Origin of the sequence: Paraburkholderia kururiensis JCM 10599 = LMG 19447, from assembly GCF_003986935.1 — a bacterium.
GTDB lineage: Bacteria > Pseudomonadota > Gammaproteobacteria > Burkholderiales > Burkholderiaceae > Paraburkholderia > Paraburkholderia kururiensis.
Genome location: NZ_RJZE01000003.1, coordinates 281,368 through 339,038 on the forward strand (window position 1 = coordinate 281,368; position 57,671 = coordinate 339,038).

The 57,671-nt window shown below is 66.0% G+C and carries 27 protein-coding genes (2 of these 27 only partly in view); 6 read left to right on the forward strand and 21 right to left on the reverse strand.

Annotated elements, in window-relative coordinates; genetic code table 11:
- The 3 genes in view from PKKP23_RS05370 to PKKP23_RS05380 are tightly spaced (at most 30 nt apart) and all read right to left on the reverse strand, a layout consistent with a single transcriptional unit that may run on beyond the window.
- On the reverse strand, positions 1-500 hold the 5' end (the start) of the coding sequence (locus PKKP23_RS05370; RefSeq protein WP_126876079.1) for a histone deacetylase family protein. 526 nt of this gene lie to the left of the window's left edge; 500 of the gene's 1,026 nt are visible here — the first part of the coding sequence; the start codon lies at positions 498-500; its stop codon lies off the left edge, out of view.
- Positions 501-523: 23 nt separating this feature from the next.
- Positions 524-1,789, reverse strand: coding sequence for a Zn-dependent hydrolase (locus PKKP23_RS05375; protein ID WP_126876137.1), 1,266 nt, complete (start codon positions 1,787-1,789; stop codon positions 524-526).
- Positions 1,790-1,819: 30 nt separating this feature from the next.
- A complete protein-coding gene (locus PKKP23_RS05380) occupies positions 1,820-3,130 on the reverse strand; it encodes an MFS transporter (protein WP_126876080.1) in 1,311 nt (436 codons plus the stop codon).
- 216 nt (positions 3,131-3,346) lie between these two features.
- Here PKKP23_RS05380 and PKKP23_RS05385 point away from each other — a divergent pair, with 216 nt between their 5' ends.
- On the forward strand, positions 3,347-4,303 hold the full coding sequence (locus PKKP23_RS05385; protein WP_126876138.1) for a LysR family transcriptional regulator: 957 nt from the start codon (positions 3,347-3,349) through the stop codon (positions 4,301-4,303).
- A gap of 58 nt (positions 4,304-4,361) precedes the next feature.
- Here PKKP23_RS05385 and PKKP23_RS05390 read toward each other — a convergent pair whose 3' ends face one another.
- The 16 genes from PKKP23_RS05390 to PKKP23_RS05465 form a co-directional block, all read right to left on the reverse strand.
- Complete coding sequence (locus PKKP23_RS05390; protein ID WP_161978074.1) at positions 4,362-5,153, reverse strand: 4'-phosphopantetheinyl transferase family protein; 792 nt, start codon at positions 5,151-5,153, stop codon at positions 4,362-4,364.
- A gap of 77 nt (positions 5,154-5,230) precedes the next feature.
- The gene (gene fhuB / locus PKKP23_RS05395; RefSeq protein ID WP_126876082.1) at positions 5,231-7,225 is read right to left on the reverse strand and encodes a Fe(3+)-hydroxamate ABC transporter permease FhuB; all 1,995 of its coding nucleotides are present in this window, start codon (positions 7,223-7,225) and stop codon (positions 5,231-5,233) included.
- A complete protein-coding gene (locus tag PKKP23_RS05400; protein WP_240658755.1) occupies positions 7,222-8,190 on the reverse strand; it encodes an ABC transporter substrate-binding protein in 969 nt (322 codons plus the stop codon). Before PKKP23_RS05400 ends, fhuB begins: the two co-directional genes overlap by 4 nt.
- A 23-nt stretch (positions 8,191-8,213) precedes the next feature.
- The gene (locus PKKP23_RS05405) at positions 8,214-10,331 is read right to left on the reverse strand and encodes a TonB-dependent siderophore receptor (RefSeq protein WP_240658757.1); all 2,118 of its coding nucleotides are present in this window, start codon (positions 10,329-10,331) and stop codon (positions 8,214-8,216) included.
- A gap of 257 nt (positions 10,332-10,588) precedes the next feature.
- The gene (locus PKKP23_RS05410) at positions 10,589-16,318 is read right to left on the reverse strand and encodes a non-ribosomal peptide synthetase (protein ID WP_161978075.1); all 5,730 of its coding nucleotides are present in this window, start codon (positions 16,316-16,318) and stop codon (positions 10,589-10,591) included.
- Positions 16,305-32,528: a non-ribosomal peptide synthetase gene (locus PKKP23_RS05415; RefSeq protein ID WP_126876085.1), complete on the reverse strand. Its 16,224-nt coding sequence runs from the start codon at positions 32,526-32,528 to the stop codon at positions 16,305-16,307. The genes PKKP23_RS05410 and PKKP23_RS05415 overlap by 14 nt, the downstream gene beginning before the upstream one ends.
- A gap of 12 nt (positions 32,529-32,540) precedes the next feature.
- Positions 32,541-36,134, reverse strand: coding sequence for a condensation domain-containing protein (locus tag PKKP23_RS05420; RefSeq protein WP_126876086.1), 3,594 nt, complete (start codon positions 36,132-36,134; stop codon positions 32,541-32,543).
- A 191-nt stretch (positions 36,135-36,325) separates the two neighbouring features.
- The gene (locus PKKP23_RS05425) at positions 36,326-37,162 is read right to left on the reverse strand and encodes an ATP-binding cassette domain-containing protein (RefSeq protein WP_126876087.1); all 837 of its coding nucleotides are present in this window, start codon (positions 37,160-37,162) and stop codon (positions 36,326-36,328) included.
- Complete coding sequence (locus tag PKKP23_RS05430) at positions 37,159-38,850, reverse strand: cyclic peptide export ABC transporter (RefSeq protein ID WP_126876088.1); 1,692 nt, start codon at positions 38,848-38,850, stop codon at positions 37,159-37,161. Before PKKP23_RS05430 ends, PKKP23_RS05425 begins: the two co-directional genes overlap by 4 nt.
- A gap of 99 nt (positions 38,851-38,949) precedes the next feature.
- The gene (locus PKKP23_RS05435; RefSeq protein ID WP_126876140.1) at positions 38,950-39,813 is read right to left on the reverse strand and encodes a YqcI/YcgG family protein; all 864 of its coding nucleotides are present in this window, start codon (positions 39,811-39,813) and stop codon (positions 38,950-38,952) included.
- Positions 39,814-39,971: 158 nt separating this feature from the next.
- Positions 39,972-41,408 (reverse strand): cupin domain-containing protein, encoded by a 1,437-nt coding sequence (locus PKKP23_RS05440; protein ID WP_126876089.1) that lies wholly within the window; start codon positions 41,406-41,408, stop codon positions 39,972-39,974.
- A 100-nt stretch (positions 41,409-41,508) separates the two neighbouring features.
- Positions 41,509-42,495, reverse strand: a complete 987-nt coding sequence (locus PKKP23_RS05445; RefSeq protein WP_126876090.1) for a TauD/TfdA family dioxygenase — start codon at positions 42,493-42,495, stop codon at positions 41,509-41,511.
- Positions 42,492-43,283 carry a thioesterase II family protein gene (locus tag PKKP23_RS05450; protein WP_126876091.1) on the reverse strand — a complete coding sequence of 264 codons (792 nt, stop codon included), beginning with the start codon at positions 43,281-43,283 and terminating at the stop codon, positions 42,492-42,494. Before PKKP23_RS05450 ends, PKKP23_RS05445 begins: the two co-directional genes overlap by 4 nt.
- Before the next feature lie 33 nt (positions 43,284-43,316).
- Positions 43,317-43,571 carry an MbtH family protein gene (locus tag PKKP23_RS05455; RefSeq protein ID WP_126876092.1) on the reverse strand — a complete coding sequence of 85 codons (255 nt, stop codon included), beginning with the start codon at positions 43,569-43,571 and terminating at the stop codon, positions 43,317-43,319.
- 115 nt (positions 43,572-43,686) lie between these two features.
- Positions 43,687-44,988, reverse strand: a complete 1,302-nt coding sequence (locus PKKP23_RS05460; RefSeq protein WP_126876093.1) for an ATP-binding protein — start codon at positions 44,986-44,988, stop codon at positions 43,687-43,689.
- Positions 44,972-45,721 (reverse strand): response regulator, encoded by a 750-nt coding sequence (locus tag PKKP23_RS05465; protein ID WP_126876094.1) that lies wholly within the window; start codon positions 45,719-45,721, stop codon positions 44,972-44,974. The genes PKKP23_RS05460 and PKKP23_RS05465 overlap by 17 nt, the downstream gene beginning before the upstream one ends.
- A gap of 332 nt (positions 45,722-46,053) precedes the next feature.
- Here PKKP23_RS05465 and PKKP23_RS05470 point away from each other — a divergent pair, with 332 nt between their 5' ends.
- Genes PKKP23_RS05470 through PKKP23_RS05480 form a run of 3 tightly spaced genes read left to right on the forward strand, consistent with a single transcriptional unit; the run spans position 46,054 to position 51,995 of the window.
- Positions 46,054-47,337 (forward strand): efflux RND transporter periplasmic adaptor subunit, encoded by a 1,284-nt coding sequence (locus tag PKKP23_RS05470; protein ID WP_126876095.1) that lies wholly within the window; start codon positions 46,054-46,056, stop codon positions 47,335-47,337.
- A gap of 12 nt (positions 47,338-47,349) precedes the next feature.
- Positions 47,350-50,565 carry an efflux RND transporter permease subunit gene (locus PKKP23_RS05475; protein ID WP_126876096.1) on the forward strand — a complete coding sequence of 1,072 codons (3,216 nt, stop codon included), beginning with the start codon at positions 47,350-47,352 and terminating at the stop codon, positions 50,563-50,565.
- Positions 50,562-51,995, forward strand: coding sequence for an efflux transporter outer membrane subunit (locus tag PKKP23_RS05480; protein WP_126876097.1), 1,434 nt, complete (start codon positions 50,562-50,564; stop codon positions 51,993-51,995). The genes PKKP23_RS05475 and PKKP23_RS05480 overlap by 4 nt, the downstream gene beginning before the upstream one ends.
- Before the next feature lie 14 nt (positions 51,996-52,009).
- On the opposite strand, the gene PKKP23_RS05485 is transcribed toward PKKP23_RS05480, so the two are convergent.
- Together PKKP23_RS05485 and PKKP23_RS05490 are read right to left on the reverse strand one after the other, a co-directional pair.
- Positions 52,010-54,388 (reverse strand): plasma-membrane proton-efflux P-type ATPase, encoded by a 2,379-nt coding sequence (locus PKKP23_RS05485; protein ID WP_126876098.1) that lies wholly within the window; start codon positions 54,386-54,388, stop codon positions 52,010-52,012.
- A gap of 174 nt (positions 54,389-54,562) precedes the next feature.
- Positions 54,563-55,747: a thiolase family protein gene (locus PKKP23_RS05490; protein WP_126876099.1), complete on the reverse strand. Its 1,185-nt coding sequence runs from the start codon at positions 55,745-55,747 to the stop codon at positions 54,563-54,565.
- 393 nt (positions 55,748-56,140) lie between these two features.
- On the opposite strand from PKKP23_RS05490, the gene PKKP23_RS05495 reads away from it, so the two are divergent.
- Both PKKP23_RS05495 and PKKP23_RS05500 read left to right on the forward strand, forming a co-directional pair.
- Positions 56,141-57,223, forward strand: a complete 1,083-nt coding sequence (locus PKKP23_RS05495; RefSeq protein ID WP_126876100.1) for an ArsO family NAD(P)H-dependent flavin-containing monooxygenase — start codon at positions 56,141-56,143, stop codon at positions 57,221-57,223.
- A 132-nt stretch (positions 57,224-57,355) separates the two neighbouring features.
- Positions 57,356-57,671, forward strand: the 5' end (the start) of a protein-coding gene (locus tag PKKP23_RS05500) for a GGDEF domain-containing protein (protein ID WP_126876101.1). 737 nt of this gene lie beyond the right edge of the window; the window shows 316 of its 1,053 coding nt (coding positions 1-316); it begins with the start codon at positions 57,356-57,358; the stop codon falls past the right edge of the window.

The following is a 57,671-nucleotide window of genomic DNA, read 5'->3' on the forward strand; positions in this document are numbered from 1 at the left end:
CAGAACCCGCCCGCTGCATCGCGCCGCGCATGATGGCCGGGCGGCCGGCACAGCGCCCAGCTTTCGTGCGCACCTTCATTGATGTCCGCCGCGGCAGCCAGCGCGCTTTGTGCGGACCAATAGGCGGCCCGCCACGTGTTCTCGCCGATGGGACAACTGCCGTCGGCCAGATAGCGCGCCGCTTGCGCGAGCACGCCGCGCAGCGGATTGGGCTCGCGCACGTAGACATTCGACATCACTTCATCGCCCCAGTCGTCGGGCATTTTCTTCCAGTCGCGATGTGCTTCTTCAAGGAACCGCAGGTAGTTCATGTCGTGCACCGCGGCGAGCGGCGCGACGCCGCGGTCGGCGGGTTCCCGCACGTCGAAGCCCAGCGAGCGCGCGGCGGCAACCAGACGCGACGCGCGCTCAGGCACTTCCTGCGGGGCGCGCATCTGGCCGCGCGACAGGTAACTGCGCGGATGGTGCAGCAACTGTGCAGGGTGAAAGTACGTCTTCATCGGAACACCTTTTCTGCGATGGTTCAGTGTGAATCCACGGTGGAGGTAGAGGCAGATGTGGTGCCGGCGCGCGCAAGCACCGCATTGAGCAGCACATTCGCGCCACGCGTGACGTCGTCCGGCAGCGCGTCTTCCGCCTCGTTGTGCGACAGACCACCAACGCATGGAATGAAGACCATCGCGGTCGGACAATGGCTCGCCAGCAGAATCGCATCGTGCCCCGCGCCACTCACGATGCGCTCGCTGGTATAGCCGAGCGCCTTCACGGCGTCCTGCACGAGCGTGACGCACGAGCCGTCGAACGGCGTAGCAGCGCTGCGCCAGTACGTGTCTACAGCGACCTGTACACCGCGCTGCGCGGCAATGTGCGCGCACGTATCGCGCAACGCTTCGCTCATCGCGTCCACTTCGCCGTCGTCGTGATGGCGCAGATCGACGGTGAACGACACCTGTCCCGCAATCGTGTTGCGCGACGCATCCGGAATGCCGATCTCGCCAATCGTGGCAAGTCCGCGCGGCGCATAGCCCGCCACGATGCGCTCCAGTTCGAGCGCGATCTGGGCGGCGGCAAACAGCGCATCCTTGCGGTACGGCATGGGCGTGGTGCCCGCGTGCGCCGCCATGCCGGTCACCGTGACGTCGAGCCAGCGGATCGCCTGGCCGCCTGTGACGACGCCGATCTGCGTGCCATTTGCTTCAAGCACCGGGCCCTGTTCAATATGCGCCTCGAAATACGCATCCACCGGCGTGCCGGTCGCTCGCGTGCCGCGATAACCGGTCGCACTCAAAGCGTCCGCAAGACTGACGTTGTGTGCGTCGCGTCTGGCGAGCGCATCCGCAAGCGGCATGGCGCCGGTAAACACCGCCGATCCCAGCATCGCGGGCGTGAAGCGCGCGCCTTCCTCGTTGGTCCACGATACGATCTCGATCGGCTTTTCCGTGACGACGCCGGCATCGTTCAGAACACGCACCAATTCCAGCGCAGCCAGCACGCCGTAGACACCATCGAAGCGGCCGCCATGCGGCTGCGTGTCGAGATGGCTGCCCACCAGTACCGGCGCTGCGTGCGGATTCGTGCCGTCACGCCGGGCAAACAGATTGCCCACTTCATCGACACTGACCGTCAGATTCGCTTCGCGGCACCACTGCGCGAACAGGGCCCGGCCTAGCCGGTCTTCCTCGCTCAGCGCGAGCCGCCGCACGCCGCCGCCCGGCGTCGCGCCGATCTGTGCCATGTCCATGAGGCTTTGCCACAGCCGCGCGCCATCGACCTTCAACAGAGGTTTCATCGTCATTGCGTCGAATTCCGGTTGATGCTTTCAGTTCACGCCGAGCGCTTCCGCTGCGTCGCTGTGCGTTGCGCGCCGTGCGTCGAGCGCGACGATGCAGATCAGCGAAACGCCCGCGAGACACGTATAGAACACCGCGAGCGGCCACCATTGGCCGACATAACGATGCGCGAGCCACGTGCCGACAAGCGGCGTCAGACCGCCCGCCATCGCGCCGCATACCTGATACGCGAGCGAAATGCCCGAATAGCGCACACGGGTGGGGAATATGCCGCTGACAAAGCCTGCGATCACCGAATAGAAGCCCGACATGCACACCGTCGCAATGGCGATGCCGAACACCATCGGCAACCGCGTGCCGCCTTGCACGAGCACGAACATGGGGTACGGCGAAATCATGGCGAGCAGCGCCATCAGTTTGAGAAAGCGCACGCCGCCCATACGCTCGCCGAGCCATGCGGCCACCGGCTGCCACAGGAACTGGATGACCGCGACCGCAAACAGACAGTCGAGAATCAGCGAGCGCGTCACGCCGACGTATTGCGTGGTGTACGCAATCATGAACGTATTGGTGAAATAGACGCCCGCAATGCCCAGCGTATTCGCGCCCATGCACAGCAGCACGAGGCCCCATGCCGAGCGGAAAACCTCGGCCACCGGCAGTTTCACCGTGCGGTTCGCTTCCTTCACGCGCGCGAATTCCGGCGACTCGTTCACGCCGAGCCGAATGACGATACCGACGACCAGCAGCACCGCACTCGCGAGAAACGGCAGACGCCAGCCCCACGCGAGAAAGTCGGCCTTGTCCATCGACGACACGGCGCGGAACGCCACGAGCGACAGGATCAGGCCCGCAGGGCTGCCGAGTTGCGCGAACGAGGCAAAGAACGTGCGCTTGCCCGGCGGGGCATGCTCGCCCGCCATCAGTACCGCGCCGCCCCATTCGCCGCCTACGGCGATGCCCTGCACGATACGCAGCGCCACGAGCAGTACGGGCGCCAGCGCGCCCACACTTCCGTACGACGGCAACAGCCCGACGCAAACCGTTGCGGCGCCCATCATCATCAACGTGACCATCAGCGCGTTCTTGCGACCAATGCGGTCGCCAAGATGGCCGAATACGATGCCGCCCAGCGGCCGCGCGAAGAAGCCGACCGCGAAGGTCGCGAACGACGCCATCGTGCTGACGAAGCGGTCGCCCGAGGGAAAGTACAACTCGCCGAACACGAGCGCCGCCGCGGTCGCGTAGATATAGAAGTCGTACCACTCGATCATCGTGCCGATGAACGCTGCCAAGGCGGCGCGCCCGGGCTGGCGGAGTGAAGAACTGGATGGCGTCATGCTGGCTCCTGAAGCACGTTCGGCGTGATGGTGGCGACCGGCGGCGTGCGTATTGTTGTGAGTGCCTGGGCGGTTTGCCCGGCCTATTTCCCGCGCATGAGCCATTTATCGGTAGCCAGAAAATATTAGTCAAATTTCGAGTTATTATTTCGCGCATAAATCTGGCTAATACTTAACTCGATCTGGCTGCGGCGGGCTGCCGCGAAAGGCATGACGGTGCGCGCGGACCCCGCGAATTTTCTGAACGACCGGCTCGACTGGAACCTGCTGCGCACGTACCTCGTCATCATGCAGGAGCGCAGCCTGAGCCGCGCTGCGGCGCGGCTGCACGTGACCCAGCCGGCCGTGAGCCAGGCGCTGCGGCGCCTCGAGGAAACACTGGAGCGCAAGCTGATTGAGCGGCGCGGCCCGTATTTCGCACCAACCGAGGCCGGCGAAGCCGTTTATCAGATTGCCAGCGACATTTACGGCAACATCTCGCGGCTCGAAACCGATCTCGACGAGCGCACAGGCGACATCTCCGGCACGATTCGCCTGCTCACAATCAGCCGCATCGAATCGCCGGTCTACGACGAATTTCTTGCAGACTTTCACCGCGCCTATCCACGCATCGATCTGCAGATCGAAGTGATGCGCTCGTCAGACATCATCTCGTCCCTGCTGCAGAAAACGGCGACGGCCGGGTTGGCGCTGTGTCGTACGCCGCACGAAAAGCTCGGTATGCAGTGCTTCCTGAGACAGCGCTATGCGATGTTCTGCGGGCGGCATCATCGGCTGTTCGGCAAATCGCAGCTGGCGATGGAAGATCTGCTCGCAGAAAACTTCGTGTCGTTCACGAGCGACCAGATTGGCGACAGTCTTTCGCCATTGACGGTGTTTCGCGACCAGAAAGGCTTCACCGGGCGAATCGTCGCGTCGTCGCCGAGTCTGGATGAAGTCCGGCGGCTCGTTTTCGCCGGCTATGGCATTGGCTGCCTGCCCGAACATATCGTGCGCGACGATCTCGCCCAGCAACGGCTGTGGAAATTGCCGCCCGACGAAGGGCTCATCGACGTCGACGTATTCCTGCTATGGCATCGCGAACGCAGAATGAACGCGGCGGACCAGGCGTTTCTCGACAGCATGGAGCGCTGCATGCACCAGTATTCCCTCGCTGAGCGGCTGGGGAAGTGACGCAAGAACGTATCGAGACCAATTCCGGCGAGCGATACGCTCGCATTGTTCCCGTCGCTCAGTTCGGCACGCTGGCATCGCTCACGCTGTCCACCCTGCCCACCCTCACCACCACGGTCGCCTGAGCGCATGGCGCTTGCGCCAGCGCGGCGGTTGCCTGCCCGTCATTCAAGGGCAGATCGATCACACGTAATGGCGCCGGGTCGCTGAGCAGCGGTTCGTCCTGATCCAGGCGCACGTCGATACTTTGCAGATCATCCGCGAGCCCCACGCCGGTGGCTTTCAAAATCGCTTCCTTGCGAGCCCAGCAGCGTTGGAACAAAGGCAGCCGCTCATGCGGCATCGCCTCGCCGATGCATCGTCGTTCGGCCGGATGGGCCACCGCAGGCAGCAGGTCCCGGTAATCGCCGAGGCGCGTGAATGTTTCGAGATCGATGCCCACAGGATCGTGCCGGCTTACGGCACACGCAATCCATCGGCCGGAGTGCGAAAGACTGAAGGCAGGGGTGTTGGGCAAGAACGGCTTCCCATAGGGGCCGAGACGGAACGCGTACGGTGTAGAGGCACCACAGGAGCGCACCAGGTGATGAACCATCGTGCGCCCCAGCACGAAGTTGTGGCGATCCGAAGGCTGATGGAAGCGCGCCGACCGCTGGCGGTCTTCGTCCATCAGCAGGCTGTCATCGCCGAAAGCCTCGGCCCCGTTCAGGACGAGCACGAAGGTGAAGCCGCGCGCCAGTGCGTCGTCACAGGCATGGCGAGCGTCGTGCCATAACGCTGCCGCCGTGGCGTGCAGCACCGTCACGGAGTGGCTTGCACGCGGCACCTTCGATTCGTCTCGCCCGGTCATGCCAACTCCCGTGAGTCTCGCCATTTCTGACTGGCGTCGTACTACGCAACCCGCCCGACCGCCTGGTCAGCGTCGAGTCATTTGCGCCGCAACAGCCACATCAGGTACGGACCGCCAATAAGCGTCGCGATAATGCCGGCCGGCATCTGCTGCGGAAACACGACGTTGCGGCCCAGCCAGTCGGAAAGCACCATCAGCAGCGCGCCAACCAACCCTGCCACGAGCATCTGCGAGCGCGCCCGTGAGAACCCCATCAGCCGCGCAAGGTGCGGCGCCATCAAGCCGACGAACGACATCGGCCCGATCACCACTGTCGCGCCTGCCGTCAGCGCAGCCGCCACCGCAAGCAGCCACAGTCGCGCGTGTCGCGTGCGAACGCCGAGCGCGTCCGAAACGGCACTGCCGAGAGGCAGGATGTCGAGCCATCGCACACTGATCGAGGTTATGGCTGCGCCCGCCACGGCAGCGGTCGCCACAGCGATAGCAGTCGCGGGAAGCATCGCGTAAGTGGAGCCGTAAAGCATGGCGCGCAGCACACTCGCGTAAGCACCGCCGCTCGCTGTTGCAAGCACGACGACCGATTGGGACAACGCACTGATTGCAATGCCCGCGAGCAGCAGATGTTCGGGCGCGAAGCCGCTACGTCGCCCGATGGCGACGAGCGCGACAAGACTCGTCAACGCGCCCGCCGATGCCCCCGTCAGCAATGCCGGCGTAGACGGTCCCACCAGGATCGCGGCGGCGAGCATGCCGAGCATCGCGCCTCCGCTTACGCCCAGCAAATCGGGGCTTGCCATCGGATTGCCGGTTACGCGTTGCAGCAGCGTGCCCGCGAGCGCGACCATCACGCCGGCACCGAGCGAAGCGACGAGCCGCGGCATCCGCCAGAATTCGACGTCCGCCCATTGCCGTGCACCGGTCCACGCCCAGCCGTGCACTGACATAGAAAAACGCAGCGAGACCACGATGGCGATGACGAGCAGCGCGCCCAACAGTAGCGAGGCCCGACGCGCGGAGCCGCGTGCGGGCTCGCCATCCCACAACGCAGGCTGCGGGCCTTGCACGCGCATGCGGTACAGCATCCAGAGCAGAAGCGGCCCGCCGAGCAGCCCCGTCACCGCGCCGGTCGGAAGCATCTCGCCCATCATGCCCGGCAGACTTTGCACCGCCTGGTCGGCAAGCGTAAGCAACATCGCGCCGGCGAGCGGCGCCCACAGCATCTGCTCCTGAGGCCGGCACGCGCCCATTGCTCGCGCGAGTGCCGGACCACCCAGTCCAATGAAACCGATGACGCCCACCGCGCTGGTGACAAACGCGCTCAGCAACACGGCGATACCGAGCGCCGCGAAGCGTGCCCACGCAACGGAAAGGCCCAGTTGCCGTGCGCCGCGATCGTCGAGCGAAAAGAGCGTGAGCGGCCGCACGAGCAGCGCGGCGCCGATCGCGCACAGGACGACACGCGGTGCGAGCCAGGTTGCGGTTGCCCATCCGCCTTGCACGAGCGAGCCACCGCCCCAGATGAACACGGACGTGAGCGAACGCTCGTAGACAATCGTGAGCAATACGGAAAGCGCGCCGCAATAGAGATTCACGATCATGCCGGCCAGCACGACGGAAACTGCGGCGAAACCCTTGCGCCACGCGAGCGCCATCGTCGCGAGCATGGCGAGCGCGGAGCCCGCGAACGCAATGGAGAAGCGCCCATCCAGCGCGAGTGACGGCACCACGATGGATGCCACCGTCAACGCGAAATACGCCCCTGCGGAGACGCCGAGGGTCAACGGCTCCGCGAGTGGGTTACGCAAGACCTGCTGGAAGACGACGCCCGCGAGCGACAGGGCGGCACCCGCTATCAACGAAACGACGAGACGCGGCAGCCAGGCGTAGTGCGCCACGATCTGCGGCAATGACGCATCGGCGCTTATCGATACGATCCCGGGCCATTGCGCGACGGGCAATTGCGTCGCGAGCGTGCGGGCTCCTAGCGCAACCGTCGCGAGAATCAGAAACGTGGCGAGATACCACGCGCGCGGCGTACTGTCGGCGTGTGTGGCGTTCGTAAGGCGATTCAAGTCCCCGCTCCCTCAAGCGCCTGCGCAAGGGCGCTCGCAAAACGCATGGACGTCGTCAATCCGCCGAGTGCCGGCAACGATGCAATCGACTGCACACGATCCTGTTGAACGAAGGGCAGCGCGCGCCACACGGGACTCTTTTGCAGCTGCATCGCCGCGCCGGGCGGCACGCCGATGACGACCGCTTGCGCATCCCTGTCGTGCGCGAGTGCGGCAAGATCCGCTTGCGTCGTACCTTGAGCGTCGGTCGGGCCGCGCCAGGCGTTGTCGATGCCAAGTTGCGCCATCACGCCGCCGAACAGGCTGTTTTTGCCGAACACAGATAGGTGGCGATCGTCGATGGGATGCAGCAGATAGACAGGCCGCCGCGTCGCGCGAAAGTGCGTCAGTCGTTGCGATGCGTTGTCCAGCGCCGCGTCGGCGCGTGCAAACAGTGCATCGGCCGCGGCAGTGCGGTCCAGCCGTTGCGCCAGTTCGCGTGTCGCCGCGCGTACAGCCGGGTAGACCTCGATGCCGGGTCCGAAAAGCGGCACCACCTGGGCGGGCGCGATTCGTTGCAGCAGGCTCATGAGCGGCGCATGCCACGGCGTCACCACGATCAGGTCGGGCTTCAGCGCGCCAATCACTTCGAAGTTCGGCTGATAGAGCAGCCCCGTATCGACAACCGACGCCGGCAACGGCGGATCGCCATCGAGCAGGCGGTACCACGGCGGCCGCGAAACGCCGACGGGCACCACGCCGATCGACAACACGATCTCGGTCAGTGGCCAGTCGAGCACGACGATCCGCGGCGTGGACGCCGTGGTAGTGGCAACCGCGGCCTGAGCCCACGCGAAGCCTGCCGGCAACGCGAACGCCGCAGTCGCCGCTACCAGCCGCGAGAGCGCACTTCGCCTTCCATGACGAAAACCGGCATCGGCCACGACACAGGCAGCGCGCTTCGCGCCCGAATCGTTATCCGGCATCGGCATAGGATTCCGAACGATTCTCACCACTGATACCGCGCCGTGCCGAGCACCGTGCGCGTGGCGCCCCAGTAGCACACCGCCGACGACGTGCAGTACGAGATGTACTCGCGATTGAAAACGTTCGACACGTTGAGCGCGAGACGCCAGTTCTGAATGTCGTAATGCGCGCCGACATCGACGAGCACGCGGCCCGGCACAGTGAACGTGTTGGCGGCATCGCCCGCCGAACTGCTCATGTAGCGCACGCCGGAACCCACGCCGAAGTTGCGCAGCGGCCCGTGGTGGAACGTGTAGTCCGCCCAGAGCGAAGCCGTGTTGCGCGGCGCGATGGTGGGGCGCTTGCCATAGTTGCCCGTCGAACGCGTGCTCTCGGTCACGATCTGATTGACGAACGCGTACGACGCAATGAGCTTGAGTTCCTCGGTGACGTTCGCATGCGCCTCGACCTCGATGCCGCGGGAGCGGATCTGGCCGGTCTGGATAACGAAGCCCGCGTGCGACGGGTCCACCACGGAGACGTTGTTCTGCGTGAGGTTGAAGGCGGCAACAGAGAAGTAACCGTCGAACCCGCGCGGCTGATAGCGCACGCCCGCTTCCACCTGCTTGCCGGTGGTCGGCGCAAACGGCGCGCCGGCATACGTGGCACCGAGCACCGGCTGGAAAGACTTCGCATAGCTGACGTACGGCGCAATACCGCTATCGAACTCATAGGCCAGGCCCGCGCGCCACGTGAAGGCGTGGTTGTTCACGTGGTAGGTGGTGGAACTGCCCGTGGTCAACGACGTGGTTTGCTGATTGCCGCCTGCCCAGTCTTCACGCACGCCAAAGGTCAGCACCCATTTGCGCCAGCGCGCCTCGTCCTGTGCATAGACGCCCACCTGGCTCAGCGAGTAGTCAAGCCGCGTATTCGCCTGCTGCGTGGGTAGCGACGAGAAATTCGGGTTGTAGAGGTCCACGGTGCCCACCACGCCGTTGCCTTCCGTGTCGCCGAGCATCGAGCGCTGGTAGTCCACGCCGAAGAGCACCGTGTGCGCAACGCTGCCCGTCGCAAATTTCGCCTGAGCGTGGGTATCGACTTCGAATTGCGAGTAGTGCTCGTTGTCGACGTTCGCCCACATCGAGACGGTGCGCTTGTTCGCCGCGAGGGCACTGGTGACCGACGTCTGATAGTAGTGGTCGTCGATGTGCAGGTAGCGAACGTTTTGCGACACGCTGAACGTGTCGTTGAACGCGTGCTCGAACTGGTAGCCGAACCAGTACTGCGTGCGGTGCATGCCGTCCCGGTTCGGGTCGCCGAAATACTGGTCCGGCCCAAGATGACCGTTTGGATTACTGAACAGCGTGGCCCCTGCCGGCACGGGATTGAACAGGCCGCCGTTCGGGTCTCGCTGGAAGCTGCCCTGCAGCGTGAGGGTCGTGTTGCGGTCAGGCCGGATCGTCACCGAAGGCTGGATCGCAATGCGCTGGTCCTTGATGTCGCTCACCTGCGTTTCCGCGGTGCGGCCAAGGCCGGTGATCCGGTAAAGGACGGTGCCGTCCTTGTCCACGGGTCCGCTGAAGTCGAAACCGAGCTGGTAATTGTTGTGGTTGCCGATCTGCATCATCACTTCGTGATAAGGCGTTTCGGTCGGCAGCTTGCTCACGTAGCTCACGAGGCCACCGGGGCTACCCTGTCCGTAAAGCACCGAGGCGGGACCGTGGAGCACCTCCATGCGCTCGATGAAATATGGATCGATACGCGGCGTTGCAAAGCGCGGCGATTGATAGAGATGAAGTCCGTCGAGATACGAGTCCAGCGTGAAGCCGCGGCCGTACAACTGGTCGAAGCGGACGTCGGTGCCGTCCTGCGTGTAGACGCCCGCGGTGTAGCGCAATGCCTGGTCCACCGTCTGCGCGCCCTGGTCGTCCATCTGCTGGCGCGTGATGACGGAGATGCTCTGCGGGTTCGTGAGCAGCGCGGAATCGGTCTTGGTACCGGTCTTCGAGCGCGTGGCGACATAGCCCACGCCCGGGCCGTCCGGCGCCTGAGCCGACTGCCCGCGAACGTTGACCACCGGCAACACTTGCGCGTCCGATGCTGCGGCGGCTGCGGCGGGTGCGCTTTCCTCACCCACTGCGTGTGCGCTGACGGCCAGCATGGCCGACGTCAAGGCGGCACATAGAGGCCGCAGGCGCAATCCGCGATGCTGCCCGCGTGCGGCCGATATCCGTGAAATTTTCTTGTGTCTTCCCGTTCTCATTGCTCGCTTTACCCCGTTCGATGCCGATCTTGATGTCGCGAAATATTCTCAAAATTCGCTATGAATGTAAACGCAAATCACTCTCATTACGTAAAACACTTGTGTTGTTGGCCGTTTGTAGGGGCATCCGCCCCTTCGCCATCCCTCGCCTCCAGTCAGGTAGTCACGGTCTGAAGCGCTTCCAGAAGCTGCCCCGCCAGCGCCGGGTGATGGACGATGCTCGTGTGAGTGGCATCCAGTTCCCGCCAGTGCACCTGCCCCGCAGTCCATTGCGCCCAATCCATCCGGCGTCGCGGGTCGGCGGTGCGCAACGCACGCCAGACGTGCAGGTCGGCGTCGATGCGCGGCAACGTGTGGCGCGCCATCAGCGCGGCATGCATCGCGTCGACGGCGAATGCTTCGCCTAGCAGCGTCCGCTCGCCGCGCGTCACAACGGTTTCGTCGAACGATGCGGCCGGCTGCTCGTCCGAGGCCAACGGCTCCAGGCCGTCTTCGCGATGCGTGGCCGTATCCACGATGCCGATGAACGGCACGCGTCTGCCGCGCCGCGCCAGTACGTCGGCGATTGCAACGGCGAGCCGCCCTCCGAACGACCATCCGAGCAGCGCGCACGGCCCTTCGGGCTGAAGCGCTTCGATACAGGCGGCGTAGTGGGCGGCCAATGCCTCGAACGTCTCGCCACGCCACGGTGCGCCTCGCAGGGCCGGCGCCTGCAATGCGATGACGGACACGCGGCCATTCAGCGCCTGCGCCAGCGTGCGGTATTCGCCCACCATGCCGTAGCCCGGATGCAGGGCGAAGAGCATCGTGGACGCGCCGAGCGCATTCAGCGGCACGGCCGGAAGCCGCGCATCGTGTGGCGGCGATGCGTCCGACGATGCGTCCAGGGCGCACGTGCGCTCGATCGTCTGCCCGCTTTTGCGGCTGCGTGCGAGCCAGTTCGACAACGCGTGCGCCGGCGGCACCGGCAAAACGGACTCGTAGACCGCGCGCGCCACCCAGCTCGCGGCCACGTCGTCGTGACGTGCCCGGGCGTGAAGCGCTGCCGGAGCCGGCGGCCATGGCGACAAGAGCGACAAGAGCGACGACATGGGCGACGGCCGTGGCGACGCCACCCGCTCGCGGCCCGACGATGGGGCCACACGCAGGTGCTCGACCAGTTCGCCGAGCGTCGTTTCGAACGACGTCATGATCTGTCGGGCAACGGCCTCGCTGACGAATTGCGGCGCGTAGCCCCAGCTCAGCGAAAGCGAATCGCCGGCAATCCAGGCATTGACGTCGAGCGCGCGATCCGGCGTGCGCGCGCGCGCCGCCATCGCAGCCCCCGACGACTCGCTCGCAAAGCCGAACCGATCTCCTGTACGGAACGTCTGTTCGAAGCGGCCCAGATAGTTGAACGCAATCTCCGGAACCGGCAGTACCTTCAACGTGGCCCTGGCGCTTTCGTCCGCACATCGCGTGAGCAGCCCCCAGCCGAAACCACGCCGAGGCACCGCGCCGAGCCGTTCGTGTACGCGCAGCAACGCATCTTCAGGCGCCGCGGACGCGCCCGGCAACGCCAGCGGATACTGCGTCGTGAACCAGCCCACGGTGCGACTCAAGTCCACGCCCTCGATCACATCTTCGCGGCCATGGCCTTCCAGCTCGACGAGCACCTCGTCTCGCGACGTTACTTCGCATATCGAACGAGATAGCGCCGCGAGCAATACCTCGTCCACACGCAGCCGATACGCACGCGGCGCCTCGCGCAGCAGCAACGCGGTGAGGTCGGCAGAGAGTTTTGTTCGCAGCGTTTTTTGCGGCTGCGCGTGCGGCGCGCGCTCGGGAAAGAGGCGACCGGCACGTAACGCAGGCGCATCGAGCGCGACTTGCCACCATGCCAGCTCGTGCATGAGTTCCGCGGATCTCGCATAGCGAAGCAGATGACGCACCCACGTACGCCACGATGTCGATGCCGCCGGCAACGTGGCGGGTTCGCCGCGCTCAGCCTGCCCGTACGCCGTCTGCAGTTCGTCGAGCAGCACACGCCACGACACACCGTCCACCGACAGATGGTGGATCGCCACCAGCAGCCGCGTTTGCCCTTCCGGCGTCTCGAAGTACCCCAGCCGCCACACCGGTCCGCCTTCGATATCCAGGCCCGCCTGGATACGCCCGCACGCCGCCTCCAGTTCCCCCAGTGACGCCAGCGGTTCGCTGCGCACCAGGTCTTCACCGATCTCATGCACCGCGACCTGCTTCCAGCCCTCTTCCCGCTTCGCGAACCGCAGCCGCAGCGCGTCGTGACGCTGCGCCAGGGCCCTCGCGGCACGCTCCAGCGCGGGCACGTCCAGACGGCCCCGCACCTTCAGCAGCACCGCCTGGTTCCAGTGCGATTCCCCCTGCGGATAGCGTTCGAAGAACAGCCGCTGGATCGGCGTGAGCGCCAGCGGTTCATCGTCTTCGACCAGGTTCGCGCTGGCCTGCACATCAAGCCGCTCCACCCGCTGCGCGAGCGCCGCCACCGTCGGATGCTCGAACACCTGCCGCGGCGTGAGCTTCAGCCCCGCCTGTCTCGCCTTCGCGATGATCTGCAGGCTCTGGATCGAATCGCCCCCCGCCTCGAAGAAGTTCTCCGTCACGCCAAGGTCCTCGCGGCCCAGCACCGCGCACCACACCGACAGCAGCAGCGCCTCCAGTTCGTTCGACGGTCCCACCCGCCCGCGCGGTACCTCCTGCGGCGGCGGCAGCGCGGCCCGGTCCAGCTTGCCGCTGGGCATCCACGGCAGACGCTCCAGCACCGTCACCGACGACGGCACCATGTAGCCCGGCAGCTTCTGCTCCAGCGTCCGCTGCAGGGTATCGGGCTGTACGTCGCCCGATACACAGCCAGACACATACGCCGCCAGCCTGCGCTTCTCCCCCTCGCCCGTCACCACCACCGCCGCCTCGCGCACGCCCGGGCACTGCCGCAGCACCGCCTCGATCTCTCCCGGCTCGATGCGCTGCCCGCGCAGCTTCACCTGCTGGTCCAGCCGCCCGAGGAATTCCACCGTGCCGTCCGCACGCATGCGGCACAGGTCGCCGCTGCGGTACTGGCGTGCACCGGGTCCGCCGTACGGGTCCGGCACGAAGCGCTCCGCCGTGAGCGCGGCACGCCCCAGGTACCCGCGTGCCACCGTCGGGCCGCCGATGCACAGTTCGCCCAGACCGCCCACCGGGGCCCGCGTGCCGAACGCGTCCAGCACGCGGGCCGTGCGGCCCGGATAGGGGCGGCCGATCGGCACCGTCACCTCGCCCGTGTCTTCGTCCTGTGTCCGGCGGTACAGCGCCGCTACCGTGGTCTCCGTGGGGCCGTAGAGGTTGTCCAGCCGGATGTCACCGAGCGGTCCTTCGCGCCAGTGCGCGAGCGCATCGCCCGGCAGTGCCTCGCCGCCCACCGTCACCTGCCGCAGGCGCAGGGCCTCGCGCGGCGGCGCATGGCGCTGCCACTGCTGCCACAGCGCCGTCGGAATGCGTGCGAAGGTCACGCCGCGGCTCACCAGCCGTTCGCCCAGCCCCTGCAGGTCCCACGGCTGTTCGCCGCGCATCTCCACGGTCGCGCCCGTGAGCAGCGCCGGCAGCGTCTCGTGCAGCGCCACGTCGAAGTTGACCGTCGACGAGTGCAGCACCGTGTCGGCCGGGCTGATGCCGTAGGTCGCGAGGAAGTCCTGCAGGTGCGTCCACAGCGCGCCGTGGCTCACCGCCACGCCCTTGGGGCGGCCCGTGGAGCCGGAGGTGTACAGCACGTAGGCAAGCTGGTCGGGGTGCAGGGCTGCGGTGAAGCCGCCGGCTGGGGCCATCCCGGACACACCGGCCTCGCGCACATCGATCACCTCGCAGCCCGCCAGCACCTGCGCCATGCGCTGCGCGCTCACCGCGTCGGCCACCACGCGCGTGATGCCCGCGTCCTGCATCATCTGCGTCAGGCGCGCGGCCGGGTACTCCGGGTCCAGCGGCACGAAGGCCGCCCCCGAGCGGATGATGCCCACCAGCGCTGCGATCAGCGCGGGACCGCGCCGCACGCACAGTCCCACGCGATGTTCGGCGCCTGCGCCGCGTTCCATGAGCTGCCGCGCGACCGCCGCCGACCATGCATCGAGTTCGCCGTAGCCCAGCGATTCGTCCTCGCAGCGCACCGCCACGGCTGAGGGCGTGCGCTGCGCCTGCGCCACCAGCGCTGCCCCTAAAGACCCGAACGGATAGCGCGTCAACGCTGCTTCACCGGAACCACGCGGCAACAGCTCAAGCTCGCCGACACGCCGTGCAGAGTCCTCCGCCAGCTGCCGCAGCACCGTCTCGTAGTGCGTCGCCACACGCTCCACCGTCGTGCGATTGAACACATCGACCGCGTAATTGAACATCAGCCTCAGCGCGTGCCCGTCATCGACCACGTTCAGCGCGAGATCGAACCGCGCCGTGCCCGTTCCGCTTTCCTCGGCCTGCACGACGAGACCCGGCATCGCCACCGACGCCTCGCTCGTCGCCTGTTCGAGGTTGAACATCACCTGAAAGAGCGGCGCGCGGCCAAGGTCGCGCTCGAGATGAAGCGAATCGAGCACGCGACCGAACGAGGCGTCCTGGTGCTCCTGTGCCTCCAGCACACGTGCATGCAGGCCCGCAAGCAGCGCATCGAACGGCATGGCGCCAGAAACGTCGGCCTCGATGACGAGCGTATTCACGAAATAACCGATCAGCGCCTCCGTTTCGCGTCGTCGTCTGCCTGCCGACGGCACGCCTATGCGTATGCACGTCTGTCCGCCATATCGGTACAGCAGCGCCGCATAGGCGCCGAGCAGCACCGTGAACAGCGTCGTACCGTGTCGGCGCGCGAGGTCACGCAACGGCCGCGCGAGTTCGGCGCTCACGTCCACGCGGCAGCGCCCGCCATCCACGCTGCGCACCGCCGGTCGCGCACGATCGAGCGGCAATTCGAGCGCAGGCCGCTCCACGCCGAGTCGGGCAATCCAGTAGGCGAGGTCGTCGTCGGGCACGCCGTCGCGCCATTCTTCCTGCCACGCAGCGACGTCGCCAAAATGAATGCCGGGCTGCGGCAACGACCGCGCAATATCGCTTCCTTCCCTCTCTTCGCGCCCATCACTTCTCATCGCGGCACCGTACAGTGCCGCCAGTTCGCGCACGAGCAACGCCTGCGACCAACCATCCGAAACGATGTGATGGGTCACGACGAGCAAAACGTGGCAGTCCGTATCAAGCGTAATCAGATCGACTCGCAGCATCGGCCCCGCTCGCAGATCGAACGGCTCGCGCGCCGCTTCACGCAACGTCTTGCTCAATGCAGCCGGATCGTCCAGCACACGCTCTCGCCACGCGTAGCCTGCTGCGTCAGGAATCCGCTGAAGCGCCATGCCATCCCGCTCGATGAAGGTTGCGCGCAGCGCACCGTGCCGTGCAACGAGCGCATCGAATGCGCGACGCAGCGCGCCAACGTCGAGCGCGCCCGTCAACCTCATCGCCCGCGAAAGGTTGTAGGCAGGGCTCGACGGATCGACGTTCCACAGAAACCAGAGCCGCTGCTGCGACGCAGACAGTGGATAACAATGACCGCCGTCGTCCGGCTCGGACGAATCGCGCGAAAGCGGCACGACAGGCAAGCGCGCCGGATCGATGCCCTGTTCGCGCACCCTCTCGCGAAAACGACGCCGCTGTTGCACCGCCAGCGCCGCGTATTTGCGCGAGATGGCAAGCGCCTGGCTCGTAGCGTCCTGACCGTCCTGCGAACCGGATGCAGCGTGCGCCACCGTATGAGCATCACCGTGCATCGCATCGGTTTGTGCAACCGCGCCGACAGTCGGTTCGTTCGTCGTCGTAGTCGACATATCGTGGATCGCCTCAATCGAGTTCATCGAACAGTCCGTCGAGTGCCTGCAATGCGGCGGCTTGCGCTCGCGGTGCGTCGGCCGCAGCGGCATCAGGTGCGTCGGCGGCAAGTGCCGCGGCGAGTCGGGCGGGCGTGGACGCGTCGAACAGCATCGCGAGCGCCACCTTTCGGCCCAGCCCCTCAGAAAGCCGCGCAATCACGCGCACCGCCGCAAGAGAATGGCCGCCCATTGCGAAGAAGTCGTCATCCGCGCCAACGCGCGCAATGCCCAGCACCTCGCCGAATGCCTGCGCGATCAGCGTCTGCGCTTCGCCCACAGGTTCAGCCCACGACGCATCATCTGCACTAGGATCGCCAAAGCGCGCGAGTGCATTGCGGTCGAGCTTGCCGTTCGCAGTGCGCGGCAGCGCGTCGATTACATGGATCGCGGCCGGCACCATGTAGGCCGGCAAGCGCGCACGCAGCATTGCCCGCCATTCCTGCGGCAACGCCCGGCCGTCGCTCGCCACGACATAGCCGATCAACCGCGGCTCCGCAGTGCCCACGCCCGGCACGAGCGCAACGGCCGCGTCGCTTACGCCATCGAACTCGCGCAGCGCCGCTTCGATCTCGCCAGGCTCGATGCGATATCCGCGCAGCTTCACCTGCTGGTCAATGCGCCCCAGGCATTCGATGTCGCCCTCGCGCCGCTCGCGTGCAAGGTCACCCGTGCGGTACATCCGCGCGCCGGGCGGTCCCCACGGATCGGGCACGAAGCGTTCAGCCGTGAGCGCAGCGCGACCGAGATAACCGCGCGCCAGGTTGTCGCCGCCGATGCAAAGCTCGCCGATGCCGCCTTGCAGTGTCAGCGCCCCACTCGCATCGACGATGCGCAGCGTGTTCGCATGCAGCGCACGACCGATCGTGACGGGCTCGCGGGGCACGAGGCGCGCGCACGTGGACCAGATCGTCGTTTCAGTCGGCCCGTACAGGTTCCAGAGCGAGACGCCGCGCGCCATCAATTGCGCGGCAAGGTCGGGCGCCAGCACTTCGCCTCCCGAGAGGGCCGCGAAGCCACGCCCGTCTGCTGGGCCGCGCCAGCCTGCTTCCACCAGCAAGCGCCAGCCGCTCGGCGTGGCCTGCATGGCCGTGGCGCCGCTCGTCTCGATCAGCGCGGCGAGCGCTTCGCCATTGCCGGCCGTTTGCGCATCGGCAAGCTCGATGCACGCGCCCTTCGTGAGGGGCAAGCAGAATTCGAGCAACGAGATATCGAACGAGGACGTGGTGACCGAAAGCAGCACGTCGTGTTCGGAAAGGCCTGGCGCGATACCCACGCTCGCGATGAGCCTCGCCAGTGCGCCATGCGAAACCGCGACGCCCTTCGGACGGCCTGTCGATCCCGACGTGTAGATGACGTAGGCAAGCTGATCGGCAGTAACGGGCCGTGCCGGCAGCGGCTCTGTACTTTCCGCGTTCGCTGGCAGATCCGCGTCGATCACGATGCGCCCATCAAGCCCATCTTGAAGTCGCTCGATTCCTTCGGTATCCGCAATGATTCGCGTGATGCCCGCGTCATCGAGCATGAAGCGCAAACGGTCGGCCGGGAACGACGGATCGAGCGGCACGTACGCCGCGCCGCTACGCCACACACCGAGCATGCTCGCGATGAGAGCCGGCGATCGCCGCATACAGACGGCGACGCGTTCTTCGCGAGCCACCCCGCTTGCGCGCAGTCGTGCGTCGATTGCCGCGGCCCAGCGCGCCAGCGTCGCATAGTCCACGGCGGCGCCGTGCTGACGCACCGCGATGCGCGTCGGCACACGCGCGGCCTCGGCGGCGAAGCGCTCGTGGCACGCAAGCCACGCTGTTTCGGGCAACGCTTCGGCATGAGGCGCACCGCGCTGCACGACTACGTCGCCGATAAAACGCGCCGCGTGCTCGCCTTCCTCGGCCAGCGCATCGAGCAGCAGCAGATAGTGCCGCTGCAACGCAGCGATCTGCGCCTGATCGAGCCGCCGGCTGTCCCAGCCCCAATGCAGTTCGAGCTGTTTTGCCGGCAGGATAGTCAGCGTCAACGGATAGTGCGTGCGCTCGACGGCATCCACACGCTCCACGCGCAAGCGGCTCGCGTCGCTGCCCGTCACGCGTTCCGCACGCGCGGCAACGGGATAGTTTTCGAAGACGATGAGGCTGTCGAACAGCACATCGCCGCTTCGCCCCGCCCATTGCTGCAACGAAGCCAGCGGCGTGTGCTCCACTTCGCGCATCTCCACGTTCCAGCGCTGCACCTCGGCCAGCCAGTCCGACACCGCTGCCTCACCGGGTACACGTACGAACACGGGCAAGCTGTTGATGAAGAGACCGAACACCTCCTCCGCGCCTGCAAGCGCGGCCGGGCGACCCGACACCGTGACGCCGAATGCGACGGTGGACTTGCCGCTCAGCCGCGTGAGCAGCACGGCCCACGCGCCTTGCATCAGCGTGTTGAGCGTCACGCGATGCCGCTGTGCCGCGCGGCGCACGCGCTGGTCGAGCGCGGCGTCGAGCCGCGTCACGGCCCGTTGCGTCACGGCCTTTTGCGTCACAACTTTTGTCGGCGCACGCTCAGGGCTCTCACGCGGCGCGGCAAGGCTCGCCGTCAGCGTGCCTGGATCGTCGAGCGCCGCGAGCCTCTCGAGCCACCAGTCCCGCGGATCGGGCTGCTTAGCAAGCCACTCCACATAGCGGCGATACGGCGGCGGCACCGTCGCCACGCGTGCCGCTTCATGCCGTGCGCCGAGCGCGCGTTCGTAGTCGTCGAAGACTTCACTCAGGAGCCGCGCACCGCTCCAGCCGTCGGTGAGCACGTGATGGTGGGTGCGCACGAGATCGAAACGGCCGTCCGGACGCAGGAACACGTTGACGCGCATGAGCGGCGCCTGTGATGCATCGATGCCCGCCGCGAGATCGGTCTTTCGCCACGTCGCAAGGCGAGCCTCGTAGTCCGAGGCGTGGGCATTGCCGATATCGCGCCAGTCGTGCACCACGAACGGCAACGCCGCCTCGCGCTCCACTACCTGCATCAACATACCGTCAGGATGCCGTACGAACCGCGTACGCAATGCGTCGTGACGCGCGACGGCGGCCTGCCACGCGGCGCGTAGCGCGTTGGCGTCGAAGGGACCAGCAAGCGTCAGCTGAAGCTGGTTCACGTAGACGCCCTGGCCGTGAGCAAGCTCGCTGTGATAGAGCAACCCCTGTTGCAGCGGCGTGGCGGGGTAAATGTCCGCGACGCTGCCCAGGCGCAGGCCGAACGCGCGCAACTGCGCGTCGTCGAGGCCCGAGAGCGGGAAGTCGGATGCGCTTGCGCCGGGCGGCGCAGCCATGCAGTGCGCGATGAGCGAGCCGACTTCGAAATCGAAGTCGGCTACAAGACGCTCCACCGTTTCGCGATCGATCCTCGCCGGATCGAAACGCCAGCGCAGCAGCAGCGTGTCGCCTGTGACGATGCCGTTGAGGTCCAGCGCGTAGTCGAGCCGCGCGCCGTCGCCATGCGTGGCGCCCGCAGGCTCGGCGCTGAACGTGAAGCGCGAGTCGGCATCGAGCGACTGATCGAAGCGGCCCAGATAGTTGAAGCTCACCGCTGGACGCCGGCGCTCGCGACTCGCATCGAGCAAGCCCCAATGCAGTCCCTTGTGCGGCACGGCGCGCACGCGCGTCTTCACCGCGACGAGCGCGTCGCCGGGCGCGACGTGCGCAGCGGGCAACGCGACGGGAAAGCGCGTGGTGAACCAGCCGACAGTGCGACTCAGGTCCACGCCGTCGATCACATCTTCGCGGCCATGGCCTTCGAGTTCGACGGCCACCTCCTTCGCACCGCTCCATTTTCCGAGTGCACGCGCCAGCGCCGCGAGCAGCAATTCATCGACTCGCGTGCGGTATGCACGCGAAGCGTTTTGCAGCAGATCGCGCGTGCGTGCCGCATCAAGCGTCCAGTCGAGGGTGGCGCTGTGCGCCATACGCGTGCCCGCGGCGGGGCGGAACGGCAGATCGGCTGTGGCATCGAGCGTGGAGAGCGCCTGCTGCCACCACGATGCTTCGGATTGCACCGGCTCTGTTTGCGCATAGCGAAGCAGATGACGCACCCACGTACGCCACGATGTCGATGCCGCCGGCAACGTGACGGGTTCGCAGCGCTCAGCCTGCCCGTACGCCGTCTGCAGTTCGTCGAGCAGCACACGCCACGACACACCGTCCACCGAGAGATGGTGGATCGCCACCAGCAGCCGCGTTTCCCCTTCCGGCATCTCGAAGTACCCCAGCCGCCACACCGGTCCACGTTCGATATCCAGGCTCGCCTGGATGCGCCCGCACGCCGCCTCCAGTTCCGACAGTGACGCCAGCGGTTCGCTGCGCACCACCCCTTCGTCGATCTCATGCGCTGCGACCTGCTTCCAGCCCTCCTCCCGTTTCACGAACCGCAGCCGCAGCGCGTCGTGACGCTGCGCCAGGGCCCTCGCGGCACGCTCCAGCGCGGGCACGTCCAGACGGCCCCGCACCTTCAGCAGCACCGCCTGGTTCCAGTGCGATTCCCCCTGCGGATAGCGTTCGAAGAACAGCCGCTGGATCGGCGTGAGCGCCAGCGGTTCATCGTCTTCGACCAGGTTCGCGCTGGCCTGCACATCAAGCCGCTCCACCCGCTGCGCGAGCGCCGCCACCGTCGGATGCTCGAACACCTGCCGCGGCGTGAGCTTCAGCCCCGCCTGTCTCGCCTTCGCGATGATCTGCAGGCTCTGGATCGAATCGCCCCCCGCCTCGAAGAAGTTCTCCGTCACGCCAAGGTCCTCGCGGCCCAGCACCGCGCACCACACCGACAGCAGCAGCGCCTCCAGTTCGTTCGACGGTCCCACCCGCCCGCGCGGTACCTCCTGCGGCGGCGGCAGCGCGGCCCGGTCCAGCTTGCCGCTGGGCATCCACGGCAGACGCTCCAGCACCGTCACCGACGACGGCACCATGTAGCCCGGCAGCTTCTGCTCCAGCGTCCGCTGCAGGGTATCGGGCTGTACGTCGCCCGATACACAGCCAGACACATACGCCGCCAGCCTGCGCTTCTCCCCCTCGCCCGTCACCACCACCGCCGCCTCGCGCACGCCCGGGCACTGCCGCAGCACCGCCTCGATCTCTCCCGGCTCGATGCGCTGCCCGCGCAGCTTCACCTGCTGGTCCAGCCGCCCGAGGAATTCCACCGTGCCGTCCGCACGCATGCGGCACAGGTCGCCGCTGCGGTACTGGCGTGCACCGGGTCCGCCGTACGGGTCCGGCACGAAGCGCTCCGCCGTGAGCGCGGCACGCCCCAGGTACCCGCGTGCCACCGTCGGGCCGCCGATGCACAGTTCGCCCAGACCGCCCACCGGGGCCCCGTCGCCGAATGCGTCCAGCACGCGGGCCGTGCGGCCCGGATAGGGGCGGCCGATCGGCACCGTTACCTCGCCCGTGTCTTCGTCCTGTGTCCGGCGGTACAGCGCCGCTATCGTGGTCTCCGTGGGGCCGTAGAGGTTGTCCAGCCGGATGTCACCGAGCGGTCCTTCGCGCCAGTGCGCGAGCGCATCGCCCGGCAGCGCCTCGCCGCCCACCGTCACCTGCCGCAGGCGCAGGGCCTCGCGCGGCGGCGCATGGCGCTGCCACTGCTGCCACAGCGCCGTCGGAATGCGTGCGAAGGTCACGCCGCGGCTCACCAGCCGTTCGCCCAGCCCCTGCAGGTCCCACGGCTGTTCGCCGCGCATCTCCACGGTCGCGCCCGTGAGCAGCGCCGGCAGCGTCTCGTGCAGCGCCACGTCGAAGTTGACCGTCGACGAGTGCAGCACCGTGTCGGCCGCGCTGATGCCGTAGGTCGCGAGGAAGTCCTGCAGGTGCGTCCACAGCGCGCCGTGGCTCACCGCCACGCCCTTGGGGCGGCCCGTGGAGCCGGAGGTGTACAGCACGTAGGCAAGCTGGTCGGGGTGCAGGGCTGCGGTGAAGCCGCCGGCTGGGGCCATCCCAGACACACCGGCCTCGCGCACATCGATCACCTCGCAGCCCGCCAGCACACCGGCCATGCGCTGCGCGCTCACCGCGTCGGCCACCACGCGGGTGATGCCCGCGTCCTGCATCATCTGCGTCAGGCGTGCGGCCGGGTACTCCGGGTCCAGCGGCACGAAGGCCGCCCCCGAGCGGATGATGCCCACCAGCGCCGCGATCAGCGCCGGGCCGCGTCGCACGCACAGTCCCACGCGATGTTCGGCGCCTGCGCCGCGTTCCATGAGCTGCCGGGCGACCGCCGCCGACCATGCATCGAGTTCGCCGTAGCCCAGCGATTCGTCCTCGCAGCGCACCGCCACGGCTGAGGGCGCGCGCTGCGCCTGCGCCACCAGCGCCGTCCCCAACGACATGAACGGATAGCGCGTTAACGCTGCTTCACCGGAACCACGCGTCAGTAGCTCAAGCTCGCCGACACGCCGTGCAGAGTCCTCCGCCAGCTGCCGCAGCACCGTCTCGTAGTGCGTCGCCAGACGCTCCACCGTCGTGCGATCAATCCGCGCCCCATCCCACGACCATTCGAGCGCCAAGCCCTGCGCTCGCGGAATGATCGCGAGCGCCAGCGGGTAGTGCGTCGGGTCCACCGATTCAACGGCGCCAATTTCGAGGTCGCCGTCGCCATCGCGCGCAACGTCCACGGGATAGTTCTCGAACACCACGAGGCTGTCGAACAGCGCATCACCGCTGCGCCCCGCCCACTGCTGCACCTGCGCGAGCGGCGTGTGCTCGTACTGCCGCAGCGTCGCAAACGCCTGCTGCAAGTCGCGCAGCCACACGCCCACGTCCGCGTCCGCCTTCACCTCCACCCACACGGGTAGCGTGTTGATGAAAAGGCCCAGCATGCGGTCGATGCCTGGCACATGCGCGGGGCGCCCCGAAAACGTCGTGCCGTACGCAACGCTGCGCCGATGTCCGTAGCGCGCAAGCACCACGGCCCACGCTCCTTGCATCAGCGTATTGAGCGTGACTTCGTAGCGGCGCGCCGCAGCCTGAAGTTGCGAAGCCAGCGTGGCATCGATCCGTTGCCTGCGCGCATGCGTGCCGGCTTCCTGCACGCGTGGCGCAGGAACGCTCGCCGTGAGCGTCGCGGGGTCGTCCTCGCAGAACGCCTGCGCGATGCGCTCGCGCCACCAGGCCTGCGTCTCAGCGTCGCTCGCCGCCGCGCGAATCCATTCGACATACTGACGATATGGCGCAGTGGATTCAAAGACGACGGACGTACCCGCCACACGCGCCCGATAGTCCCGCAGAATTTCTCCAACCAGACTCGCCACGCTCCAGCCGTCGAGCAGCACATGGTGGTGCGTCCAGACCAGATCGACCGTGCGTGCGTCGCGCACGAACAGCGCGACGCGCATCAACGGCGCAGCATCGAGCGCCATGCCCGCAGCGAGATCGCGCTCGCGCCAGGCAGCAAGACGCGCATCGTAGTCGCCGGCAGCAGACCAGTCGTGCATGTCGAACGGCAGCGTGAGCCGCCGATGGACGATCTGCATCGCCTCACCGCCGTGCGACCACGCAAAGCACGTGCGCAGAACGGCGTGACGTTCGAACGCAGCCTGCCACGCCGCGCGCATCGCGTCTCCGTCAATCGTGCCCGTGAGCGTGACGCGCATCTGGTTCAGGTACGCCGTCTGCCCCGGCTCCGCAGCGAGCGAGTGATAGAGCAGCCCGCTTTGCAGCGGCGTGGCCGGATAGACGTCTTCGATATGCTCGGGCGCGAGACCGAGTGCGCGCCAGAGATCGGTCGAATACGACGTGCCGGTACCCGCGGACTGCGCGTCGCCGCGTGCGTGCTGCGGCGACGCGGCCCGCGCCGCGCGTGCCAGGCTCTCGACAGTCGGCGCCTCGAACACCATGCGCGGCGTCAGATGCAGCCCGGCATCGCGCGCCTTCGCGACAATCTGCAAGCTCAGGATCGAATCGCCGCCAACAACGAAGAAGTTGTCGGTCACGCCGATATCGTCGCGACGCAGTACGTTGCGCCAGACCGCGAGCAACGCTTCTTCGTCGGGGCTCGACGGTGCCACCGCGCGTGTCGTACTCGTCGCTTCGGGCGCAGGCAACGCCCGGCGATCCAGCTTGCCGTTCGGCGTGAGCGGCAAACGTTCGAGTTCCACGTACGACGTGGGCACCATATGCGACGGCAGACGCGCACTGAGCCACGTCTGCCAGCGTGCAATGTCGGTTCCGGTCTCGCTGCTTTCGGGCACCACGTAGGCCACCAGCCGCTTTTCCGCACCCTCGCCGCCTGCGACCACCACCGCTGCCTCGCGCACCGCTTCGTGTGCCAGCAGCACCGCCTCGATCTCCCCCGGCTCGATGCGGAAGCCGCGCAGCTTCACCTGGGCATCGTTGCGTCCCAGGTACTCCAGGTCGCCATCGGGCAGCCGACGTGCAACGTCGCCCGAGCGGTACAGGCGTGCACCCGGCTCGCCGTACGGATCGGGCACGAAGCGTTCCGCCGTGAGGCCCGCTCTGCCCAGATAGCCGCGCGCAAGGCCCGCGCCGCCCACATACAGTTCGCCCACTGCGCCCACCGGCACGCGGTTCAGGTCCGCGTCCAGCACCTGCAGCGTGAGGTCGTCCAGGGGCGCGCCTATCACACTACGCCCTGCCTTCAGTGCCGCGTCATCGAGCAGGCGGTAAGTGACGTGAACCGTGGTCTCGGTAATGCCGTACATGTTCACGAGCGACGGCAGCACGCCTTTCGCCTTCGCGCCTTCGGCCCAGCGCGCAATGGATGCGGGTTCCAGGCGTTCCCCGCCGAAGATCACCGTGCGCAGCGCCGTCAGCGTGTTGTCGCGGTCGGCCTGCGTCAGTTGCACGAAGGCAGAGGGCGTCTGGTTCAGCACCGTCACGCCTTCTCGCCTGAGCAGCGCGTGGAAGGCCGATGGCTCGCGCGCTGTCCAGTGCGGCACGATCACGAGCCGGCCGCCGTGTACGAGTGCGCCGAAGATCTCCCACACGGAGAAGTCGAACGCGTACGAGTGGAACAGCGTCCATACGTCCTGCCCGTTGAAGCCGAAGCGGGACTGCGTGGCATCGAAGAGACGCGCCATGTCCGCGTGCGTGATGCCCACGCCTTTGGGGCGGCCTGTCGAACCCGACGTGTAGATCACGTATGCAAGCTGCTGCGCATGCGGACGAACGAAACGCGCCTCTTCAATACCGGCAACAACGTTGCGCAACGCCCCGGCGTCGATCACCGGGCGCCACGCGAACAGGTCGTCATGCTGCGCGAGGCTTTCGGCATCGGCCACGATGGGACCCAGCCGGGCATCCTCGACGATGTGCGCAAGGCGCTCACGCGGATACGACGGGTCGAGCGGCACATAGGTCGCGCCTGAACGCAGCACGCCCAGCAGCGCAGCAACCAGCGCGGTGGAGCGCTGCATCGCGACCCCGACGCGCGTTTCGGCCTTCACGCCGCGCCGCTTCAATTCAGCCGCAATCGCGCGAGACCACGCGTCGAGCTGCGCGTAGGTCACGCGGTGTTCGCCATCGATCAACGCAATCGCGTCACCGCGCTGCGCCGCGTGCATCGCGATACGCGAAGCAACGTCGAGCGGTTCCGGCCAGCACGCCTTGGCACGCGGCGTCGGCTCATCACGCAGTTCGGGCAGTTCGAACGAGGCAAGCGGCAGCTCCGGGTCCGTGGCCCATGCGTCGAGCAATCCCGCAAAGTTGTGTGCGAGGCGCTCGATCGTGGATGCATCGAACACATCGGTGGCGTAGGTGAACGCGAGATCGAGCCCGGCATCCGGCCTATGCGCGATGTTGAGCATCAAGTCGAATTGCGCCTCGCCGTTGTCCGTCGGTTGCACCGTCACGTTCAACGCATCGCCGAACGACGAGCCGAGATCATGGTGTTGCTGTTGATTGACGAGCACCTGGAAGAGCGGCGTTCGCGCGAGGTCGCGCTCGGGCTGCAATGCCTTGACGACGCGCGCAAACGGCACGTCCTGGTTCGCGTAAGCGCCCAGCAGCCGCTCACGCACATCGTCGATCAATTGCCCAACATGCATTGCACCGTGCGGTGCCGTGCGCAGCACGACGGTGTTGACGAAAAAGCCGGCGACGTTCGCCGCGCCAGGCAGATCGCGGCCCGCAAGCGGCACACCGATGCGGATGTCGCGCTGGCCGGTGTAGCGATAGAGCAGCGCGTCGAACGCTGCGAGCAGGGCCATGAAGAGCGTGGCCTGGCGCTTGTCGGCCAACGCGCGCAGCGCCTCGGTGGTCGCGGCCGGCACACGTATGTGGAGCCGTGCGCCCGGCGCGCGCCGCGCGTCGGTGCGGATGCGGTCGAATGGCAGCGCGAGCAGGTGCGCCGTTTCGTCGTCGGTGGCAAGTTCGGTGCGCCACCAATTCAGTTGGGTTTTCTCGCGCTCGGCTGTGAGGTGCGCGGCGCGCGCCTGCATCACGTCGCAGTAGGTGACCCATGCGGCAGCGGCAACCGCCGTTGCATCGCCGCGCTCGCCGGCACGACCTGCGGCGAATGCGCGATAGAGCCGCGAAAAGTCGTCGAACAACAGGCCCACCGACCAGTCGTCGCCAACGATGTGATGAAGCACGAGATGCAGCACATGCTGGTTGTCGGCGAGACGAACCAGCGTTGCACGCACGGGCGGTTCGGCCATGAGGTCGAACGGCTCACGCGCGAGTTCGCTCAGACGCGCAGTCAACGTTGCCTCTTCCGCGCTTGCGTCAGGCCGTTGCAGATCGAGCAAACGAATTTGTGCGGCCGACCCGGCATCCACACGTTGATGCGCAACGCCCTCCGTCTCGCCGAAGCGCATGCGCAGCGCCGGATGACGAACGCTCAACGCGGCGAATGCGGCACGCAGCGCGTCCACGTCGAGGCGACCGTCGAAACGCAACGCGCCACTCACGTGATAGGCGCTGCTGCGCGGATCCAGCTTCCAGATGAACCACAGGCTTTCCTGCGATGCAGAGAGCGGTATCGGTGCGCTGAGGGCGTAATCCACGATGGGTTGACGCGCGCCGTCGCTATCGCCTTCGTCGCTATCACCGTCTTTATCGCTGAGTGTCGACGCCTCTGCCTGCGCAGACGATGTGCCGCGCACGATCGAGGCAAAGTCTTCGAGCACGGGGTGTTCGAATAGCGCGCGCAGCGTGGGGGCATCGCCGAACACGGCACGCATCGCCGAGATGGCCCGAACGGCGAGCAGCGAATGGCCGCCAAGCCGGAAGAAATCATCGCGCGCGCCAACACGGTCGACGCCCAGCACGTCCTGCCAGATCGCTGCGAGCTTCGCTTCGGTTTCGTCGCGAGGCGCCACGAACGAAAGCGGCGACGTGGACGCGAATTCCGGTACAGGCAACGCCCGGCGATCCAGCTTGCCGTTCGGCGTAAGCGGCAAACGTTCGAGTTCCACGTACGAGCTCGGCACCATATGCGACGGCAGACGCGCACTGAGCCACGTCTGCCAGCGTGCAACGTCGGGGCCGGTCCCGCCGTTTTCCGGCACCACGTAGGCCACCAGCCGCTTTTCCGTCCCCTCGCCGCCTGCGACCACCACCGCCGCCTCGCGCACCGCTTCGTGTGCCAGCAGCGCCGCCTCGATCTCCCCCGGTTCGATGCGGAAGCCGCGCACCTTCACCTGGGCGTCGTTGCGTCCCAGGTACTCCAGATCGCCATCGGGCAGCCGACGTGCAACGTCGCCCGAGCGGTACAGGCGTGCACCCGGCTCGCCGTACGGATCAGGCACGAAGCGTTCCGCCGTGAGCCCTGGCCTGCCCAGATAGCCGCGCGCCAGACCCGCGCCGCCCACATACAGTTCGCCCACCGCGCCTACCGGCACGCGGTTCAGGTCCCCGTCCAGCACCTGCAGCGTGAGGTCGTCCAGGGGCGCGCCGATCACACTACGCCCCGCCTCCAGTGCCGCGTCATCGAGCAGGCGGTAAGTCACGTGAACCGTGGTCTCGGTGATGCCGTACATGTTCACGAGCGACGGCAGCACACCCTTTGCCTTCGCACCTTCGGCCCAGCGCGCAATGGATGCCGGCTCCAGACGTTCCCCGCCGAAGATCACCGTGCGCAGCGCCGTCAGCGTGTTGTCGCGGTCGGCCTGCGTCAGTTGCACGAACGCAGACGGTGTCTGGTTCAGCACCGTCACGCCTTCGCACCTGAGCAGCGCGTGGAAGGCCGATGGCTCGCGCGCTGTCCAGTGCGGCACGATCACGAGCCGGCCGCCGTGCACGAGTGCGCCGAAGATTTCCCACACGGAGAAGTCGAATGCGTACGAGTGGAACAGCGTCCATACGTCCTGCCCGTTGAAGCCGAAGCGGGACTGCGTGGCATCGAAAAGACGCGCCATGTCCGCGTGCGTGATGCCCACGCCTTTGGGGCGACCGGTCGAGCCTGAGGTATAGATCACGTATGCAAGCTGCTGCGCATGCGGTTGCGCAAACGTTGCGTCTACCTGCGAAGCATCGCCCTGAACACGCAACACGCTTTCATCAAGCAACGCGACGCCCGGCAGCAGCGATGCAAACCTCGGCATGTGCGCGGGCTCGGTGAGCACCGCGTCGAGCCCCGCATCGAGCGCGATCTCGCGCAAGCGGTCGTCGGGATAGGCGGGATCGAGCGGCACATAGGCCGCGCCCGAACGCAGCACGCCGAGTATCGCTGCAACCAGAGCGGGCGAGCGCGTCATTGCTACGCCGATGCGACGCTCGCCGGCTCCTGCGCAAACACGCAGGCACCCCTGCGCAATGCGCGCCGACCATGCATTGAGTTCGCGATACGTTACCGACACGTGTACACCATCGTCGCCGGTAAAGCGGATTGCGACAGCATCGGGTCGCACCCTGGCCTGTGTTTCGATGCGCGTGGTCACGGCCTCGAAAGGGAACGTGGACGATGTGCGCCCGGCATCCGCGGTTACAGCGTCGAGCGCGATGTCGCGCAGCCGAGCGTCGTCCGATGCTTCGACCCGTTGAGCCATTCGATCGAGCACGCGTTCGAAATGCGTTGCAAGCCGCAACACCGCATTCTCCGAAACATGCGCGGCGTGCCAATGCCATTCGATCCGGAGCCCCTCACCCCGTATTTGCGGCGCCGTCCCACGCGGTGCAGCCACGAGCGTAAGGGGCAAATGCGTGCGGCTGTAGGCATCCACGCCGCGCAGACCCACAGCCTCGCGCTTCGCATCGATAGCTTCGTCGAGCGGATAGTTTTCGAATACGACGAGGCTGTCGAAGAGCGAACTGCCACGCACTCCCGCCCACTGCTGCAACGAGGCGAGCGGCGTGTGCTCGACCTCGCGCAATTCGGCGTTGCTGCGCTGAAGCGCGGCAAGCCAGGCGGCGATGGGTGCAGCAGGTTCGATATCGACGGCCAGCGGCAGGCTGTTGATGAAGAGCCCGACGATGGACTGCGCCGCGGGCAATTCCGCCGGCCGCCCCGACACGGTGGTGCCGAACACCACCTGGCCGCGCCCCGAAAAATGCGCGAGCACAAGGGCCCAGGCCGCTTGTACAAGCGTGTTGAGCGTGACCTGCGCACGCCGCGCCGCACGTTGGGCACGTGCGTAGTCCATTGCGCCGATTTCGCGCACGATACGCCGGGTCTCGTTCGCGCTGCTCCCTGCGGCGCCTCGCGGCACGCGGTTTGAATCGAAGAACGCATTGCCGCCGAGCGCATCCGCAAGACCGGCGGACGTCTGGAACGCGGCGAGTCGCGTGCGCCAGAAGGCACTCACGTCGGGCTGCCGACGCAGCCAGCGCACATAGTCCACGTAGCGCGAACCAGACGTGGCATCGGGCGTCATGCCGGGCTCGTGTCCATCGACCAGCGCGGCATAGGCGCGCACGACCTCGGACGCCACCTGCGCCGTGCTCCAGCCGTCCGTCAACGCATGGTGGTGCGTCCAGAGCACGTCATGCGCACCGTCCGGCCGCACGAATGCATCGACGCGCATGAGCGGCGCGGCCTGCAGATCGAAACCACGAGCCTCAATCGAAGCGCGTGCGCTCTGGAACGCTGCTTCATAGGCATCGGCCGTTTCGGCTTGAAGAGGATGCAGATCGAACGGCAACGCGGCGTGCCGCTCGACGACCTGAAGCGGTTCGCCACCAGGCGGGCAAACAAAGCGCGTACGCAGCACGGGATGACGCGCCACGACGATTGCCCACGCGCGACGCATTGCATCCACGCGCAGGTTCGCAAGGGTCAGGCGCAGTTGCGAAACGTAGAGGCCCGGGTCGCCCGCGAACATGCCGTGAAAGAGCAACCCCTGTTGCATCGGCGTGGCTGAATAAACCGCTTCCACGGCATCGCGCGCAACGCCGGCCTGCGCGAACCACTCGTCTTCCTCTGCTGCGTTGTGCTCACTGGCGACCACACGTTCATCGACCCCAGCGACCGGAGGCCGCGCGGCACCCGGCATCGGTACATCGGCGGGCAATGCAATCGCGACGCGCGCCGCCGCTTCGATGGTCGCGTAGTCGAACATCTGTTTCGGCGTGAGCTTGAGCCCTGCGCGGCGCGCCTTCGCGATGATCTGCAGGCTCAGTATCGAATCGCCGCCAATCTCGAAGAAGTTGTCCGAGACGCCAATGTCCTCGCGTTTGAGCACCTGCTTCCATATTGCGGCGAGCGCATGCTCGGATTCGTTGCGCGGCTCGATACGTACGGGGCGTTGCGCCGTTGCGTCGTCGCAGGACGCAGGCAGTGCCGCGCGATCCACCTTGCCGTTGGCCGTCAGCGGCAACGCCGCAAGCACCTGCAGCGACGACGGCACCATGTAGTCGGGCAATTGCGCGGCGAGCCGCGCGCGAATGGCGTCGATGTCGAGCGGTGCGGAGGACGTGAGATACGCCGCGAGCTTCAACGATCCGTCGCCTTCGTCTGCACGCGCGATGACAATCGCATCGCGCACGCCTTCCTCGGCGCGCAGCCGCGCCGCAATTTCTTCGGGTTCCACACGAAAGCCGCGAATCTTCACCTGGTCGTCGAGTCGACCGAGAAACGCGAACTCGCCGCGAGGCAAGCGCCGGCTCTTGTCGCCGGTGCGATAGAGTCGCGCGCCGTGTCCCGCGGAATCGGGCACGAAGCGCTCCGCCGTGAGCGATGGTCGGCCCAGGAAGCCGTAGGCCACGCTCGCCCCACCGACGCAAAGCTCCCCCGTCACGCCCTTCGGCACCGCGTTGCCGTCCGCATCGATGATGCGCGCTTCCACGTGCGCGAGCGGCGTGCCGAGCGGCAGTGTTGTCGCACGCCCGGCGTCGCCCGTGTGCGTGAGCACGCCGACCGCCGTTTCGGTAGGCCCGTAGTGATTGATCAGCACGCAGCCCGAGCGCAGCAAGGCCACCTGCGCAGCAAGCCTGGCCGGTGCCGCTTCGCCGCCCACCACGAGGCAGCGGCGCGGCAACACCGACGCAGGCGCATAGCCCTGCATCAACGCATCCAGATGGCTCGGCACGATCTTCAGCAAATCCACCGCATGTGTGTCCATGTAGGTGCCGAAGGCATCGGGGTCGCCGGCCACGTCGGCGTCGATGGCGTGCAGCGTCCAGCCGTGCCACAGCGCGCCGAAGAGCGCCGTGTGACCCAGGTCCGCGGCAGGCGTCGAAATCCATGCCGCGCTGGCGATGCCATCGGGCAAGCGCCCGGCGAGGCTGCGCAGATACGCCGCGAGCGCCGCATGGCTCAACACGACGCCTTTGGGCTGCCCGGTCGAGCCCGAGGTGTAAATGACGTAGGCGGGCCAGACGAAGACGCTGTCGTCGGCGGGCAGCATCGGCGCGACCTGTGTGTCGGCGTCATGTGGAACACGCAGCGACTGCGCATCGACCAACGGCACACCTTCAGGCCACCACTCGCCCAGCGTCGTGCCGCTGCCCACGATCACGCGCGCGGCGCAGTCCTGCGCCTGCCACCGCAGGCGCGCCGCAGGCAACGCAGGATCGAGCGGCACGTAGCAGCCGCGCAACCGCCAGACGGCGAGCACACTCGCGACGAATGCGGCACCACGCGGACACGCAATGGCCACGCGATCGCCCGGCTGAACGTGCGCATGGGCGAGCTTCGACGCGAGACGGCCGGACCACGCCCACAGGTCCTGCCAGTTGAGCGGCCCATCGCGATCCACAACGGCTGTCGCGTGAGGCCGCTCGTTGGCGAATCGCGCAACGCGGGCGGGCAAGAAGTGAAGATCGAATTGATTGGCTTGCATGAGGCCCAGTCCTTAGTGCAGGTACGTGCCGGCGGCGAGCTGCGCCGCGCCGGCCGGTTCGTTGTTCAGTGCCGCGTCGTTCGGCTCGCCTTCGGTCTTGCCTTCGCCGAGCATGAATTTCGCAATCGCGCACGTAGGCGCCGCGGCCACTTCGTCGAGCAGCGCCACGTAGTGCTGCGCGAACTGCGCGACGAACGCCTCGTCGTACAGCGCAGCCGCGTAGGCGAATACGCAGTCGAGCCCTTCGTCGCCGCGCCGCAGTACGTCGAGCGCGAGTTCGAAACGCGCTTCGACGGTGCTTGCGTCGGTCTGCATGAGCGAGCCGCGCACGCCGTCCAGGTCGAGCGACGTAGCGAATTCGTCGTGGAGCACGAACTTGATCTGTGCGAGCGGATGCGAGGCGAGCCCGCTTGCGTGCTCGCGCCGTTCGCCGTGCGCGGCCACGACGCGATCGAACGGCACGTCTGCGTTGGCCTGGGCCTGAGTGCTGTCGTCGCGTACGGCACGCAGCAACGTGACGAACGAATCGGAGCCCTTCACCGATGCGCGCATGGCCAGCGTGTTCACGAAGAAGCCGATCAGGCCATCTGTTTCCACGCGGTCGCGGCCTGCAACGGGCACCGCCACGACGATGTCGCGCGCGTGGCTGTAGCGATAGAGCAGCGCATAGAAGGCCGCGAGCAGCACCATGAAGAGGGTCGCGCGCTCGGCGCGTGCAAGCGATTCGAGACGCGCGTTGAGCGCATCCGGAATGCGCACGCGTGTACTTGCAGCGCGCGGGTTGTATGGCGCGCAGCGCTCATGGTCGGTGGGCAAATCGATGGGCTGGTCGTAGCCGCTGAGGCGAGTGCGCCAGTAGTCGAGCTGCGCGTCGAACACCGCTCGCCCCTCGCCCGCGAAGTGTTCGCGCTGCCATGAAGCGTAGTCGGCGTACTGCACGGGCAGCGCCGGAAGCGCGCCAAGCACGTTTGTTTCGCCGCGTCGCGCCGCACGATACGCCGCGGCGAACTCCCGCAGCAGAATGTCGATCGACCAGCCATCGACCACGATGTGATGCATGACGATGTGCAGCACATGTTGCGACGCGCACCGCAGGAACGTGGCACGAACAAGCGGACCGCGCTGGAGATCGAATGGAGTACGCGTGCGTTCGTACAACGCGGCATCGAGTGTGCCCCGCTGCTTCGAATACGCTTCGTCCAGATCGACCACGTCCCACGTCCATGCCGACGCCGACTGCTCTGCCGGCACGATCTGCTGACGCGGCACGTCGCTCACTTCGACGAAGCGCGTACGCAACGCTTCGTGCCGGCGCACGAGTGCGTCGATCGCGCCACGCGTGGCATCGATGTCAGGCGGGCCGTCGAACGAGAGCGTGATGGGCACGTTGTACGCGGCGCTCTGAGGATCGAGACACCAGAGCACCCATAAGCGCTCCTGCGGCAGCGAGAGCGGCGCATCGCCGGCACTGCGTCGTGCCAGAGCCGCGGGCGCCGGCACATCGCCTGTGAATGAGGACCATCGCGTGTCGAGCGCGACGCCGAGCGCGGCGGGCGTGGTGTGGGCGAACAGCAAACCGGGCGGCACGTCACGTGCAAATCGTTCGCGCAGCCGTGCGGCCACTTTCAGCGCGAGCAGCGACCGGCCACCGAGCAGGAAGAAATCGTCCGATGCACCGGGCAACGGTATGTCGAGCACGTCGCGCCATACCTCGGCAATGACACGCGCGGTTGCCGTTAGTGGCTCGTCATGCGGCTTCTTTGCCGCTATCGCGTCGCGGCTGCGGTGGCGCGCATCGTGCACCGCAAACGGCACGATCGCCGCGCTGCGCCAGGCGTCAAAACAGGCACTGCGCTGCAGCTTGCCACTCGACGTGCGCGGCAGGTCGCCGGGTTCGAGCAGCAGGATCAGTCCGACCTCGTAGCCGAACGCTTCGCCCAGTGCGCTCGAAATCGCCGCGAAAATGCGCTCCGAAGCGATTCGTCTGCCTCGGCCACGTGGCACTTCCGCGGCCACGCCGATCGCTTCGGCTTCCTCTGCACCCTCTGCACCTTCGACCGGGAACGCCGCAATGCGCCCACGCCGCAGCGATTCGACACGATCGGCCAACACGGCTTCGAGATCCTGCGGGTACACGTTCTCGCCGCGCAACACGATCATGTCTTTGCGGCGACCGCAAACGAACAGTTCGCCTGCGTCGATGAAGCCCAGGTCACCAGTGCGCAACCATCGGCCGGGAAAACCTGGTGTGTCGTCGAGAAACGTGTCTGCCGTGGCTTGCGCGTTGTGCCAGTAGCCCTGCGTCACGCTAGGCCCGCTGCACCATATTTCGCCGACGCGCCCGTCGTTCAGGCGTTCGCGCGTGTCGGGGTCGACGATCGCGAACGTGTGGGCCCATGCCGGCCCACCGCAGCCGACCACGGCCTTGGCGTCAGCATCGCTTGCAGGCGGCAATGCGAGCGGCGTGGGCCTGGCGAGTGCGGACGCTGAAAAACGGCGCTCCGCAGCACCCGTACCGGCCTTCACGCCCGAAACGAACAGCGTTGCTTCCGCAAGGCCGTAGCACGCGTACATGGCACGCGGGTCGAGGCCGTGCGATGCGAAGCGGGCCACGAAGCCGTCGAAGGTGACCTGGCGAATCGGCTCGGAACCGCAGAACGCGACGCGCAACGAAGACAGATCGAGACCGTCGAGCTGCGCGTCGCGCACACGCTCTGTACAGAGCCGGAACGCGAAGTCGGGGCCGCCTGTGTGCGTGGCCCGCTCGGTCGCCACGCCCGTGAGCCAGCGCGCCGGACGTTCGAGAAAATGCAGCGGCGAGACGAGCGTGACCGGAAAGCCACAGAGCAGCGGCATCAGCACGCCGGCGATCAACCCCATGTCGTGATAGAGCGGCAGCCACGAGAACATGCGATCGCCGGGACGGCAATCCATGGCGTGCGCCATCACTGCCACGTTGATGCACAGATTCGCGTGACCCACCATGACGCCCTTCGGCGACGCCGTGGACCCCGACGTGTACTGCAAAAACGCAATCGCCTGCGGGTCGACGTGCTCGACGCAAAACCCGGCGGTTGGATCGACGTCGCGCGCCGTGGCATCCACGAGCACCGCATCCCCCAGCCCGTTACCCGCGACCGCCGCCGCAAGACCCGCGCGAGACGATGCGTCGAGCACCGCGATGCGCGCTGCGCAATCCGACGTCATACGGCGCAACCGCTCCACATGCGCGCTGTGCTGCGCTTCAGGCGGATAGGCGGGCACCGCGATCATGCCCGCGTACTGGCACGCGAAGAACGAGACGACATAGTCGAGGCCGCTCGGCAACATGAGCAGCACGCGATCGCCCGCTGCGCCGTGCCTACGCAATACCGCCGCGAGACGACGCGCGCCGGCGTCGAGCGCTGCGTAGTTCAACTCGCGCGCATCCGACTCGCCATCGGCAAGAAACCGCACTGCCACCTGATCGGGACGCTGCCGCACATGGGCCTGCAACGCCGAGACCAGATCGTCTGCCGGCAGCGTGCTCATCACACCTTCAGCATGGCGCGTACCGTCGCGGCTCGCGGCAGGGCTCACGGAGTGCCGCGTTTCGATCACAGTCATCCTTTCCTCCTGGGTTTCGCCATGCTTCGCGTCGGGCATGGCAAAAGAGCATGCGAATTCGCACCGCCGCGCGTACCTGCGAGGCACTGGCGGCAGCACAACGTCGTCATTGCGGGGGAATGGCGCAGCGTTTCTGCGGAACGCCTGCGTAGGGACTGCTTGATGCTTGCTGGGGTTGCCCGATACCTGCTTCAGTACGCGAAGCTGATGGGCGCTCCGCCGCGTGGATGCGGCACGATGCCCATCGGCACGCCGTAGATTTCGGCAAGCGTCGCTTCTTCGATGATCGTTTGCGCCGCCCCGCTTGCGAGCAGTGTGCCGCGCTTGAGCGCGATGAGCTCGTCGCAGAAACGCGCCGCCATGTTGACGTCGTGCAGCACCACCACGACGCCCAGCCCACGCCGCTGGCTGAGCGTGCGCACGAGATCGAGCACTTCGATCTGATGCGCGATATCGAGCGCCGAGATGGGCTCGTCGAGCAGCAGACATTGGCTGTCCTGCGCAACCAGCATGGCGATCCACGCGCGTTGCCGCTCGCCGCCCGAGAGGTTGTCCACGAGGCGGTCCGCGAAGTGAGCGATGTCCGTCAATTCCATGGCTTCGTCCACCCGGTCACGGTCGGTGCCCGTGAAGCGGCCGAGCGCGCCGTGCCACGGGTAGCGACCGAGCGAGACCAGTTCGCGCACGGTCATGCCGTTGGCGCCGGGCTGCTGTTGCGGCAAATACGCCACGCGTCGCGCAAACGCGCGGTTGTCCCATTCGGGCAGCGCTCGCCCTTCGAACGAGAGCGTGCCGGACGTAGGCGTCTGCTGACGCGCAAGCAGCTTGAGCAGCGTCGATTTACCCGAGCCGTTGTGACCGATGAGGCCGCATACGCGACCGGCCGGCAACGTCAGCGTGAGGGGCTGCAAGAGCACGCGTGGGCCCACGGCGAACGATACGTTGTCGAGTACGTACATCGGTTCGCGCTGCGGTTGTCGGGGTTGCCGGGGTTGCCCGATGGAGAGAATCGAAGCGTTGACGTTCATGATGCGGACATTCCAGATTGAGGAGCCACCGCCAGATCGGCGCAATGCATTGCTTCGAGCGGCATGCGCGCAAGTGCGGCGCCCGGCCCTTCTTCGACGATGCGGCCGAAATCGAGCTTGATGAAGCGGTCGGCAAGCGAGAAATAGCGGTCGTCATGCGTGATGACGAGCACGGTCTTGCCCTTCGCCTTCAACCCCGGCAGCAGGCGCCGGTAGAAGACGTCTTTGAACAGCGGGTCCTGGTCGGCGGCCCATTCGTCGAACACATAGAACGGCCGGTCCTCCAGGTAAGCGACGAGCAGCGCGAGCCGCTTGCGCTGCCCTTGCGACAACTGGAGCGTGGAGAAAACGCCGTCTTCGACACGCACCTTGTGGGCAAGCTGAAGCTCCTCCAGCAATTGCTGCGCGAGCGCATCCAGACCTTGCTGCGGCAGGCCCAGCAGGTTCTCGAAAAGGAAGAAGTCGCTGAACACCACCGAGAACTGCTGGCGGTACAGATCGCGTTGCGCCTCCTCCACGGGACTGCCGTCTAGCAGCACGTGGCCACTTTCCGGCACATAAAGGCCGACGAGCATCTTCGCGAGCGTGGTCTTGCCGCTGCCGTTGCCACCAATCAGAAAGACCACCTCGCCGGGACGAAACGCGAGATCGATTGGACCGAGCGTAAAGACCTCGTTCTCCTTCTCGCGGAAATAGCGGTGGGTCGCACCTTGCAGCGCAATCGTGGAGAACGGTTTGACGGCGGCCGGCGCGAGCGATTTTTCGGGCGGCAGTTCCGCGCTGACCTGTTCGATGCGTTCCAGCGCCACGCGTGCCGAACTGAGGTTCGGTATAGCGGACAGCACCGCCTCGATGGGCATGATCATGTAGACGAACACGATGGCGTAGCCCGACATGACGTGCGCGTCCACGCGAATGTGACGCGCAAACACGAAGAGTGTGAGGCCGATGAAGGCGAACAGAATGCAGTTGCCCCAGCTCGATGCCGCCGCGTAGAGCATATAGCCGCGCGTGCGCTGCACGCGCACCGCTTCGACGTTGGTTTCGAGCGTGTCGTCGATAAAGGCGCGCTTGCGCTCGCGGTGCAGCTTCAGTTCCTTCGCGCCGTCGAAGAGCGCGCGAAAGTGCTTGACGAGATCGTCCTCGCGCTTGCGCGAGCTACGCAGATGAAACATCGCGCGCGTGTGTGCATAACGAAAACCCGCCATGCCGAGCACGATGGAAACAACCGCCACGGCCAGAATGGGCCACGACAGATAACCGAGATAGACGAGACAGCCCACGATCACGGCGCTTTGCATCGCGAGCGAAGGCAGGCTCACGAAGAACACGACGATCGTATCCAGGTCTTGCGTGAGCACGGCGAGCGAGCGCGCCGCGCCCTGCTTTTCCAGATGCGGATACGACGCCTCGCCAATGCGCCGGATGGTGCGCATGCGCAGCGTCGCCTTCGCCTTTTGCCCCAGCCACATGAAGAGCGACTGCGCGAGCGTGCGCATGGCCACGACCACGACGCCGACCGCCAGAAACTGCCAGCCAAGGCGCGTGAGCTGCTCGGGCGCCGCACTGAGCGCCTGATTGACGAGCGCGAGCAGCGCAGCATTGCCGAGGCCGCCCGCGACACTCGCCGCGAGCGCGACGGCCAGCGCCCATCGCGATTTGCTTACCAGATGCAGAAGTAAGGACATGTATTTCCTTTGATGACGAGAGGTGCGCGGACATGCCGTGGCAACGGCTTCTTGCAGGCGCGGGTGTTCATTGCCGGCCCGCGTCCGCGCAGCAAGCCCTTACGCGTCCTCTTCGCCACGGCCGCTCGTGGTTGCAGAAGCATGTTCGTGTTTGTGTTCGTGCGCCTGCCGCATGCGTTTGAGAAAGGGGCAACGATCGCCCGCAGGCACGTTCGCGTCCTCGAGAAAATATTGCTTCCATTCGAGATTGCCGGGATCGCCGAAAAAACCCAGATCGGGATGTGCGGGAATCTCGTCCCACGCATCCAGCCGCTTGCGCACTTCGTTGCGCGCCTCGCGGCCAATAACCTTGTTGGTGATCGTATCGACGAAGACCGAGCGCGGCTGAAACAGCAGGACCATGCCCGGCCCCAGGTTGCGGCTGCGGCGTGCGCGAAACGAAGGGCACGCGCAGACCACGAACATCTGCACACCGGCATATGAAAACTCCCATGCTTCTTCCATCGGGTCCGGCTGTTCGTCGGCCTGCGCGTCGGGGTCGACGTCGTGCAGCTGCTGCAGGATGCGCCAGAACAACTCGCGATAAGCGCTGTGCGAAAGCGGCTGCACGTCGGGCTCGAAGAACACGGCCAGATTGTTCCTGCGGTACTGCGGTTGAGCCGAGAGCGTCGCGAACGTTTGCATCGTCGCGGGCAGTTCGCGCGTGTCTTTGCCGTTGACGAACGAATAGAACATCTCGCCGCGCCGCTCCGCTATCGTGCCGAAAAAGCACGGATACGCCGGGTCCAGCACCTGTGCGCGCAGCGTCGAATACGATGCGGCGAGCCACTCGGGAATCGACGCCGTAGCGCCCGTTGTGCGCCCTGCGATGACACGGCTGCGCCAATCGCCTGCATCGAACGCCAGGGGACCCGGGCGGCCGCCCGGCATCTGGCCGAACGCGCCTCCATTGCCTGCTTCCATCATTCGCTTCCTGCTCCACGTTTGAGCGCGACATGCGCGCGGGCTTTCCCGGGCCTTGGGGCCGGGAACGTCGTTGCTGCAATCGTGGGGAAGCGACGCCTTTCGTCTCGGTATCTTTCATGCGGCGCCACGGGTGAGGAAAATGCCCTGCGCGGGCGTCAAACCGTTGCCGGCTGATCGAGTTCGGCAACGAGTGCATTGACCCACTCGTCGGGAATGATCGGCTGGTGGTACGTGCACTCGTGCGAAGTCACGGTGGAGCCATGCAGGCGACCATCAGGAATCAGCACCTTGTCGCCGATGTGCATTTCAAGCTGCATGCCGACGTTGCCCCAGAACAGCATGTCGCCTTCTTCGATCGTCACGAGCCGATGATCGTTGTGCACGTGGGTGGTCGAACACATCTCCATCGGCTCGATGAACGTTTCGCGATCGATGTCGGGATACTCGGCATCGATGCGCGCGCTGATGCGATGCGCGAACGCAACGTAATGGCGAATCGAGGAGAGCCAGCGCAACTGCTCGCCGAGATCCCAGCGCGCGCGCTCGGCCAGCCGCTCGGCCGCGACGATGCCTTGCACGCACTGGCCGTGCGCCTGCTCGCCCATCTCCACGGCTAGACGCCGCAGCGCTTTCGCGCAGCGCTGAACAAGTTCGTTCTTGAGGGTCTTTGCCTCTGCCGGTGCCCTGCCTGCGGGCTGCAAATGGGCACAGGCGCGCTCCAGTGCGAGACCGAACGCGAGCCACTCGGCCTCGGCACCAAAGGCAGCGCCGACGAGCCCGAACGCACGGTCCGGTCGGCGCGCCAGCGCGTAGAGCAGATTGCATTTCGCGGTGCTCGTCGGCAGATAGAACTGCCAGTAGGCGTGCTGACGGCCCGTTACGCCCATTGCAGCCGCTACGCGTTCCAGCAATGCGTCGTCGGGCGTTGCGGCATGCAAGGTCGGACGCTCGGCTGGCGCAAGCAGATCGAAGAAGCCGCTCGCCTGCGCACGTGCCAGCGCGCGGCGCTTCGATACCGCGAGCGCCCAGCGTTGAACCATGATGAAACGCAGCCCTTCTTCGAGATAGTCGTTGGCGACGAGGCGCGCGAACGTGTCGCTCCAGAAGGCAAGTTCGGCGTCGACGATGGCTGCGAGCCGTGCGCTTGCCCTCTCCACCGACTCACCCGCGTCGACGTCTTTGCTCAAGTACTCGAATGCGTAGGCCTCCAGAAAAGGGACGATCTGTGCGCCGAGTACGCGCGTGTTCTCATCGTGGAATTCGGTGAAACGCCGCCATGAGTCGGGACCGCTGCCTGCCGGAGCGCGGGCAATGTCGAGCTCGTAGATCGACATCAACGTGCGGCCGGAGGCCAGTGCCGCCAGACGGCTCACGTTGTGCGGCCGCACGGGCTTCATGAACTTGAGGAACGCAAAGTCCTCGGGACGCAGCGGCCGACGATGAAAGTCGTCGTCCAGCACGAGTTCATCCACGGTTGCGCTGCGAAAGGGCGCAGCCGCCGCGAATGCCTTGATGAGCGAGACGTAGTGCTCGCTCTTGCCCTCGAACGGCGAAAAGTCGAAGAGCGGAAGCGAATTGGAATGCGTGGTCATCGGGTCATTCTCCAGTTCTCCAGGTTGCCATCCTCGATTTCGAGCGATACGAGCAGCGCGATTGCGTTCGCGTCTGCGTTTGCATTTGCCGTCCCTGCCCTTATGGCGTGGCTGCGCCCGACTCGCCCGTCATGGCAACGAGCACACGGCGCCTGCCCTCGTATGGCGCGCGGCCATGCGATATCAGCACGTTATCGAGCACCATGAGATCGCCGTCATGCCAGTCGAACGAGAGCATCGTTTCGCGATAGACGGCGCGAATCTCGTCGAGCATGGCGGCTTCGATGGGCGTGCCGTCGCCGAAACAGGTGTTGCGCGGCAAACGGTCTTCGTCGACAACGTCCAGCAGCGCTTCGCGCAGCGCCTGCGGCAGATTCGTGAAATGAAAGAGATGCGCCTGGTTGAACCAGACGCGCTCGCCGGTAACGGGGTGACACAGCTCCGACGGACAGACCTCGCGCGTACGCAGCGCCTCGCCATCGTCAAGCCATTCGTATTCGATGCCACGCTCGCGGCAATAACGATCCACGCCTGATCGTTCAGTGGTGCCAAACACCTGCTGCCATGGCACGTCCAGACCATTGCCATAGTTGCGCACGTACATGACGCCGCGCTCGGCGAAACGCCGGCGCAGCGACGGCGACAGCCGCTCGTACACGCGCCGGCTGTCGGCCACGGGCGTGGCGCCGCCCCGTGCCGACGCCACGTCGCAGTAGAACCAGATGCGCGCGGGCCAATGGCGCGTATAGGACTGCTCGTTGTGCTGATCGATCCACTGGTCGGCGGGATATTCCGTGGAGGAGTAGACGCCATTTTCGATGCGGCTTCGCGGCGTGGAACCGAATTCGTAGTCGAGCGCGCGACCGAAATGCGAGACGAAGCGGTCGAAGCCGCCGACTCCCGCAGGATGAAAGCCGCGCAACAACACCCCGCCGTGACTCGACAACGCCGCCTCGATACGCGCGCGCAAGACCGCCAGACTCTCATCGAGCGGACGGCCGTCTTGGGCCTCGATCACCGCGAGACGCGTGCCGTTGCTTTCGAACACCTGCTCCCTGAGCGCAACCGTATGGGTCAATAGCGTCATGAAGGCTCTCTCGCGAAAGATGGCGCAGCGTCCGCGCACTTCGCTTCGCCCGGTGCCGGCGCGGCCTCGAGTGCGGCGGCTATGGCGGCAAGTACCGCGTCTGCGTCTTCGGTGATGAAGAAATGCCCGCCGGGGAAGCGATGAATCGCGCAACGGTCCCTCGTTTCGTGGGACCACGCTTCGACGTCTGCCACATCGTGCGTTGCCGGGTCATCACGTCCGATGAAGACGTCGATCGCGCAGTCGAGCGGCTGACTGCCCGAGGCCACTCGCATGGCGAGATGAGCGGGATGTACCCCGCACAAATGGAAATCGGCACGCAGGGCGGGCAGCATGAAATCGATGAACTCGCGGTCGTCGAGTAGCGCCGCGGGCGTCCCGCCACGCACGCGCAGGCGCTCGACAAGAACCTCGGATCGAGCCGCGAGCCAGTGCGTTTCGATGCCCCGACGCGCGGGCGAAACGGTTCCCGACGCACCGAACCAGACGGGGCCGGGAAGCCCGCGCTGCCGCAGCGCGTGGGTCAGTTCGAGGCCCACGAGGGCGCCCATGCTGTGGCCGAAAATCGCGAACGGGGTCTGCGTATCGAGGGTGCCCGCGACCTCGTCAGCCACCGAGCTAACGAGAGACGGCCAGTCGGCCAGAAGCGGGCGGTCGCGCTTCACGCCATGGCCGGGCAGATCGATCGCCATGACGTCGATGAACGAAGGCAACTGACGCGGCCATGTCCGATAGAGCGCCGCGTTGCCGCCTGCATGCGCAAGGCAAACGAGCGTGATGGGCGGCATAACCCCAACCTCTTGCGTCGCGGCGCGCATCGCTCAGACAGCCGCCGTTCCGGCGCCGCGCGACGCCTCTCCTGCTTGCGCATCGGCTTGCGCCATCGCCTTGCGCAGGCTCAACGGACGCATGTCGGTCCACACCTCGTCCACCCACCGGAGGCATTCGTCCTTCAATCCCGACTTGCCCGCGGCACGCCAACCGGCGGGAATCGCCTTGTATTCCGGCCAGATCGAGTACTGCTCTTCGTGGTTCACCACCACGACAAACTGCGTGTTTTCGTCGCCCCAGCTCATGATTTTTCCATCCTCCGCACGTTTCAAATGAATGCGAATGCAAGTCATTATCATTTACGTGATGATGGATAGAGCAAGGCACGCTGTCAAGTTACTTTTTGTGGAGCGCTGGCGCTTACGGGCGCGAGCCTGTACCCGCACTCCTCGTGAGGCGGCTTCGGCTCGGAAAGGTCATCGTGATGACGAGTCCGCCATCGGACGCGTTGGAGACCTGAAGCGTGCCGCCGTGATGGCGGACGAGGCGGCGCACGATCGCGAGCCCCAGACCGCTGTGCGCGGTGCCGCCGCGCGCGGGATCGAGCCGGACGAACGGGCGCAGCACGCGGTCGAGGTCAAGCTCGGGCACGCCGGGACCATGGTCGCGCACCACGAGTTCGTAATGGTCCTCGTGCGCTCGCGTCGAAATCTCGACGGGCGGCTCGCCATAGGTCAGCGCATTTTCGACGAGGTTCGAGAGGATGCGGTCGATATCGACCGTGGGCAGCATGAAGTCCGGCCCCGCGTGCAGATCGAGCGTGACGAGCGCATCCGCGTCGGGTTCGCCGCCGGGACTCAGTGCATCGGTGTAATCGCGGCGGCAGTGCGTGTCTACGCTGATCTGCGGCGAACCTTCGGGGCTCTCGCGGGCGAAGTCGAGAAACTGCGTGATGACGCGCGACATGGATTCGGTATCGCGCAGAAAGCCGTCGCGATCGGCGCGGTCGGTCAGCAGGTCCGCACGCACCTGCATGCGCGTGATCGGTGTGCGCAGGTCGTGCGCGATGCTCGCGAGCATCACGGCGCGCTCGCGCTCGGCCTCGGCCAGTTCGCGCGTCATGTCGTTGAAGTCGTCGATCAACTCGCGCACCTCACGCGGTCCGCGCTTGCGCACGAGGCTCGCATGAACGCCCATGCGATGCTCGCGCGCCGCGGCGGCGAGGTCGCGTACCGTCCCGTTGAACCGCCACGCGAGCACCACCGCGACCACGACAGCAAACGCCAACGTCAACGCCAGCGCGCCGGTGAAGCGGTAGAGCGGCACGTCTGCCTGCGGCAGCACGATGCCGCGCGTGCTGCCTGCCGGGAGCACGCGCAGCGTGCCGTCGTTGTCCATTGCCACGTGGGTGCCCGGCGGCAGCACGTGCCGCAGTTGCCGTTCGATGGGCCCGATCGTGTCGACGCGAAAGCGCTGCGCCTCGGCGGCCGGCAGTTTCTTCAGGTCCACGAACGAAATGCCGAGGATGTTCGCCACCGACCGCTCGCCGCTCTCCTGCCCGCCCATGCTCGCAGCCGCTTCTACGACGCGCGAAATATGGAAGGCGGCGAGGCTCGCGCGGCTTCGCTCGATCAGCAGCAGCGACGTGAGGTGAACCAGCACGAGCAGGCCCACCGTGGAGATGACGAGCCGACCGAACATCGAATCAAACGGATTCTTCATCGGCCGGGCTGTCGGGAATGAACATGTAGCCCACGCCGCGCATGGTCTGAAGCCGGCGCGGATTGGACGGATCGTCTTCGATCAGGCGGCGCAGGCGCCACACCGGCACGTCGATGCCGCGTTCCGTTACTTCGGCGTCCGGACCGTAGAGCAGTTCGATGAGCCGCGTGCGCGAGAGTGTTTCCATGGGATGCGAGGCGAGCACTTCGAGCAGCGCGTACTCGCCGCCGGTGAGCTTCACGGGCGTGCCTTCGCACAGCAGCGTGCGCGACGAGAAATCCAGTTCGAAACGGCCGAACCTGCACGGCACGCGCTTCTCCTGCGCCGCCGTGGTTTGCGGCCGGCCCTGGCGGCGCAGCACCGCATGAATGCGCGCGAGCAGTTCCTGCGGCATGAACGGCTTGGCGAGATAGTCGTCCGCGCCGAGTTCAAGACCCAGCACGCGGTCCACGCCTTCCGCGCGCGCGGTCAGCATGATGACCGGAATCGTGTCGCCGCTGACGCGCAACTGTTTGAGCGCGGTGAGGCCATCCACGCCCGGCATCATGAGGTCCAGCACGATGATGGACGGACGCTCGCGCTCGAGCCGCCGCGCCAGATTCGTGGCGTCGTGCAAGACAGAGAAAGCGATGCCGCGCTGCTGGAAGAACTTGCGCAGCAGGTCGCGCAGCTCGGCGTCGTCGTCGACGAGCAGGACTTGCAGCGCGGAGTCAGAGAGGGCTGGAGCGTGCACTTCGGTCGTTCGGGGCGAGGTGGGGACGGGGTAATCGTAGCCCGGAGAAGGCCCGATTGGCTTTCGGAATATTACTGAGATTTGCGCCCGCGCGAGGTAAATGCCGCGCGGCCCGGTGTTTCGCACGCCGAAAGCCACCCCCTCGTCAATTTCATCTGTCTTGGCGCGTCACTGAACAGTAAGTTTCCGTAAGCACGAAAAAATGCGCCATCGGTAGCGTTACGCCTTGCCCAGCACCGGTCCCGCTGGGGTGCCGCTGAAGTGCCACTGAAGCGTCCGGTGCCGTCCCGTTCTCGCATCGCGAGCCATCGCGATGTCCAAACAGGTCAAAGATGAAGACGCCAATCCTCCCGAACCACGCGCACCACCGCATGACGTGCAAGCCGCGGCGGCTATTTGCCGCGCTCTCGATGCTCGCGATACTCGGCACCGCCGGCTGTAGCAAGCAGGCTGGCGGGCCGCCCGCCGGCTTCGCCGCCCAAACCGCCCAGGTGGGCGTGCTCACGCTCGCGCCGCAGCACATCGTCGAAACCACCGAACTCTCCGGCCGCCTTTCCTCGCAGAAGGTCTCCGACGTGCGCCCGCAGGTGAGCGGCATCATCCTCAAGCGCCTGTTCGTGGAAGGCGGCGACGTGAAGGCGGGCCAGGTGCTGTACCAGATCGATCCGGCCACGTACCAGGCCGCCTACGACCAGGCACGCGGCACGCTCGAAAACGCGCGCGCCACGTTGGCCGATGCGAAGACGAAAGCGGACCGCTACACGGAACTCGTGAAGATCAACGCCGTGAGCAAGCAGGACTACGACGACGCCGTCGCCGCCGTCCACCAGGACGCCGCCACCGTGACAGCCGACGAGGCAGCGCTCGAATCCGCGCGTGTGAACCTCGAATACACGCGCGTGCGGGCGCCTATTTCAGGGCGCATCGGCGCATCGACCGTGACGGAAGGCGCGCTCGTCACCTCCGACCAGACTACGGCGCTCGCTACCATCCAGGCGTTCGACCAGATGTACCTCGACGTCACGCGCCCCAGCACCGAATGGCTGAAGCTGCGCAGGGCGTTCGCCTCCGGTCGACTGAAGAAGACGGGCACCGACAGCGCCGCCGTCACGCTCGTGATGGAAGACGGCACCGAATACGCGCACCCCGGCGCGCTGCAGTTCTCCGGCGTCACGGTGGATGCCACCACCGGTTCCGTCACGCTGCGCAGCACGTTCCCGAACCCCGAGCGCGAATTGCTGCCCGGCATGTTCGTGCGCGCCCGTCTGGAAGAGGGCGAGAACGACAACGCGATACTCGTGCCGCAGATGGCCGTGACACGCGCGTCGGACGGCAAGGCGAGCGTCTACGTGGTGGACGCGGCCGGCAAGGCGCAGCAGGTGCAGGTGGTGGCCGACAACGCGTTCGGCGACCAGTGGATCGTGACGTCGGGCCTGCACGCAGGCGACCGCGTGATCGTGAGCGGTCTGCAAAGCGTGCATGCGGGCGCGCCGGTCAAGGTAGCCGCCGATACGTCGCAGACGCAGGAGAAAGCGGCATCCGCCGCACCCGCCGCATCCGATGCGGCCGACGCATCCGCTGCCGACACGGCCTCGGCCGTGTCGGCACAACGCTAGGCGGAGAACGGCATGGCAGAGTTCTTCATCAAGCGTCCCATTCTCGCGTGGGTCATGGCCATCGTCATCATGCTGGTGGGTGCGGCGGCGGTCACGACTCTTCCTGTCGCGCAGTACCCCACCATCGCGCCGCCCTCGGTGCAGATAACGGCCACCTACCCCGGCGCCTCCGCCGACACCGTCGCGGCCACCGTGACCCAGGTGATCGAGCAGAAGCTGAGCGGCATCGACAACGTGCTGTACATGTCGTCCACGAGCAGTTCCGCGGGGCAGGCCACCATCACGCTGACGTTCAATCCCGGCACGAATCCCGACATCGCGCAGGTTCAGGTGCAGAACAAGGTGACGCAGGCCACGCCTACCCTGCCGGAGACCGTGCAGGAGCAAGGCGTGCAGGTGGCGAAGGCATCGACGAACTTCCTCCTGATCGTCGCGCTCTCGTCGCCGGGCGGCACCTGGAATTCGGTGGACCTGGGCAACATCATCGCCACGCAGATCGAAGATCCGCTTTCGCAGTTGAACGGCGTGGGCGACGTGACGTTGTTCGGCGCGCAGCACGCCATGCGCATCTGGCTCAACCCCGTGAAGCTGCATAGCTTCGGACTCACGACCTCGGACGTGACCACGGCTATCACGAACCAGAACGTCGAACTTTCCTCGGGGCAGGTAGGCGGGTCGCCGGCCACAGATTCGCAGGCCATCAACGCGACCATCCGCTCGTCGAGCCTTCTGACCACGGCCGATCAGTTCGCCAACATCCTGTTGCGCGTGAACACCGACGGCTCACGCGTGCTGCTGAAGGACGTGGCGCGCGTCGAAGTGGGCGGCGACAGCTACGAGACGTCGTCGCGCCTGAACGGCAAGCCCGCCGCGGCGCTCGCCATCAAGCTCGCCACGGGCGCCAACGCGCTGGACGCAGCCAACGCCGTGCGCGCGAAGCTCGCCGAAATCCAGCCGCAATTGCCGAAGGACGTCGCGATCAGTTATCCGTACGACACCACGCCGTTCGTGCGCATCTCGATCGAAGAGGTCGTGAAGACGCTGTTCGAAGCGGTCGTGCTGGTGTTCCTCGTGATGTACCTGTTCCTGCAAAACGTGCGTGCCACGCTGATTCCCACCATCGTGGTGCCCGTTGCGCTGCTCGGCACGTTCGGCGTGATGTCGATGATCGGTTTTTCGATCAACGTGCTCTCGATGTTCGCGATGGTGCTCGCCATCGGCCTGCTCGTGGACGACGCCATCGTGGTGGTGGAAAACGTCGAGCGCATCATGAGCGAGGAAAAGCTGGGCCCGAAGGAAGCCACGCAGAAAGCGATGGGGCAGATTACCGGCGCGCTGATCGGCGTGACCACGGTGCTCACCGCCGTGTTCATTCCCATGGCGTTCTTCGCGGGCTCCACGGGCGCGATCTACCGGCAATTCTCCATCACCATCGTCTCGGCGATGCTGCTGTCCGTCATGCTCGCGCTCACGCTTACGCCGGCGCTGTGCGCCACGCTGCTCAAGCGCATCGACGTGGAGCACCACGAAAAGCGCGGCTTTTTCGGCTGGTTCAACCGGTGGTTCGCAAAGAGCAACGCGGGCTACAGTTCCACGCTCGCTCGCGTGGTCGCGCGGCCCGCGCGTTACATGCTCCTTTACGGCGTGATCGCAGGCATCGTGGCGTTGCTCTATGTCACGCTGCCCTCCTCGTTCCTGCCCGACGAAGACCAGGGCTACTTCATCGTGTCGATCAGCGCGCCCGCGGGCACGCCGGCCTCGCGCACGCTGAAGACGGTGGAGGCCGTGGAGCAGTACGTGCTGAAAGACGAGCCGGGCGTCAAGCAGATCATCGCCATCAACGGCTTCAGCTTCAACGGGGAAGGACAAAACAACGCCATTGCGTTCGTGGACCTCAAGGACTGGAGCCAGCGCGGCGCCCATGACAGCGCACAGGCCATCATCGCGCGCGCCAATCAGCATTTCGCCGGCAATCGCGATGCGCGCATCTTCGTGCTGAATCCGCCCGCCATTCAGGAACTGGGTACGCAAAGCGGCCTCGACTTCGAGATAGAAGACCGTGGCGACGCTGGCCACGACAAGCTGCTCGCGGCACGCAACCAGTTCCTCGGCATGGCGTCGCAAGAGCCGACGCTCGCGATGGTGCGCCCGTCCGGCCTTGAAGACACGCCGCAGTTGAAGGTGGACATCGACCGCGAAAAAGCCAACGCGCTGGGGCTTTCCATCTCCGACGTCAACGACACGTTGCAGACTGCGTTCGGTTCGTCCTACGTGAACAACTACATCGACACGGGGCGCGTGCAGAAGGTCTATGTGCAGTCCGACGCGCCGTATCGCATGATGCCCACGGACCTCGGCAACTGGTACGTCAAGGCCAGCAGTTCGTCGTCCAGCTCTTCGTCGAGTTCGGGTTCAAGCTCGTCCTCGTCTTCCACCACGACGACGAGCACCACAGGCTACGACTCCACGATGGTGCCGTTCTCGTCGTTCGCAAAGAGCCACTGGACGTTCGGGCCGCCGCAGATCGAGCGTTACAACCGGCAGCTCGCCATGGGCATTTCGGCCGCCACGCGGCCTGGCGTGAGCACCGGCGAGGCCATGAACGCGGTCGAGCAGCTCGCGCACAAACTGCCGCCCGGCTTCGCTCTGGAATGGACGGGACAGTCTTACCAGGAGAAGCAGGCCGGCTCGCAGGCTACGACGCTCTACGCGATCTCGCTCGTCGTCGTGTTCCTGTGCCTCGCAGGTCTCTACGAAAGCTGGTCGATTCCGCTCGCCGTGCTGCTCGTCGTGCCGCTCGGCGTGCTGGGCGCGTTGCTTGCCGCTCACGGGCGCGGACTCGCGAACGACATCTACTTCAAGGTGGGGCTGCTGGCCACGATCGGGCTTTCCACGAAGAACGCCATTCTGATTGTCGAGTTCGCGAAGGACCTCCAGGCGCAAGGGCACAGCCTTGTGGATGCCGTGCTCGAAGCGGCCCACATGCGTCTGCGACCTATCCTGATGACCTCGCTCGCGTTCGTGTTCGGCGTGCTGCCGCTCGTCATCAGCACGGGCGCCGGCGCCAGCGCGCGCCACGCTATCGGCACGGGCGTCACGGGCGGCATGATCGCGGCCACGGTGCTCGCCATCTTCTTCGTACCGGTCTTCTTCGTCGTGGTGCGCAGACTGTTCAAGGAACACGGTCACACCACGGACTCCGCTGACATCAACGAGGGCAACGCATGAAACGCACACTGATCGCCCTTCTCTGTGCGGCCGCACTGGCAGGCTGTACGCTCGACCCGACGTACCAGCGCCCGGCCGCGCCGGTCGACAGCACCTGGTCCACCGTGCCCGCGCCGGCGCAGCAGAAGCCCGCGCAGGGTACGGCTGCGGCACCGCTGGGTGCCGACCTCGGCTGGCGCGACTTCTTCAAAGATCCGCGCCTGCAAAAGCTGATCGAACTCGCGCTCGCCAACAACCGCGACATGCGCGTCGCCGCGCTCAACGTGGCGCAGTACGAAGCGCAGTACCGCATTGCGCGCGCGAACATCGGCCCGACCATCAGCGCATCCGGCTCGGTCACGCGCGAACGCGTGGAAGGCTCCACGAGCGCCTACAGTTCGAGCAGCGCGAGCGTGGGCCTCACGTCGTGGGAAATCGACTTCTTCGGCCGCCTGCGCAGCCTGAAGCGCCAGGCGCTGGAGCAATATCTCTCGACGGACGCCGCGCGCACCAGCACGCAGATCAGTCTGATCGCGACAGTCGCCACGGACTATCTGCAACTGCTCTCCGACGAAGCTTCATTGCAGATCACGCAGAACACCGTGGACGCGGACCAGCACACCTACGACCTCACGGTCAGCATGATGAAGATGGGCAGCGCGTCGCTGCAGGACGTGCGCCAGGCCGAAAACTCGCTTGCCAGCGCGCGCTCGAGCCTCGCCTCGTACACGCGTGCGGTGGCGCAGGACCGCAACAACCTCGTGGCCGAAATCGGCGCGCCGCTGCCCGACGATCTGCCGCAGGGCCCGTCGCTGATGGAAAGCGAGAACACGCTTGCGGACATTGGCGAAGGCGTGCCGTCGGATCTGCTCACGCGCCGCCCCGACATTGTCGAAGCGGAGCACACGCTGAAGGCTGGCAATGCGAACATCGGCGCGGCGCGGGCCGCGTTCTTTCCGAAGATCGAGCTGACGGCTTCGGCGGGCACCACGAGCGGCAGCCTCTCGAACCTCTTCAAGGCCGGCACGGGCGCGTGGACGTTTGCGCCGTCCATCTCGGTGCCCATCTTCGACTTCGGCTACAACCGCGCCTCGCTGGACGTGGCGAAGGTCGAAAAGGACATCGACATCGCCAACTACGAAAAGGCCATCCAGACGGCGTTCAAGGAAGTGTCCAACGCGCTCGCGGGACGCACGACCTACGTCACGCAGGTGGCTGCGGACCGCGACTACGTGGGCTCGGCGCAGCAGTACTACGACCTCGCGCAGGCACGCTACCGCAGCGGCACCGACAGCTTCCTGACGCTGCTCGACGCACAGCGCACGCTCTACACCGCGCAACAGCAACTCGTCACCGACATGCTCGCCAAGCAGTCGAACCTGATCACGCTGTACAAGGTGCTGGGCGGCGGGTGGTCGGAGACGAGTGCGGTGGCGGCGCAAGATCCATGACGCGCGAGCGTCGGTTACGCGCCGCCGAACATAAAGCGCCGTAACACGACGCTCTTGATTCGGTCGAGAAGCAGAGCGAACACGGCAACGGCACAGATCAGGGCGCCGACGAGTTCCAGTGGGACTGCTGCCATCAGCGTTCCGGTTACGGCCAGCACACTCACCAGGACGACGTCGATGGCGCTGGCCCACGCCATGAGCGTACCGGGAGCGAACGCCCACATGGGTCCGTCGTTGCGGAGTACGTAGATGTTGGCCTGCGTGGTGAATACCAGCAGCAGGAACACCATGGTTTGCATCTGCCCGGCACTCAGCCCGAACTCTGTGCGCGCCGCGCCATACAGCGATAGCGTGAACGCAAGCGAAACCGCTGCGAGCACGCCCGCGGCGCCGACCAGTTGCCCGACTCGCCAGCGTTGTGGCTGGCTTGCCGGTAGAACGCGGTCGGTTGCGATGCTCATCGTAACGAAGTCATTGGCGAACAGCAGTAACACGATCAGCCGCGGTGAAATCACAAAGCCTTTGGTGAGCCAGAGACCCAGTGTGAGGAAAACGACGATCTCAAGTGTCTTGACTATCTTGTTGAGAATGTACGTGAGCATGCGTCGGTGCACTTCTCGCCCCATACCGACCACGGTCAGGACACCGCTCAGGCCTGGATCGGTCAGCACGACGCCTGCTGCGGCCTTGGCCACATCGGTGGCACTCGCCACGGCGATACCGAGTTCCGCCTGCCGCAGCGCAGGTGCGTCATTGACGCCGTCGCCCGTCATCCCCGTGACGTGTCCTGCCTGTTGCAGCGCGCTGACAATGGCGTGCTTCTCTTCAGGCAGCACGCGAGCGAAGATGTCGCATTTTTCGGGTTGTCGTAAGTCGTCTTCGCGCGCAACGCAGATACGTGTGCCCAGCCCAAGTCGTTGTCCGATTGCCCGTGCTGTTTCCAGTGCGTCGCCGGTGGCCATGCACACTCTCACGCCAAGCTTGCCGAGTTTTGCGATGAGTTCGGCAGCGTCGTCCCGAGGCGGGTCCGAGAGGCCCACCAGGCCGATCGGGCGAATCGCGCCCGCCGGACCCGCCGCAACCGCGAGCACGCGCGCGCCCCCAGCGGCCAACGCCCGCCCCGTGTCTTGCGCGGCTTGACGCTGCGCCACGTCGGCACCGCAATGTTCGAATACTGCGCTGGTCGCGCCTTTCAGCGCATGCCACGCCTGTCCATCGACGACATAGATGCCTTCGCTGAATCGGGTTGCCGGATCGAAAGGCCGAAAATCCGTGCGCGCGGGCAGAAGGGCAGATTGCGCGCTCGTACGATAGGCAGAAAGGATCGCAAGGTCGAGGGGATCCTGAGAGGCATCGTCGCTGGCCATTGCTGCCGCGCGCAAGACGGTGGCCTCGTCGACGTCTGCCAATGCCTTGACCCCGGCGACGGACAGCCTGTTCTGCGTCAATGTACCGGTCTTGTCGGACAGAAGGGTATCCATTGCCGCCGCTTCCTCTACCGCAGGCAGCCTCGTAACGAGAACCCCCTGTTTCGAAAGACGTGTGCTCGCGAGAGCCGTAGCCAGGGTGTAAGTCGCCGGCAAGGCGACCGGAACCGACGCGACGAGCAGCAATAACGCAAACACCGCGGTATCGCCCCACGGCAAACCATGCGTCGCGGCGTAAAAGACGACCAATACTACAAGCACGAGGTCGAAGGCGACGAGGCGCTTGACGATCGAGAAGATCGTGCGTTGCATATGGCTGGGGGCATTGGACGTGCGCACGAGTTCCGCCGTCCGGCCGAAGTAGGTTCGCGAGCCGGTGGCAGTGACTTCGCCGCTGGCTTCGCCCTGATGCACGATCGACCCGGTGTACGCGGGCTGTCCGGGGCTTGCATCGACGGCGAGGGACTCACCGGTCAGGGCCGACTGATCCAGCGTCACTGCGCCATCGAACAAAACGAGGTCTGCGGGGACGATGTCGCCTGCTCGCACGTGCACCACATCTCCAGGAACCAGTTGCGCGGCGGGAAGACGGCCCCAGTGCGCGTCGCGCAGCACGCGCGCGTTGACCTGCAATTGCCGTCGCAGCAACGTCAGCGCGCTTTGCGCGCGCCCTTCCTGGATGGAGGCAACAAGGGCATTGAAAGCAAGCAGGAACAGGATGACCAGCGCCTCCTCGCCACGATGAAGCATGACCTGTAGCACGATCACCGCTTCGAGCATCCAGGGCACGGGTCCCCAGAGTTTGCCGAGAAGCTGGCGCCATCGCGGTGTGCGAACCTCTTCGATAGCATTGACGCCGAATGCTTGCAGGCGACGCTCAGCCTCTGCCGACGTAAGCCCTGTTGCGCGGTCGGTGGTCGGCAGCGCATTTGCGGTGTCAGCGGGAGGTTTAGCGGCGATTGTCATTGTGAGGAGCGGTCCGCGGTGGTTGGGGCGCGCCGGCCACCGTGCTGACGATCGTCGCGTCACTTCTACGAAGAGCGACGTAGCGGCCGGCGTAGTTGCTCTGCTGCTCGCATGCCAATGGTCGGTTCACCGCTTCAACGAATCATGGCTTGCGGGCGGAACCACTACCGGCGTTCACAGAAGTTCGAGTGCCAGCGCGATGCCCTGTCCTCCGCCAATGCACAGCGTCACGATCCCGCGCCGAGCGCCGCCACGCTGCATCTGATGCAACAGCCGCGTAGTCAGCACCGCGCCGCTAGCACCGATCGGATGTCCATGAGCAATCGCGCCACCCTCTGTATTTACAACGTCTTCCGCAAAGCCGAGCTCGCGCAGACACGCCAGCGCGATTGCCGCAAACGCCTCGTTGATTTCCACGCGATCCACGTCCGATATAGACCACCCGGCGCGTGCAATTGCCTGTCGCACCGCGGGAATCGGGCCCAGGCCGAAGAAACCGGGCTCCACGGCTGCCACGCCATAACTGACCAGCCGGGCCATGGGCGTCAGGCCATTGCGTTCGGCCCAGCCTCGCTCGGCAACGACCATTGCAGCCGCGCCGCTGTTCAGGCCAGGCGCGTTGCCTGCGGTAATCGTCCCGTCCTTGCGAAAGGCCGGTTTGAGCCTGGCAAGCGACTCGGCGCTGGTATCCGGCCGATTGTGCTCGTCGCGGACAAACACCGTTGGCCCTTTGCGACCCGGCACCTCCAGCGGCACGATTTCTGCGTCGAAGAGCCCGGCAGCCTGCGCCTGCGCGAAGCGTTGCTGCGAACGCAACGCCCAACGATCCTGGTCCTCGCGAGAGATGCCGCACTTCGCCACAAGGTCTTCTGTGTGCCAGCCTGAATGCTGACCGCTAAAGGCGTCGTTGAGCCCATCGAGCAGCATGCTGTCGAACAACGTCACGTCGCCCATCCTGGCCCCCCAGCGCCCTTGCGGCAGCAGGTAGGGACTGCGATCCATGTTTTCCATACCACCGGCGAGCGCGCATTCGATCATGCCGGCCCAGATTTCGGTGGCCGCGCTGGCGATGGCCTGCGCGCCCGACCCACAGACACGGTTGACCGTCAGCGCCGGAACGCCGACCGGCAATCCCCCGGCGATGCCCGCCTGTCGCCCCGGATTCATTTTCACGCCGGCCTGAATCACATTGCCCATGACGAGCGAATGGACCTTGTCGGCAGCCAATCCAGCGCGCCGGAGACTTTCGCGGATAACGGCAGCGCCAAGCGTTGGCACCGCCACGTCCTTGAGTGTCCCGCCGTAGGTGCCGATCGCCGTGCGTACAGGGCTGCACAGGACCACTTCAACGTTGCTCATGACCTTGCTCCTCAAAGGAATGCCGCGGAATCAGGTAATACGGAAGATCGTGCCGTCCAATGCAGTTCCGGTGCGAGGGTGTCGAGGACCGTCCCGCATCGCTTCAGGTTCAGGTTCAGGTTCAGACGAAGCCACAGGTTTGTGCGGGGCACGGGTCGCTCGTGCGGTCCCGTTTGTACATTAGACGGTTTTCCATGATGGCGAGGGCCGTCCGATCCTTCTTGACGTGTGTCAAGACGAGTATCGTCGCCGCCCTACAAGCTGAGGCACAACAATGGTTGAGCCACATGGTCTGTGACAAAACGGAGCGACGTAGCCCTCCGACCATCGCCATGAAGCGAACCGGGCTGCGTCGCCGCCAGAATCCGGATCGGGAGATGGGGAAGAAAGCGCATGCCTGCAGACATTGATGTCGTAGTAATCGGAGGTGGCCAGGCCGGGCTTGCCACCGCCTACTTCCTGCGCCGTGCGGGACTCGACTATATCGTGCTGGACGACCAGAGCGCCCCCGGAGGCGCCTGGCGACATACCTGGGACTCACTACACCTGTTCTCGCCGGCGCAATGGAGTTCGCTGCCAGGCTGGCAGATGCCCGTATCAAACGGCACGTACCCGTCGCGCGACGAGGTCATCGCCTATCTGGCGCGATATGAGGATCGTTATCACATCCCTGTGCGGCGCCCGGTTCATGTCAAATCCGTTTCACGCGTCCAGGGCGGCTTGCTGGTCAGCACCGATCGAGGGGAATGGCTCGCGAGAGCAGTCGTGAGCGCGACCGGCACCTGGAGCGCGCCGTATGTCCCCGACTATCCCGGACGCGAGATCTTTCGGGGTCGCCAGATGCATTCGGCGCAGTACCGCAACGCGGACGATCTGCGCGGACAAAACGTGCTGGTGGTGGGCGGCGGCAATTCGGGCGCGCAAATCCTGGCGGAGGTATCGACAGTCTGCAACGCTATGTGGGTGACGTTGCATGACCCCGTTTTTCTTCCCGATGATGTGGATGGCCGGGTCTTGTTCGAACGCGCGACAGCCAAATGGCAGGCTCTTCGCGATGGGCACACGATGACGGCGCCGGTAGGTGGTTTGGGCGATATCGTCATGGTGCCGCCTGTACGGGACGCGCGGGCGCGAGGCGTTCTGCACCCAATGCGTCCGTTCAGCCACTTCGATGCGGACGGCGTCGTGTGGAGCGACGGCACGCATTCCCGCGTCGATGTCGTGATCTGGTGCACGGGGTTCCGCCCCGCGCTCAAACATCTTGACCCACTACAGATCTGCGATGCCAACGGATTGCCGAGGACAGACGGGACGCGCGCCAGAGGCGAGGAGCGCCTGTGGCTGGTTGGCTACGGCGAATGGTGCGGCGCTGCCTCGGCTACGCTCGTCGGTGTCATGCGCAGCGCAAGGGAAGCGGCGCAGAGCATAGCGCAATATCTCATTGCCATAGGGCCGCGAAGCGCATCATCACCGTAGCCGGCAGGGTCCTCCGAAACCAGCGTCGAACCGGGCGAGTTCCTTCAATCTTGTCGATCGATCTTCCAAGTCGCGTTCAAGACCCTACCGTTAGCGGCCGATAATGCACTTACGCGTTATGGGACGATCACGATGAGCCACGAAGACAAAGATCCGGCCGGCGGTTCCCTTCAGGCCGCATTCCTGCGCCACGAGGCGAGCCTTGCACCGCCCGGGCGCCAGCCCGGCGAGGACAACCCCGCCGTTTACCGCACGCTGCTCGAATCCACCCGGGCAATTCCCTGGAAGATCGATTGGGCGACGATGCAGTTCGCCTATATCGGCCCGCAGATCGAAGCGCTGCTCGGCTATGCGCCCTCCACCTGGAAAACGGTCGAGGACTGGGCCGCGCGCATGCATCCGGACGACCGCGAGTCCGTGGTGAATTTTTGCGTCGCGCAATCGCAGG

Bases quoted from the DNA above. Each gene is read 5' to 3' on its own strand.
- PKKP23_RS05375 (WP_126876137.1), bottom strand. From the start codon at position 1,789: ATGAAACCTCTGTTGAAGGTCGATGGCGCGCGGCTGTGGCAAAGCCTC.
- PKKP23_RS05380 (WP_126876080.1), bottom strand. From the start codon at position 3,130: ATGACGCCATCCAGTTCTTCACTCCGCCAGCCCGGGCGCGCCGCCTTG.
- PKKP23_RS05390 (WP_161978074.1), bottom strand. From the start codon at position 5,153: ATGACCGGGCGAGACGAATCGAAGGTGCCGCGTGCAAGCCACTCCGTG.
- PKKP23_RS05400 (WP_240658755.1), bottom strand. From the start codon at position 8,190: ATGCCGGATAACGATTCGGGCGCGAAGCGCGCTGCCTGTGTCGTGGCC.
- PKKP23_RS05405 (WP_240658757.1), bottom strand. From the start codon at position 10,331: ATGCTGGCCGTCAGCGCACACGCAGTGGGTGAGGAAAGCGCACCCGCC.
- PKKP23_RS05410 (WP_161978075.1), bottom strand. From the start codon at position 16,318: ATGAACTCGATTGAGGCGATCCACGATATGTCGACTACGACGACGAAC.
- PKKP23_RS05415 (WP_126876085.1), bottom strand. From the start codon at position 32,528: ATGCAAGCCAATCAATTCGATCTTCACTTCTTGCCCGCCCGCGTTGCG.
- PKKP23_RS05420 (WP_126876086.1), bottom strand. From the start codon at position 36,134: ATGACTGTGATCGAAACGCGGCACTCCGTGAGCCCTGCCGCGAGCCGC.
- PKKP23_RS05425 (WP_126876087.1), bottom strand. From the start codon at position 37,162: ATGAACGTCAACGCTTCGATTCTCTCCATCGGGCAACCCCGGCAACCC.
- PKKP23_RS05430 (WP_126876088.1), bottom strand. From the start codon at position 38,850: ATGTCCTTACTTCTGCATCTGGTAAGCAAATCGCGATGGGCGCTGGCC.
- PKKP23_RS05435 (WP_126876140.1), bottom strand. From the start codon at position 39,813: ATGGAAGCAGGCAATGGAGGCGCGTTCGGCCAGATGCCGGGCGGCCGC.
- PKKP23_RS05440 (WP_126876089.1), bottom strand. From the start codon at position 41,408: ATGACCACGCATTCCAATTCGCTTCCGCTCTTCGACTTTTCGCCGTTC.
- PKKP23_RS05445 (WP_126876090.1), bottom strand. From the start codon at position 42,495: ATGACGCTATTGACCCATACGGTTGCGCTCAGGGAGCAGGTGTTCGAA.
- PKKP23_RS05450 (WP_126876091.1), bottom strand. From the start codon at position 43,283: ATGCCGCCCATCACGCTCGTTTGCCTTGCGCATGCAGGCGGCAACGCG.
- PKKP23_RS05455 (WP_126876092.1), bottom strand. From the start codon at position 43,571: ATGAGCTGGGGCGACGAAAACACGCAGTTTGTCGTGGTGGTGAACCAC.
- PKKP23_RS05460 (WP_126876093.1), bottom strand. From the start codon at position 44,988: ATGAAGAATCCGTTTGATTCGATGTTCGGTCGGCTCGTCATCTCCACG.
- PKKP23_RS05470 (WP_126876095.1), top strand. From the start codon at position 46,054: ATGAAGACGCCAATCCTCCCGAACCACGCGCACCACCGCATGACGTGC.
- PKKP23_RS05475 (WP_126876096.1), top strand. From the start codon at position 47,350: ATGGCAGAGTTCTTCATCAAGCGTCCCATTCTCGCGTGGGTCATGGCC.
- PKKP23_RS05480 (WP_126876097.1), top strand. From the start codon at position 50,562: ATGAAACGCACACTGATCGCCCTTCTCTGTGCGGCCGCACTGGCAGGC.
- PKKP23_RS05485 (WP_126876098.1), bottom strand. From the start codon at position 54,388: ATGACAATCGCCGCTAAACCTCCCGCTGACACCGCAAATGCGCTGCCG.
- PKKP23_RS05490 (WP_126876099.1), bottom strand. From the start codon at position 55,747: ATGAGCAACGTTGAAGTGGTCCTGTGCAGCCCTGTACGCACGGCGATC.
- PKKP23_RS05495 (WP_126876100.1), top strand. From the start codon at position 56,141: ATGCCTGCAGACATTGATGTCGTAGTAATCGGAGGTGGCCAGGCCGGG.